This is a genomic window from Staphylococcus piscifermentans, assembly GCF_900186985.1.
GTDB lineage: Bacteria > Bacillota > Bacilli > Staphylococcales > Staphylococcaceae > Staphylococcus > Staphylococcus piscifermentans.
Genome location: NZ_LT906447.1, coordinates 57,672 through 115,342, shown reverse-complemented (window position 1 = coordinate 115,342; position 57,671 = coordinate 57,672). Strand labels below are relative to the sequence as shown.

The window sequence follows — 57,671 nt, the reverse complement described above, 5'->3', positions numbered from 1 at the left end:
TGGCATTTCTGTCAAGATGAAGTAAGGTACGACTGAAGATGTGTTGAAACCTTCAGGCAGTGAATCAGAATGTTTATAGAATGAATACATCATTGTTCCCATGCCGTAGAAAATCGGTGCTGAGATTAAGGCTAATATACCGTTGATCCACAGTGATTTCTTCGTTTCATCAATAGAGTCGGAAGCTTGGTAACGTTGAACAACGTCTTGACTGGCTGTATATTGATGTAAGTTATTAAAAATATTTCCCAGGAAAATAATCGGCAACGCTGCAGCAGCTGAATTTAATTTCCAGTTATCGGCGCTGAGTAATTTCTTGTTTGCGACGGCATCGTGAGCAATAGTACCAAAGCCGCCTTTGATTTCCATAGCACCAATGATGATAATCATCAAAGCGCCTCCTAGTAAAATGACGCCTTGGATAAAGTCGCTCCATACTACGCCTTCAAATCCACCTAAGAATGTGTACAGAATACATAAGATACCCACTAAACTCGCTACTAGATAAGGATTGATATCAGACACTGCTGTAATTGCTAATGTCGGTAAATAGATAACAATGGCGATACGTCCTAAGTGGAAAATCACGAAGAGCAATGAACCAATAACACGCACACTCGGTCCGAAACGTGCTTCTAAGTATTCATATGCTGATGTGACCTTTAATTTTTTAAAGAATGGTACGTAAAATGCAATTAATAACGGAATAATTGCAACAATTGCAATGTTTCCAGCAATATAGGACCAATCTGTCAGAAAGGCCTTTTCTGGTGTTGACATAAATGTAATTGCACTTAATGTCGTTGCATAAATTGAGAAACCTATTGCCCATGAAGGAAGGCGTCCGCTTGCTGTAAAGAAACTATCTGTGCTTTGACTTGCACGTTTGGTAAAGTAGGCTCCCACTATCAGCATCACTACGAGATACAAAATAACGGCAACCCAGTTCCATGCGCCAAAACCAACCTGTTGCATAAACAACACCCCTAATCATATTCTATTTTACAAATTGTATTGTTTTACTAAATCATCTAAAGCTGCTCTGTTCTCTTCGTTGAATGGCGCGAATGGGCGTTTTGGTAAACCGCTATCGATACCGCGATATTTCAAGATTTCTTTTAATGTCGGATACAGTCCTAATTCTAAAACTTTAGCAATAATATTGTTTGTTTCATGTTGAACTTGATAAGCTTCGTCGACTTTGCCTTGTTGCGCTAATTCGAAGATTTGACGTGTACGTTTACCGTTGACATTAAATGTAGAACCGATGGCACCGTCTACACCTGAAGCAACTGCTTGGATCAACATTTCATCAAAGCCTGAGAAAATGAGTTTATCTGGATAAGCTTTACGTAAACGTTCTAATAAGAAGAAATTAGGCGCTGTGTATTTCACGCCAATAATTTTCTCATGATTGAAAAGTTCGCCAAATTGCTCGACGTTGATATTAACTCCTGTCAGATCAGGAATGGAGTAAACAATCATCTTATTTTGAGTTGCTTCAATTAAGTCAAAGTAATATTGTTTAATTTCTTCAAAAGAGAGTGGATAATAAAACGGTGTGACTGCTGAAAGTGCATCATAGCCAAGTTCAGTCGCATATTTACCGAGTTCAATTGCTTCATTTAAATCAAGCGCGCCGATTTGCGCAATCAATTTCACGTCGTCTCCGACAGCTTCTTTTGCAATTTTAAAGATTTGTTTCTTCTGTGCTGTATTAATTAAGAAGTTCTCTCCTGAACTTCCATTTACATATAGTCCATCTAATCCTTCATTTTCAATCGCATTCTTGGCAATAGCCTTTAATCCTTCTTCTTTGACTTGGCCATTTTCATCAAATGGTACAAGTAATGCGGCATATAACCCTTTCAATTTTCTTCCATCTTGCTTTCCTCCAAACATAAATAATCTCTATATAAAGCTTTACTAATTGATAAATTTGACTGGTCCTACTTGAATTGCTGATTTACAAACCTAATTGTAAACGCTATCATTTTGCTGAACAATAAGATTTGAAAACTTTTAACACAATTGTCTGATTTTAATGAAAATTATTTTCAAAAATTGATATAGCCTTTCTGAAATCTACCTTTGTGAATATAATGGTTATAAATATAGGAGGAATGTCGCATGTATAGTATTGCAGTAGATATCGGCGGAACGAACATCAAAGCTGCCGTCTTAAATGATGAGTTAGATATCGTAAAATATGTGAAGATACCGACACCTGATAATAAAGAAGTACTCATTGTGGAGAAAGTGTATCGCTTAATTAGAGATTATATTGAACAATATGCACTGGCTTCACCCTTTATCGGTATCTCAAGTGCCGGAGTAATTGATTCAGAGCGCGGAGAGGTTGTTTATACCGGCCCTACTATTCAAAACTTTGATGGCACAAATTTTTACCAAGCTTTAAGTGACTTATCTAATCAAATAAAGATTTATAACGATGTAGACGCTGCACTATTAAGAGAACTGGCTTTTCATCAATATGAAGAAGAAAATATTTTCTGTTTAACTTTAGGTACAGGGATTGGCGGTGCATTTTATAATCACAAATTAGGTTTATATGCGGGAGAACGGCATCGTGCGAATGAGATTGGTTACCTGCTGTATCGTGCTGAAGACGATAAAACTTTTGAAAAACGTGCTTCGACTGCTGCTTTAAAAGAATTGATGCAGAAATGGGAATTTGAGTTTGCATCGAATGTTCCTCGCTTATTTGAATTAGCAGAAACTGGTGATACACTTGCGCAAGCTATTTTGAATGAATGGGCTACTCATGTTGCAGAGGGAATTGCGCAAATTCAGATTATGTATGATCCGGGATTGATTTTAATCGGCGGCGGAATTTCTGCTCAAGGTGCTGCCTTATTAAAATATATCGAACCTAAAGTGCATGATTTCTTACCTCCTGATTATGGGGTGGCACGTTTGCAAACAACTCAAACTGAGAATCATGCTGCCCTATTCGGTGTGGTCTCTCAAAGATAAAATAAACGCTCCACATCTATGTAAGGTGCAACCAAAACATTGATATGGAGCGTTTTTTTACACTTACTTCAGTCTTACCTCAGACAAACGGGAGACTTCCTTTACAAATCTTTCTTTCCCAGAATGGTGTGGCGTGTATGTTGATAAAGTTTATGCATATAATCGTTCTTCAGCAACAGGTAACATACGATGTCCATCAGAAAGGTGGTCGCGATTTGTGTGTTGATAAAGCGTGTATCGTGTACGCGTGATTGATCGCTGGTAATGAGGACGAGATTAGCATGTTGGGTAATGGTGCTGCCTTCATAGTTTGTGATGACGACGACGTAAGCGCCTTGTTTATGAGCGATTTGTGCAGCTTCTGCAAGCTCTGTAGTTTCTCCGCTATTGGAAATGGCTACGAACATATCTTTTGAGGAAAGCAAGGAGGCAGAAATTTTCATTTGGTGTGCATCGGTTGAAACCATGCCTTTTACTCCCATGCGTAAGGTGCGATAGTAAAATTCGCTTGCGGTCAGTCCTGAACTGCCTAGTCCTGCGTAGTTGACTTGGCGACTGGTTTTCAAATAGTGTGCGAAGCGTTTGATTTTTTCCTCGGAAATAAATTCTCCTGTTTGTTGAATAATATTTTGATGGTAACGATGGATTTGCTGGACTAATGGCGCATTTTCCACTACTCTTTCAGACTTCTCATGTTGCAGATTGAATTTCATATCTTGGAAGTTCGCATAATTTAATTTGTTGCTGAAACGTGTAATAGTGGCTGGTGATGTACCGATTGCGTGTGCCAGCGAATTAATAGTTGAGAAACTATCATCTAATTCATTTTCTTGTATAAACGCCACTATCTTTTTATCCATTTTCGTCAGTAAATGACGGCTTTGCTGAACGCGACTTTCAAACTTCACTGCCTCATCTCCCCTCTTCATCTTAGGTTAACTGTAATATAAATGAAAATCTTTTTCAATTTGTAATTATCGATTGATTAAAAATTTCTTGGTGCTATGATAAGAGTGATAAAGGAACTGCCTACTTAAGTTACAAAAACAAAAAGAGATGGAGTGTGTCGGAATGTTACCACAAGGATTAATTGTTTCATGCCAAGCATTGCCTGATGAACCGTTGCATTCATCATTTATTATGTCGAAATTAGCCCTCGCAGCTTATGAAGGCGGAGCGGTCGGAATTCGCGCCAATACGAAAGAAGATATTGAAGCGATTAAAGCAGAGGTGCCCTTGCCTGTCATTGGTATTGTAAAGCGAGATTACGAAGGTTCTGAGGTGTTTATCACCGCCACGTCTAAGGAAGTCGATGAATTAATCGAAAGCGGCTGTGACGTTATCGCCTTAGATGCCACAAAGCAAGAGCGCCCTCAAGAAACCTTAGCTGAATTAGTCGCTTATATTCGCGAACATGCGCCTCACACAGAAATCATGGCGGACATTTCTACTGTAGACGAAGCCATCAACGCCGATCAACTAGGCTTCGATTACATCGGTACGACCCTGCGCGGCTACACTCACTATACTAAAGGGCACATTTTGTACGAGAATGACTTTGCTTTTTTAAAAGAAATCTTGGAAAAGGTGGAGGCCAAAGTGATTGCGGAGGGCAATGTGATTACTCCGGAAATGTATCGAACTGTCAGCAATCTCGGCGTTCATTGCACAGTAGTAGGCGGCGCGATTACTCGTCCGAAACAAATTACCGAACGCTTTGTACAAGCAGCAGAAGAATAGTCATAAGCAAGTTGGGAGAGTCAAAGTAATGAACATTTATAACTTGAAAGATAAAAGTACAGCGAGTATATATACAGCAATTGCATTATTAAAGACGATTAAAAATAATCCGCAAGCGATTTTGGGATTAGCGACAGGTTCTACTATGGTTGAACTTTACCCGCAATTTACCGATTTGTTAAGAGCGAATCAAGTGGATGTCAGCGGGGTACATACGTTTAATCTAGATGAATATGTAGGGTTGGAGGCAACACATCCGCAAAGTTACTATACTTACATGCATGAGCGCTTATTCAATCAGTATGAAGGTTGGCAAGAATCTAATATTCATATTCCTAATGGGAAGTCTGATGAGGCGGTTGATGAAGGCGCACGTTATGAGCAATTGCTGCATGAAATGGGACGACCGGATATTCAAATTCTAGGTATTGGAGAAAATGGCCACATTGGTTTTAATGAGCCGGGCACTTCCTTTGAGAGTACTACGAGTATTGTTGATCTGACGCCTTCTACACTACATGCAAACAGTATCCATTTTGAACATGCCGATGATGTGCCGAAACAAGCGGTTTCCATGGGACTGTCTTCAATTATGCGGGCAGAACGTATTATCTTGCTGGCTTTTGGCGAGAAAAAAATTGATGCGATTCGCCGCTTGGCTACTGGAGAAATTTCTGAGGAGCTACCAGCCTCTATCTTGCATCGCCATTCTAATGTCGAAGTTATTGTAGACGATGTCATTTTCAAAGCACTTCACTAAACTGAGCCGGGTGCTCAGTTTTTTTATGTTTTATGTGTGGATTTTTGAATAAACGGTGTGAAAATGTGGGAATCTAGACACTAAATTCTGCAAAGTGTCCAGAAAACATAAGAATCTAGACACTAAATTCCGAGAAGTGTCTAGATTCACAATTCTTCAACTCAAAACCATCTTTTCTTTTTAAATAACACAATCAATGCAATAGATAACACGACCGTAATGCCGATGAATACGAAATAACTGTATTTCCAGTGCAGCTCCGGCATATTGGTGAAGTTCATTCCGAACCATCCTGTAAGAAGTGTGAGTGGGAAAAAGATAGAAGATAGTATAGTTAAGACATTAATCACACTATTGATACGGCTCGAATGATACGATTCATTATTATCTTTAATTTCGTCGGTTAATTCTTCACAGGCCTTCAAAGTTGCGGTTTGATGCTTCAATTGATTTAAGATGCGATGCACCAAGCGCTTCTTATGTTGGTTCTCATTGAAATGGTTAGATGTCTGAATCGTTTCTACTAGTTGCTCCATAGGTAAGATAACGCGCTTCAATTTAATAATTTCAGCTCGAATATCGTAAACTTCCCTCATCATTTTTTTATTACGATCGGAATCTACATTTTGATATTCCAAATTAAATACTTCTTCCTCAATTTCTCCTACATAAGCAAAATAAGATTCGATAATCTTATGCAATAACTTCAGAGTAATCATTTCGGCATCCGGCTTAATTGAGCCTTTTTCTAATGATTCTTGTAAATAATCGATGAGCGGTATTTTAGACTGATGAATCGTGACTAAACTATTTTCCGTAATCGTAATATTCAACGGTCGAGCCGAAAAATCTTTCGTGTCCAATGTGTGCACGATGATGTGCTTAATATCTTCTTCAGCATTATGGTAAATATCGGGATGGCCTAACGTGTAAATTGAAGAAGCCACTTCATTTTGATCTAAATTCAAGTCGTTTTGAAGATATTCCTTTTCCTCTTTGGTAGGTTGGATACAGTCATACCAAACAAAGCCGCTATTTTTGGGCACTTTATCTAAGTGGCTGGTGGTGATAATTTGTTGATTTTCGTTTTGATACATGCAAGTTAATGTCATTATGTTCACGCCTTTTCAAGTGTCTCTTTTATTTACTAGATACCACTGCAGATGCGGCTGAAAACGCACTAAAGCAAAAGAAAGTCCTGAAGTACTATAACTACTCCAGGATTCCAAAAAATTATTCAATTTCATCTTAAAACCATTTTTTCTTTTTAAATAACATCACTAAAGCTGCAGTGATGACAATAGCCAGGACGATAAAGACTGGATAGCTGTATTTCCAATCGTATTCTGGCATAAATTTGAAGCCCATACCGTACCATCCGCATAAGAAAGAGAGCGGGAAGAAGATAGATGAAATAATCGTCAATACATTCATCACCTTGCTGATACGTGTTGTGTGATAGGATTGGTCATTGTCTTTAATCTCATCTGTTAAATCTTCGCACGAGGCTAAAGTTTCGGTTTCATGTCTTAATTGATTATAAATATCATAGAACAACTGCGACTTTTGTGAATCTTTATCAAATGTGCCAAATGCTTTAATCGTATCGACCAATTGTTCCATCGGTAATAAGATACGTTTCAACTTAATAATTTCAGCTCTGATATCGAAAACTTGCTGCATGAGTTTCTTATTACGTGCAGATTCCATATTATACGTTTCAAAAGAAAATACACGCTCTTCGATTTTTTCAACATGCACAAAATAAGTATCTACAATATTTTCTAAGAGTGCTAAAGTCACTAATTCAGCATCAGGTTTAAGCTGATGATCTAACAACTGTTGTTTGACGTCAGAAACCGATGCCAACTCAGAATGATGCAATGTGACAATAGTATTACCTGCAATCGTAATCCCCAGTGCACGTGCCGTAAAATCTTTATCAACTAACGTATGTGCAATAATGTGACGTGCTTCTCGATGGGAATTTCGTGAAATATCCGGTTGAGATAAAGTATATACTGATGATTCAATTTCTTTCGTACTTAATTTAAAGGTCTGCTTTAAAAATTCTTTTTCTTCATTCGTCGGTGCAATCACATCGTACCAAATAAATTCACTATCTTTAGGTACTTCGTGAATCTGTTCAGTTGATTGAAGCTGGTGCTTTTTATCTTCATAAATACACCTAACCGTCATCCGCTTCACCCCTCTATTCGTTATACAACTTAGTTGGTCTTTACCACTAAACTCAGTTGCGAAACTCAGAACATCCTGTATCTGCCGCTAAAAATAAAAGACGCCGGGCATAAAAATGTCTCAGCGTCTCTGTATATACCTTATGAAAACAATACTTTCACTACTCTCCAAAATGATTCCCACAATTCTTGAGGTGTACCTGTCATGGTTCTTCCTCCTCTCCAAAGTTTTCTTTTTCAATAAATTTTTATCCTGTAACCGCTTCGCTCTTCACTGCATCATCTGCAATGCCTAACCAGAAGTTGCGAACATCTTGGGTTTTGATTTGGGCTTCTGTCGCATCGGTTCCTACGAAATCGCCATGATCCCAGTCGTGTTGAATGGGCGAGACTTGCCATATTCCTTTTTGTACTTCATCTGTCGCAGGTGTTGAGGCTTGGTTGAAGGGATGTTGGGCTGAAATAGTGGATACAAGGCCATCATTTTCTCGCCATTCTTTTTCTTCTGCTTTACCGATAACGTTGCCTGTAAGATGTTTGGAAGCTGCCATATGGATGTCAGCACGTTGTCTGCCGTTTAATCCTGGACGTGTCGATTCTCCTGTGTAAGATTTGTACACGATATTTGGATTTAAAGAAGTACGGTCGTTCAATTCCTTTGCGCCTTTACGTGACAAATCATAGAGTGCATTATCTGTGGTTGTCCAGAGCTTACTTTGTTTTTTTACACGTTCAACATAATCTGGATAAGACTCATTTTCATCTTGTTTGAAGCCCCATTGAGCCAACCCGTAGTCTACTTGGGAATATTTATTTCCTTGTAGTTTCATATTGTCATAGAGTACTTGGCGGATAAATGCCTCGTTGCCTACATCTGCAGCATGCGTGCCGTTGTGCGGGGAGGCTACTGTCGTTATGGAAGTTACCATATTATCATGACTGCCTTGGAATAACGGTGAAATAGTTCCGCCGTGTGCCTTTTGATAATCAATTTCTTCTTGATTACCGTTGCGTAGAAATTCTTCTAGTTGGCGTATCGTTTGTCCGCCCATACTATGTCCGACTAAATGGACCTTTTGTCCTGGCTGCCACTCTGGATAAACACCTTCATAAGTCTTCCCATATCTTTTATGACCGTATTTTTCAGCATGTGCAGAGCCGTAATCTACAGTGCCACCTTTAATATAATAATAAAGCTCAACTGCGCGGTCATAATTGCTGCCATAAGCGCCGATGCTTGCCTCGTAAACGTTGTAACCATTCTCTTCTAAATCTTTCTGCAAATCTGTGCGGTCCCCGCCCCAATAGTTGCCGCTCGCTGGTCCAGCTGTTTCTCCTACTAATCCGTTGAAACCATGGACAAGGATAATCGGATCTCGGTTTTTAAACTGTTGCTGTTTCGCTGATTTATTCGTTTGATCTGTTACCGGCCTGGATGTCTGCGCAGTATTCTTATTATTTGTTGTTGCATTCGCATTATTACCCAAAGTCTCTATGCCTTTATGCGAGTCGCCGTTTTTATCCTCTGCAGGTTGCGCGGCAGACGGATTCTGCGTGTTAATGTGCCCTACTACAGCTTTCTTGTCCTCTACTGTAGGTTGTGGTGGATTTACGGTCTCAGGAGGTTGAGTCTTCGAGGTGCTGCTTTGTCTAGGTTGCTGAGTAATTTTATTGGGTTGTTCAGGTGGTGCTGAAAAAGTATGTTCTTCTGCTTTCGGCAAGGTTTGTTCTATATTTTGTGTTACGTTATCTGAAACTTTCTTTAGGCTGGTCTGATTATTTGTTCCTTGTTCTTTCGGACTATCAGCCGTTGTTTCTTCTGCTGGTGCTGCCTTCTGTGCTTTATTCGGAAAAGAAGGCGCAGCGTTGTCATGTCTCTTGATAGTTGCATTTTGATTTTGAACTTTTTTCAATGTATCTTGTGTGTATTTTTCAATAGGATAAGAAGACTGCTTTGCAGAAGTAGCCTTATTTTCTGACGTCGGTTTTGGATTGTTTTCTGTAGCAGCTGCACTTTTTTCACTTATATCGTTTGTTGTCTGTTGTTCTGGAGTTTGTGGGTTTACGTTAGTTGTCTCATTATTTTCTTGTACATTGTGAGAGTTATCGCTATTAGCATGCGTTTGATTCAGTGTTTGTTCATTAGATTTTGGTAAGGACGTTGCTGTCTGTTTAAGCGGCGGAGTTTCTTCAGATACGTTTTGCTTGTCTGATTGCTGTTGATTAGTTTCGGGTGTCGGTGATGGATTTTTATCTGGTTCTGCAGGCTGATTGGCTTCTGTTGCTTCTTGTGTCACGGACGGTTCAGTCTTCTTAGCTGGTTTATCAGTTGCTTGCTCAGCGTTGTGAACAGGTGATGTTTCAGTGGTTACTTCATTTTGGGTAATATTCGATTCAGGTTGAGCCGTATGGTTATTTTCAGCTGCATCTGCTGCCCCGCTTCCTATGAAAAATAAAGAAGCCACTAAAATCGATGATGTTCCAAAAGTCATTTTACGGATACTGTACTTATTTAGTCTTTTTTCCAAATTAACGCACCTCAATTATGTAGTTTTTAAGTTATACCTCATTTTGCATAAGGTAATCTTATTCTAATTAATTATTATTAATATATAATTAAAAACATTTGAGTTATTTGTTAATAATATTAAAAGGGATATGAATAATATTAAGTAAGTTAATGTTAATTTAGGTATTAAAAAAGACTAAAGTCCGCAACTTTAGTCTTTCCTTCATTTATTATTAATGACCTAATGCTTTCAACGTATCTAATGCAACTTGTTGTGCGGATTGTGGATTTTGGCCTGTAATTAATCGACCATCTGTCACTACGAATGATGACCAATCGTCACCTTTTTCGTATTCGCCGCCTTTGTCTTTCAAGGCATCTTCTAAAAGATAAGGTAAGTTGTCTTCAACGCCCATTTGAGATTCTTCGCTATTAGAGAAGCCGGCCACTCTTTTACCTTTAATCAAGTTTTGACCGTCATTTTTGATATTCAACAATCCGGCTGGGCCATGACAAACGCCTGTCACGTAGCCATTATCTGAGTAAATTTTTTCAGCTAGCTCTATTAAGCCTTTATCTTTTGCAAAGTCCCACATTACGCCGTGTCCACCTGCATAGTAAATCACTTCGTAATCTTCTGCATGTACTTCGTCAGGTTTATAAGAGTGATTCAATTGCGTCATGAATTTATGATCTGTATAATATTTCCAATCTACATCTGACATAAAATCTTCTTGTAAGCTGGCAGGGTCAATAGGTACAAAGCCGCCTTCTGGGCTGACATAATCTATTTCGTAACCTGCTTTATAGAATTCATCCGCAAAGTGAACGACTTCTCCGAGCCATGCACCTGTTGGACGCGCTAAATCTGGATATTTCGATACATTTGTGACTGCTACTAATATTTTTTTCATCAAACATTCACCTCTCCAGTTATTTATACACCCTATCTTAACGCTTAAACCTAGGTCGAAGGGAAAGTATCTGCTCATTACACGCCATTCTCTATGTCTTTCAACATTTCATCTACTGTCACTTTAGCACTCGTTAAGACTATTGGGACGCCTGCGCCTGGATGCACGCTTGCCCCTGCAAAATATAAATCTTTATAGTCTCGACTGACATTATGCGGACGATAATAATTACTTTGCGCCAATGTCGGCATTAAACCGAATGCAGTGCCGAATTTCGCATTGTACTCATTTTCAAAATCTTTGGGCGTAAAAATGGTTTCAGTTAATACTTGAGACTCAATATCTTGTGTACCAACAGCTTTGTTCAATTTAGCGTAAATATGTTGTTTCGCGGTTTGAATGGTTTCTGGATTCTTCCAATCTACTTGGCCTACTTTCAATTCAGGAACTGGCATCAATGCATAAATCCCAGTTTTCCCTTTAGGAGCAAGCGCTGGGTCTTCCACACTCGGTGCATGTAAATAAATAGAAGGATCTTTCGGCAGACGCCCACTGAAGATGTCATCAATATTCTGTTCAAAATCTTCCGCAAAGATAACATTATGGATGCGCAATTGCTCGCTTAAATCTTCATCAATGCCGATATACATCAAGAACGCTGAACAAGCATAATCCATCTTATCGATTTTCTTTTTCGGATAAGCAGCTAATTGAGTTTCATCTTTAAATAAATGTTGAGCTGCATAAGGGAAATCCGCTGTGCACAGCACTTTATCGAAGTGTTCATACTGACCATCGACCTTAACGCCATCTGCTTGCTTGAAGCGCGAATCAATCACAATTTCTTCTATCTCTGCATTCGTCACAATGCGTGTGCCCAACTCTTCATTCAACCGCTTCAACGCCTCAGCAAAACCATACATACCGCCTTTAATGTAATGTACCCCGAACATCATTTCCACCATAGGAATGAGCGTATATAACGATGGCGTACGTTTAGGATCAATGCCGATATATAACGTTTGAAAGGCCAACATCTTTCTGATTTTGTCATTTTCAACATAATTATCAATGAGGTTCTGCGCATTACCGAATGTTTTCAAACGCATTCCTTGATAGAGGGTATAAGGATTGTAGAAGTCGGTCGGCTTTCTAAAAGCCCGTTCTAAAAAGTGTTCTCGCGCAATTTCATAACGCTGATAAATATCTGTCAGAAATTGCATGAAGCCGTGAGTGGTCCCCTCTTCAATATTTTCCAAGGTGTTGCGCAGTTCTACTAAATCTGTCGGAATCGAGATTTTGTCATCATCTGCAAAATGCACATCATATAGATAGGGCAATTGTTTCATCTCTAGATAATCATTTAGATTTTTGCCAGCAAAGTGAAAGACATCATAATACGTATCCGGCATCATCACAATTGTAGGACCCATATCAAATGTGAACCCTTGGTCAGTAAAGCGGGACATTCGTCCTCCCACTTGGCTGTTCTTTTCATATATGGTTACCTCATGATGTTGCGCTGATAATCTGGCAGCTGCAGCTAAACCTGCAATACCGCCGCCTATAATTGCGATTTTCATATTTATTCACCTTCACTCGGACGTTCACTGACTGTCCTATTTTTTAATAACAATATTGCGCCCTTTCCAGCGCACGGATTTGCGTATATTGACGTCAAACCACGATTTAGAAAAGATAAAGATAAAAAAGGCAAAGCACACTGGATGTGCAAGTGTGAGCCACGGTTTAAAGCTGCCAGTTCTACGCCCTAAGCGATAAAATTGCAGACCATAAAGTGTATATAATGATAATGCTCGCAACATTTGCGATTGACTGACAGCTTTCGGTTTAGAGAGTGCAGCGATAACTTGAGCTAATGAAGTGGCCGAGCCAAAGAGCCAAACCATAATCAATAACATCACACTGCTTTGGGTATTTTGAGCTCCGACCGCAAAGTGTTTGGACCAGCCTGCAATCAAACTACGCAGCCCTTGCGGATACATGCGGAAATTGACTGTGCCTTCTCCTTCAAATAACCTTACAGGTAAATGCGCATGATGATAAGCTTCACTCAAAGCGAAACCTTCGATAATCTGTGTGGCAGCATTGCGGTGTCCTTGAGTTCGGAAATAATCTGCGCGATTAGTCAGCAACACTGGGCCGAAAGCACTTTCCGGGGTATTCTTTTCACGAGTCACCGAAAAGACATTCATACCGATCATTGTCATTAAATTAAAGATAACCGATAAATTTTCATACGACTCTTCGATATGATGATAAGGTTGGATGGATAACAATCCTTGATTCCCTTGTTGCTGATATTGTGCAAGAATGCGCTCCAAGCTGTCTTCCGCTTCAAACCACACATCTGCATCCACAAACATCAATAACGCTTTCTGTGCTTTCAAACTTCCTTCATAACAAGCATGCGACTTCCCTTGCCATTCAGCGTCATCAGAAACAGCATACACCTTGGCGCCATAGTCTTCTGCAATGTCTCTGGTAGCGTCTGTCGAACCGTCATCCATTACAATTACTTCTGTATTCTCCGACCCTGTCAAAGACGCCAACAAACGCGGTAAATTCTCCGCTTCATTACGGGCAGGAATAATAATACTGACACCTTGATGCGCGCGGGCAGTGCGGGCAGTAATTCTCTTTCGATAGCGATACATCAAGGAACCACACACGATTGAAGCTACTGTAAAGCCGCTCAACCAGCGTTGCAAATGTTTCATATTACCCCTACTTTCTCTTTCGGCTCGTAATTAAATCGGCAACTTGCATCCCGCTTAATGTCACCATCGGCATCCCTGGTCCCGGATTGACAGAACCACCTACAAAGTACAAATTGTCATAGTACTGGCTATGTTTAGGAAATTTGAAGCCTTTATTTTTCTTTCTATCGGAAACCACACCGTAAATCGCACCTTTATTAGATTTATAATGACGTTCAATATCATGCGGCGTCCAAATATCCTCATAAACAATATGCTCACGTAAATTCGTCAATCCCATACGCTCCAATTTATTCAGCACCGTCTCGCGAAATTGACGATAATCCGCTTCTGAGAAAGGCTGTTGCTGAATATAAGGAATATGCGGCAAGACTTTGATATTCTCATACCCATCCGGCGCTTGTGAGGTATCCGTCTTATTCGTATTCACCATGTAAATCGTCGGATCTTGCGGCAACACGCACTCATGAAATACTTCGTGATAATTACGCTTTGAATCCTTTGAAAAGAAAAAATTGTGATGGCGGAGTTCCGGGTACGATTTGTCTACTCCCAGATGTATGACGTAACCTGAAGCGGCAGGTTCGAATTTACGTTCCAACTTATCTAAATCTTTGTCTTTGAAATCTAGCAAATGACGATAGAGCGGAATGACTTCCATATTAGAGACGAAATAATCTGCCTGGATAAGCGAGCCGTCTTTCAACTCAGCATATTTAAGATGTTTATGCTCAGGAATTAAGCGCGTGATTTCTTGTTCGAAGTGAAGTTGCACGCCTTCTTCATGTGCAAGTTGCGCTAAAGCCTGAGCCAGTTTATGGATACCGCCATCTACATACCACAATCCTTCTGCATGCTGCATTTGCGGCAATAACGATAAGACTGCCGGCGCATCATAAGCAGAAGACCCGACGTACTTAATAAAATAACCTAACATCTCACGCAAATAAGAGTTATCTACACGCTTGTCAATCGCTTCTTGCATCGTATGAAAGTAATCAAAGTGCTTCAACGCAGCAAACGGGCCATGATAACGAATCATCGATAAAAGTGTATCGATCCCTTTATCAAAATAACTTATCTCTGCATAATGATGAATGCGCTGCGCATAATGAAAGAAATCTTGCAGTTGGGCAATATCATGAGGTGTCAGTTCAGGATTTTGCAAGAGCATGTCTTGCAGATTCTCATATAAATCAATTTGTGTTCCGTCTGGATAAAAATTACGGATTTGGAGATTCATCTTGCGAATTTGGACATAATCTTCTAATTTTTTATGACTATATTCAAAGAGCCGTTTGAAGATTTTGGGCATCGTTAAGATAGAAGGTCCTAAATCAAATCCGAAATCCTGCGTTTCTAAACGATTGACCTTGCCGCCGATGTGTTTATTTTGTTCATAGAGGTCAACTTGATAGCCTTCTTGCGCTAAACGTATCGCTGCTGAAATGCCTCCGAGTCCGCCTCCAATGATGGCAACTTTCTGTGCCTGCATTTAATCACCTTTTTTCTCTTTGTAAGACTTTCTCTGCGTAACGTTCTAAATTCGGACGATTATAGCGTTGTGCAATCCAACAAGGTAAATTGGCCGCCAGTGCATAAGTTATATTGATATACTTAATGGGTTTAGCAGCAGGTAAAAAAATAAACGCTGGCAGTATTGAGAGTGCATGAATCAATTCTGCGCGGCGTGTTTCGATAATAAATTGATGTAGTTCGGCATAAGAAGCGGATTTAGCCACTGTAGTATGGCTTCTGACAGCTGGATTGAAACTTTGTCCATTAGGCAAATGTTGTTTCCACACTTTGACTTTAAAATATTTCTGCCAAAAGTGCCCTTTCTTTTCAAAAGGCCAACTTTTAAAAAGATTTGCATAGTGTATAAAGAAACTTGAAGGAATTCTGGTGCCGAGCGTAGAAATGACCATATGTACTGCAAACCAAAATAGTGAATTCCATAAGAATAATTTTTTCATATTTATTTGCTCATCCTAGATATTCAATATAATCTAGTTTACCCGTCTCTTATTTTCTGAAACTAGTAGAAAGAATTGTATCATCGTAATTTATTTTTTTATTTAAAACCGCGTCAAATCAACGTTTTTGACCTTTTTTGACTAAATCGATAAACCGCGTGAGCACAAGGTTTGCGTTAGTTTACTAAACGTTGTAGAATGCTTGTAGACAACTTGATTAAGCCGTTTAAAAGGTTGTCTAATCATTCAAGTTAGGAGGGATAGACGTGACAACAATCAATCAACACAATGGTTTCAAACGGACTTTTCAAAAGGACCATTTGACCTTAGGTTTAACGATTCCTTTTGATAACTCTGAAAATATCGCATTGTCGTTTGAACAACAAGCTCAATTGGCGCAGTACGCTGAAGAACTTGGATTTACGAGCCTATTTGTACGAGACAACCCGCTTTATAGTCCGCATTTAGGTAATGTAACGACAAACTACGATCCGTTTGTATTTTTAACTTACCTCAGTGCTCGAACTAGTAAAATTGCTCTCGGAACATCTAGTATTGTTGCGACATTACGTCATCCAATTCACATTGCTAAAGCAGCTGCGACTCTTGACTTGATATCGGGAGAGCGATTATTAATGGGGCTCGCAACTGGAGACCGCCAATTTGAGTTTCCAGCATTCAAAGTCGAACCTGAGACGTTATCTTTAAGATTCAGAGAAACTGTCGATTCACTGAAAGCACTATGGCAAGACCACTCGCCTCAAATCTCAAACTCTATCTTTGAGTTATATGAGGATTCCGGCTTGCAAGTATTACCGAAATATAATCATATCCCGCTCTTTGCGACAGGATATGCTAAACAAGATATTAACTGGATTAAAGAAAATATGGATGGCTGGATGTTTTATCCGCAAGGTTTCCAACAACAAAAAGCACTTCTCAAAGAGTGGCACGACAACGATGAATTTAAACCTTTTATGCATCCGCTAGTCATTGATTTATCAAAAGATCCGAATGAAAAAATCAAACCCGTTAAGGGTGGCTACAGATTAGGCCGAAACACGTTAATCAATGTATTAAAATCTTATGAACGTATTGGTACGAACCATATCATGCTGCACTTATTGACACATGAAAGAACGTATCAAGATTTAATGAAAGAATTGGGCGATTATGTGATTCCACATTTCCCACCAAACATGACTAAGGAGGAACAAATTGATTATGAAATTATTAGATAGAATTAATGAACTTGCAAATAAAGAAAAAGAAATGGTACTCAGCACATCAGAAAAACAAGAACAACATGAATTGAGACAAGAATACCTTAAAATGATTCGTGGACAAGTTGTAAGCACATTCTCAACATTGAAAGTTGTAGATCCACTTGGTGAAGACGTAACACCAGATAAAATTTATAACTTGCGCGAAGAAATGGGAACTTTAGATTTAAAACCTGAATAATAAATTAAAATATAGATGAATAGCACAACCCATATTGTAAAAGGCTAGGCAGTTCCGTTGAGGAGTTGCCTAGCCTTGTTTTATGTTCAATTTACAGTAGGATTTATGATTTCTATGAATCTAAACTTATTACCTTTATATTCAAATTTTAAAATGCAGCAATTACCAAAATGCATTTTTTGGACTTCTTCTAACGGCAACGATTTCCGTGCAAATAATAGCAAAACATCACCATGACTGACGGCAATCACATTCTGTTTTGCAGTTTGTTTCATAATGTCAGTAAGCGTAGTCACTGCCCTTTCTTGCACTTCATCTGCTGTTTCTCCACCATAACCTGCAAAAAAGTCTCCAAATAGAACTACACCTTTTTCACGAGGTGGATTGAGCAATTCTGATTCTCCTTCAAACAGACCGTAGTTCCATTCTTTAATCCCTTTCAATCTAGTATATGGTTCATTCGGAAACAAGATTTCTAAAGTATCAGAAGCACGTTCTTGTGTAGAAGAAAATAATTCATAATCACTTAAATTCAACTGGTCAAAATAACGTTTTGCCGCTTCCGCCTGTTCTTTTCCAAGTTCTGTTAAAGGCGAATCTGACGCACCTTGTATTTGTCCCTTCTGATTAAATAGTGTCTGGCCATGTCGGATCAAATATAATGTTTGTGTCATGTTGTGTACTCCTTCATTTCCTTAAATTTTCACTATTAGCTGTTATTTCTATTTACTAAATATTGAATAATATTGTCTTAATTTATCTTACCCTATTTTCTAATAATCATTATTGAATCTTGTATTTTCTAACTCTATGTTCGAAAAATTAAGGGAACTGTATAGGCGCACACTCATCGCCTATACAGTTTCGGGCCAAAGTGTCGAGGCTCACTTCTCTCGCCTATACAGTTTCGAGCCAAAGTGTCGAGGCTCACTTCTCCTGCCTATACAGTTTCGGGCCAAAGTGTCGAGGCTCACTTCTCCTGCCTATACAGTTTCGGGCCAAAGTGTCGAGGCTCGCACTCGTCGCCTATACACTTTGCATTCCCTTCGCCCCCTTGCCATTAAATACCATTCCCAAATAGCAAAAAGAGAGGTGGGGCATAATAATGTCTCAACTCTTCTCTTTGCACTGGCAGTAGCTATCTGAATAGGAACATTAAATATCCCTACTCAGCGTCTATAAATTATTGAATATAACGTTTTAAATGTTTAGAAGTCAGCGTCTCTTCTTGTTCAATGAAATCTTTAGGTGTACCGCTAAATAATACTTTTCCTCCATCAAGACCTGGACCTGGTCCGACGTCTACTATCCAATCCGCTTCACACATTATCGATAAATTATGTTCGATTAAGATTACAGTATTATTCTGAGCAATTAAATCATCGAAACACTTCATCAGCACAGGAATATCCGCTTCGTGCAACCCTGTCGTAGGCTCGTCAAAGATGAAGACACTGTCTTTCACTTGCTCATCTAAATGTTGGGCTAATTTCACACGTTGCATTTCGCCTCCTGATAAGGTAGACAACGGCTGACCAAGTGTCATATACGTCAATCCTGTTTTGCTCAAAGCTTCTAACTTAGCTTTCACATCACTTTGCTGATCGAAAAATTCGAGACCCTCGTCGACTGTTAAATCTAAAATATCGGCGATTGAGTACCCATCTACTGTGGCCTCTAACACTTCAGGACGATAACGTTTGCCATGACACACTTCACATGTTTGAGAAAAGTCTCCCATGAAAGCAATTTCTGTTTTAATAAAACCTTTACCTCCGCAATTCGGGCAAGCGCCTTTCGAATTATAACTGAACATTGCCTTGCTTAATCCTGTCTGTTTGCTGAAAAAGCTTCTGACACTGTCAAAGACACCAAGATAAGTCAGCAAATTAGAACGACTCGAACCTTGAATTGCTTTTTGATCCATAATAATCACATTGTCTTCGTCTTCAAAACCTGCTTTAACTAAGGTACTTTTACCTGAACCAGCTACACCTGTAATTACCGTTAGAACTTCTTTCGGAATAGAAGCGGAAACTTCTTTTAAGTTATTTTGAGTCACTGGACCGATATGGTAAAAGCCATCTGGTTGACGCACTTTATTTTTCAAATGATGTTTCTGACGTAAAGCTTTTCCGGTCGAAGTATCAGATTTCAATAATTCTTGATATGTTCCTTGGAAAGTAATTTCACCGCCATGCTTACCTGAACCTGGTCCCATATCAATAATATGGTCGCCATCTTTAACCACATCCGGATCATGTTCTACAATTAACACCGTATTTCCTTTGTCCTTCAAGGATTGCAGAATTTCATTAATCTTGGAAATATCTTCCGGATGCAGGCCGACACTTGGCTCATCGATAATATAAACCAAATCAGATAAGGGGCTATTTAAATGGCGTATCAACTTAAGCCGTTGAGCTTCTCCGCCTGAAAGTGTTGTCGTAACACGGTTCAACGTTAAATAACTTAGCCCGATATAATCCAATGCTTCTAACTGTGCACGTAACGGTTCAATAATATATTGAGCTGTTGGATTCTCTAATTGATCCAGAAATTCTATATTCTCTTTGATAGTCATTTGCGTAAATTCAGAAATATTTTTGCCATTAATTTTACAGCTTAATACTTTCTGATTTAAGCGTTGTCCATGACACGTTGGACATACCTTGTTGGTCACAACGTTTTTCAGATGCTTAGCATAACGTTTTTTATTAAACTCTTTATCTCCTAAGAATATTCTGCTGAACCTTGGAATTAAACCGACGTACTTAGCAGATTTACGCCACTCTTTCGGAGGATTTTTCAACTTCATTGGTTCTTGGTATAAAAATAAATCCAATTCCTCTTTAGTATAATCTTTCAACTTCTTATCATTATCAAACAAACCGCTATCTCGATACGCTTTACCACGTTCTTTATCAGGACCGAATGAAGGGAAGTCAATCGCACCTTCATTAAGCGATTTATCCCAATCCAGCAGTTCGTCTAAATTAATATCTTCAATGTAACCTAAGCCTTCACAAGTTTCACACATGCCATTCGGACTATTAAAAGAAAATACATCAGAGTAACCGACAAACGGTTCGCCTATTCTGGACCATAATAATCTGACGGCAGCATAGATATCAGAGGCTGTCCCTACTGTGGAACGTGAATTGCCGTTGAAACGTTTTTGACTAATAGTCATCGCAACCGGCAAATTCTTAATCTCTCCCACTTTCGGTTTAGGTTGTTGATTCAAATGAAACTGAATATAACTCGAATAACTTTCATTCAACAGCCTTTCAGACTCAGCTGCGATAGTGTTAAAAACGAGAGATGATTTCCCTGAACCAGAACGTCCTGTAAACACCGTAATTAAATGTTTGGGAATATTAACATCAATATGTTTCAAATTATTCTGCGAAGCGTCTTTTATATTAATATTGTTCATAACTTTACCTCCATCAATCACTGTGTAGCTTTAGTTACTCTATTCCCTATTTTTCCATAAATTTTTAAAATAAAAAAATGGCTGAATCACTTCCTTATCAAAGTAATCCAACCATTTGTTTATTCTGTTACTTTTTCTGTAATACACCATCATTAACTAATTCATTAATCACCCGTTGTGTATTTTGATTATCATGGAATTCATTGATATGGCGATAGTTTTCCAGTACTTTTGGCGGAAGTTTAAAGTCATTGTTGATAGCTGATTTTACCGCTTCTATCAACTCATTCTCATCATCTGCTACAACACCTGGCACATTTTCACGATTAGCAGGCGTTGTACCACCGTGTTTAGCAATAATATCTTCAAATTCTTTCCAATAGAAAATGGGGAAAGCACCATGATTGATTGCATCAAAGATAATTGAAGAAATATCTGTAATATAGATAACAGAGTTTTTCAAAGTATCTGTAGGATCTTCCACGAAAATATCATTATATTGGTTAAAGTGGTCCTTAGCGTATTGAGAGAATTTGTTATGTGCTGCAATTTGCAAACGACTTAATAAACCCGCTTTCTCAAAGGCTTCAATGACTTCCATAATAGATTGATAATAAGTGGTCTCTTCTATATGGCCATTGAAAACTTCCGCTTCTTCCCAAGGACGCCATGTCGGCATGTAAGTGATTTTATCTGCACCCTCTTCAAGATTTGCTCCGTCAAATTTAGGCATCCCGGTTTTCATTAATTCAAAGTCGTTATAACCCATGTCATGGAAGATTTCTGCTTCTACATCTGAACTTACAACCGACTTAGCAATATTGTTAGTCATATTACTTTTATGAAAGCCTACATTTTTAGAATCATCACGCGGTTTCAAGAAAGTGACACCGTGCTGTAAAAAATATAAAGGTGTTAATTTTATTTTGCGATTTAATTTATCATCAAAAATTCTAGTATTGATTACATGATTGCTGAGTTCACTAGAAATAAAATAATCTGCAGCAAAGACATATAAATAGTTGCGGAAACTGAAGCGTTCCGCTAATTTGTCTCCCCACTTTTTCTTCATACTTTTATATTGAGGAGAAGACTTGTCTAAGATAAATACATTTTTAGATTTGAACTTTTTATTGCCGGCAGCAGCTTCAAAGACATATTTACCAGATTCTACTGCTTTAGAGGCTTCTTTTTCAAAATAAACGTTCAAATTATATTTTCGGTTTAAAAATTTATAAATCGATGCCAACTTGTAGGCTGCATTAATTTTAAATTTATGCCAGGAATTATAAATTTTTAATTCAGGCAAATTGCCGAAACTTAAATTATTCGCTGCATTACGACGTAAAATAATAGCGTGTCCTCTGGTATTGAAAGTAAGTAATACTTTGCGATTATCGCCAGCTTTTTTACTTTGATATAAAGGATGAAATCTCTTACCGTTCACAGCAGTAAAAATCGTGTTATGAATCTCTTTCAAGTGACGCAAATTTTTAATTTTTACTTTAGCAGTAAAGTGATGTAGGTTTATCCATTTTATTTTAGCTAAAAATTGACCAGATTTTGTGATTAAAGTATCAGGTTGAATAGGTGCATTATACATAATTTCTCCCGATATTGTAATATAACGTCCTGCTCTTTCCACTGAAATATTACTACGTTGACACAGCAAGTCTTTTTCTTTATCAGTTTTAATACTGAGTTTTTGATTGTGATAACTGATAATAAAGAATTTATCGTTCATTTTTAAATAGATAGGTTTCTGAGCATATTTTAAGAAGTAGTTATCCAATTTAATATCTTTCATTTTTTTCAAATCATTAAGTCTGATAATTTGTCGATGTTTATCTTTCGCAACTACTAATTCATTGGCACTATTGAAATCAAAGTTCAACTGTGAGGGTGTGAGTACTTCTAAAACATTTGTCTTAAACGCGAAGTCTTTCTTAGAGTTGGTGTATTCTAAAAATGTAGTGTAGTCCGTATATTTAAATTTAGCGAAAATAGCTGGGTCACCGATACGATTGGTTTCATCCTCGATAAAAGGTTTGCGTCCTTTTTTAAATAATGATGCATCGAGCTCAGTCATTACGTCGCTGTAAGTATCTACTACCTTATAGCTGTAGCGTGTCGGCTCTACTTTGAAGCGGTTATGATAAACTTTGACTTGAATATTTAGACTCCCCTCCGTCTTATCATTCAAATAAGGCGTGCAATAAATCTTATGGTGCTTAATATGCACGTAGTATGGAAACTCATCATTTTCAATAATAGCAACTAGTCCATCTTCTGCTTTAGTTTTTCCTAAATAAACATCTTCTTTATTTAATTTTGATTCTTCAATATTAATTATCTGCTCGTTTCTGATTTCCAAACGAATTTGAGCAGGTAAATTCGTTTGAACTGAACCGAAGTTCACATTCATCTGACTTAATTTCAACACTATAATTTCACTCCGTCTTTCTCTAGTTCAAGATTCAAAGCGGGAGCGATATAGAAATCCGGATAACAGATTTCATCGTTTCGCTCCCACATGGTTCACAAACTCTAGTCATTTATTCTTTTTCTAACTTAGCGCAGATTTCATCATAAATACGTTGGCTATTTTGATGATCGATATAATCAAATATCAAACTGCGATCATAATGTACAGGTTTCTCACTATTAATTTTATCTGAGATTTTGGAAACCAGTTCATTTTCAGAATAGACGATATCTCCAATAAACGTTTGATCTATCGGTCTTAAGATGCCTTTACGGAAAAATTGGCTCACATCAAAATGGTAAAATATAACCGGTTTATTCATATAATTGAAATCAGTACTTACTGTACTATAGTCGGTAATCAACAAATCATGTTCAATTAATAAGTCTTGTACAGATTTTTTACCCAGTTCGATAAAGTTCACATGTGATAATTCAGCGTCTTCCAAGTATTCTTGGAAGAATTGCTGCGCACGATAATGCGGATAGAAATTAATTTCCAAATCATAGGTTTCGCTCAACGCTTTTAATTTTTCACTGTTGACCAAGCTGAGATAGCGCGATAAATATTCACTCTTTTCGAACGCTTCATTACTGTTTAACCAGTCACGCCAAGTCGGCATGATTAAGACTTTTTTCAGTTGCTTTTTAGGTTCAAGTGGTAACCGGTCAAAGCGTGCAAGTCCCGTTACGGCAATTTCTTCCGGTTTATAGCCCATCTCGTCGACAACAATATCGTATTTTTCATAACCACTAGAAACATTGAATAAATCGAATGGATCATCATAATACTTCTTGTGGTATTCTACATTTTTTCTGCCTAGCACACCATGTTGCAAGAAGATTTTAATCGTATCTTCATAGCCCCAGAAGTCCGGTGCTGCTTTATAAGGCATAATATTTTCAACATCGTGTGTACTCATCAACACTTTCGCCTGAGCTGCAATTTTCAAATGCTCATCTGAACCAAAGCGTAAGACATTGTTCTTATCTTTAATGTCTTGATAATCTTCAGAGTCTCCATCTATCACATAATAAACCTCAGCATCTGCGTGGTCTTGGAGCCATTCAAAGAACTGGATGCCGCTTTCTTGAGCAGTATCCGTACGTTCGCCAATCATCCAAATGTTATTCTTTTTAACATTGTTATCGTTCAATATTTGAATTTGTGCATCACTTAATTCAAAGGTTTCAAATTTAATATTTTTAAACGGTGTTAACGTCAACATAAAGTAAGTAGTTTGATTACCTTGTTTATATTTCTTCAACGTATACACACTATCTTTTTTATAAATACCTTCTTTGAATTTAATTTTATCTTTTCTTACTAATTGGTCACCATCATAAATAGTTACAAAAACATCAATAATAGATTTCTTTTTAGTCAGCAATTGATTTAAAGCCGCGTAATCCAACGCAATATCCTGTTCACCTTTTTGGATTGGAATTTGATATTGTTGACTTGATTCTCTTTCTTCAAAGGTTAAATAATAATCGCAGTGGCGATAAACTTCGTGCGGTTGGAAATAAATATTAAGTTGCTTTTCTCCTATAGCATTTACACCCATTTTGATTTTAGGTTTCTTATGCGCAATCGTGACACCGTAGTGCTCAAATAATGTCAGTTGATAAATTTCAGAGGCCAGCTTACGGTAGCCTGAGAATTTCTTCATATTTCCTCTCAATAAATAGGTTTTATCTTTAATGCGAATAAATAACTTTTTACGCTTAGGTGTCTGTAAGAGGGAAATAGGAATTTTCACAGAAACTTTATGCAATGACGTAAAGGTCGGCAGTAAAATAACATTAGAATAGTCCGAATCTGTTACGCCGACAGTGATTGCATCATCTTGTCCTGATGCCTCTGAAGTTTGAAATGTTAGATTAATAGTATCATCATCAATGAATTGACTGACATCGATTCTATCGACCTTGTAATAATCCCGGGTAATATTCACCGTGTTATCCCACCATCGATAGTTCATGAAATAATAAGAAACACTTACGGGTGTATTGATATTTATAGGATAGATGTACGTATCTCTAATTGCATAAATTATAAAGGATTCTTTCTTAATCTTATCTTGGATATAAGCGTAATTAATTTTGCCTTCTTTAATATCCAATGTTTTCATCCGTGTCTGGTTAATCAGTAATAATCCTTCGATAGGCTGCTCACTTTCAATCACCAAAGATTCATTTTCATCTGGCGCAAGTGAGATATTGATGAGTTCATCCATTACCATGTGTCCCGTATTATATGGCTTTATGGAAACCGACTTCGAAATATTAATTTGATATAAATGATGATCCACTTGATAGATGCGCTTGAGTTGAGGCGCAGCTGTGACCCATAACTGTTTACCATTTAAGGAAAAAGTAATCTTTTGTACATCTCTGTTATGAATAACTTCCTGAGTCTTAAACATAACCACAATCTCATTATTTTTTTGAGAAGTAACTTCGAATGGAATAGTTTTATTATTTACTGTAATTTCTAATTTTTTAGTATTAAAATTAATAAAGTTTTCAAAGCGACATGTAAAGATTATTGATTCTCCACCCATATAAACATCGTGCACTTCGAAACTTTTTGTAAGTTTATACTTTAATTCTTCTAACAACTTAGATTACCCCCTTTAACTACATAACCTGCCTTGCTGCTTCTTCGTCTTCATCACTGTATCTATCCTCATCAGATTCTATATCAATTTCCTCAAACTTTTGACGCTCTAATTTTAAAAAATAATCTCTGATTTTAAAGATAATGAACAGTGGTAAAAGCACTTTAATCAACTTTTTCACGTTCAACACCTCACCCATTTTTTCCAAATTATATCACAGTATATTACAAAATTTAATAATCTTTTAACTTACTGTAAAGTTTGTAAAAAATAAAAATAGTAAAAACGCATTAAGATAGTATCTTAGCACTATTAATATACAAATAATAAAATTGTATATTAATAGTGAACAGAAAACATGTTATTGTATTTTTTAATGCGCACATCTTAATTACCTATATTTTCAAACTTTCCGAAAGTAAGTTAAAACAATTTTCTGAATTGAATGTCTTTTTATTTTTACAATTTTTGTTCATGTGTTATATTTTTTGTAAGGGTTTACATTCTCGATAAAGGGGGTTCTTAAATAAAAAGAAAAGGGGTCTTTTTATGAAAGAAATACAATGGGAAGATTTAAAGCACATTATCAAAGATGGAGATGTCGTGGCTGTATCAGCTTTGACAGTCTCAAATTTACCAGCTGAAATTTTGCGGAATGTCTTGGAAACTTATGATGAAACCAGCTCTCCCAAAGGTCTGACTTTTATCAATGCCAATGACATCAGCAGTGGAGGGATGGAGCCGGAATTGGATGATTTCGTAGAACGGGAAATGCTTTCACGTATCATCATGAGTATTATGACAGCTTCGCCAAAAACAGCTCAAGCTATCACGAATAATGAGATTGAAGCTTACTTCTTACCACAGGGAGTTATCGCTACACATTACCGTCAAACTAATTCAATCTTACCTGGGGTGATTACTAAGATTGGATTAAATACCACTATTGATCCACGCTACAAAGGCGGACGCACAAATACCAAGACGACTGAGCAGCTCGTCTCCTTCTTGAATATCGAAGGTGAAGATTATTTGCATTACCAGCTGCCTCCCGTCAACGTTGCATTATTACGCGGCACTTATGCAGACCGACAAGGCAATATTTATATGACTCAAGAGGCCCATTTGGGTGAAGGTTACAGCATTGCGCTTAACGCAAAGTCCACCCGTGGTACTGTTGTCGTTCAGGTTAAAGCCATTATAGATTCACCAAATTTAAACCCTGATGATGTCTTTATACCTGGCGCACTCGTTGATTATGTTTATGTTGCCGGAGATTCCAAACACCACAGACAACTTATTCAGACACACTACCATCCTATTTTTTCTGGAGAAGAACGCACGACTGAACGTCTAGATGCGCCGCTTCCATTCAACACTAGAAAAATCATTTTACGCAGAGCAGCGCAATTTTTAAATCAAGGAGATACTATCAGCATCGGATTCGGCATTAACAATGAACTATCAAATTTATTATACGAAGAAAATGTCGAACATCAAGTGCAGCCTGTCCAAGATATCGGTATATTCGGTGGGTTTATCGGCAGCGGCAAGCGCTTTGGAATGAATGCTGATTTCGATGTCCGCATGCGACATGATCTAACATGGGATTTTATTTATAACGGCGGTATTTCCGTCGCCTATCTCAGCTTTGCGGAAATTGACCAGCACGGCAATGTCAATGTTTCTTATTTCGGCAACCGGATGAATGGCTGCGGAGGATTTATCGACATCAGCCAATCTGTTCAGCGTATTATTTTTTCTGGAAGTTTAGTTGCTAGAAGTCAACTAAGCATTGTAGATGGTCAGCTAGAAGTTGATAAAGAAGGTACCACTCAAAAGTTCATACCGGAAGTCAGCAACATCGATTTCAATGCTTCCTATGCTAAAACTTTGAATCAAGAAGTCTTTATCGTAACTGACCGAGCCGTCTTCGAATTGCGAGAAGCAGGCTTAACTATCATAGAAATAGCACCTGGTCTTAATTTAGAAAAAGATGTGTTGGACCAAATGGGGTTCAAGCCTTTGATAGCAGAGGATTTGAAAACGATGGACCACACGATGTATCAAGAACAATGGGGATTATTAGCACAATCAATTCATTGAAGTATGTAAATAGATAAGGGGGTATACTTATGAATTTCGATTGGATTAAAACAAGATCAGATTTTGACGAACAGAAACCCGCAGTGATTGACCCGTTCAAAGGCACAGAATGGACGTACCAAGATTTAAATATACGCGCTGAGAATTTAGCAAACTATCTTACAGACCAAGGTCTCAAACGTGGTGACGTCGTCGGTATCTTTGCACCGAATGATGTAGCAGTTATTGATTTAATGGCCGCTTCCTTCAAAACAGGCATCATCTTCTTACCGATAAACTGGCGACTCAACCCGAAAGAAATTGCCGGCATCGTAGAAGACTCTGGATTAAAATTGCTCTTCTACGCTGAGAAACATTTAAGCTCACTTGCGCTGGTGGACCCAGACTTGTTGCATATGGATATCGATTCGCAAGAATATGATGATATTACGAATCCGAAACAACATCGACCATTCCAATCAGTCTCTGTGGAGCCTGACGATATTGCAGCATTAATTTATACAAGCGGTACTACAGGCACACCAAAAGGCGTCATGTTCTCATATGAATCCTTTATGAATAACGGCGCTAACATTCAACTCACATATCGACTTAACTCAGATTACACCTCTATTATCGGAACTCCGATGTTTCATGTACTTGGGTTAAATGATACTGTGCTTCCATCTATGATGGCAGGTGCAACATTAATTTTACAACGTTACTTCGAAGGCGAAGCAATGAACCAATTAATTGCAAAATACCACCCAGACTTCCTCATCATGATTCCTACCATGTATTACAGCACGATTCGCCAAGACAACTTTAATCCTGAAGATTTCAAAGCTATCAAATATGTCATTCAAGGCGGTTCTCACCCACTTCCAAGTATCCAAGAAGCTTTCAAGAAATATGGCATCAATATCATTAATGGTTACGGGTTAACCGAAGCACCGCTCGTCGTCGTTAATACACCCGATAACGCACAAGCCAAACCGATGAGTATCGGTAAAGCTGTCATGTTTGTAGATGCACGTATCTTAGATGATGACCACAATGACTTAGGTACAGATGAAATCGGAGAACTTGCTATTAAAGCGCGTAATATCACACCAGGTTATTGGAACCGACCAGATGAAACAGCTGAAATTCTGCAAGATGGCTATCTCTTAACTGGCGACTTGGCGAAGAAGGATGAAGACGGCGATCTTTATATCATCGACCGTAAAAAAGAAATGATTATTACAGGCGGCGAGAATGTCCTTCCTTCTGAAGTAGAAACAGCTTTAGCTAAGCATCCGCTTGTCGACCGTTGTGTAGTAGTGGGCTACAATGATCCGAAATTTGGAGAATCTATCGGAGCTGCAGTCATCTTACGTGAAGACGATCCGGATTATGTAGAGAAACTCGATGCACATATGCGCGAATATTTAGCAGGTTATAAAGTACCGAAGATGTATGAACCAGTAGAAACTATGCCTTTAAATACGACGCAGAAACCAGATAAATTAAGAATTACTGAAATCATGAATGAAAAAGCGCAAAAGCATCTGGAAGCGAATCAGTAAAAATTTTTAGAAGGTTATGTAAGCGTTTACAACTACAATCAAACGCTTACTGCCTTTCACAATAAGGGGGATTTTACTATGAGCCACAAAGAAGAAATGTTAAAAGAATTGTATCCAGAAGACATTATGAATATCTCTAAAGGATTAACAGACGGAGAAGTAAAGGTGCTTAAGCAATTAGATGATGTGCTAGAAAGCAAATTCCGCAAAGATATTAATCGACATTGGGCTGATGCAACAATTCCAGAAGGATTTTTCGAAGAAATGGGCAAGCTGCAGTACTTCACTAACCCATTGCTTTTCGAAGGACGTGAAGGTGCCAAGACACCGAGCCAGCTCTTCCAATTCTTTTTATCTTATACCATCGGACGTTTCGATGTTTCGCTCATCACTTTACTCGGTGTGCATCAAGGCTTGGGACACAACGCTTTCTTATTCGGAGGCAGTAAAGTGCAAGTCGCTAAATACATCCCGAAATTACAATCGCATGAGTTGCGTACTTGTTTTGCATTAACAGAACCCGACCATGGTTCAGATGTTGCAGGCGGACTGGAAACAGTAGCTGAAAAGAAAGGCGATAAGTGGATTATCAATGGTTCTAAAAAGTGGATCGGCGGTGCCAATGTTGCCGATGTCATGCCCGTCTTTGCCGTAAATAAAGAAACCGGCAAGCCTCACTGCTTTGTCATACGTCCTGAACAAGAAGGCGTCGATATTGAAGTATTACAAGATAAAATCGCCTTACGTATTGTACCGAATGCACTTATCACGCTCAAAAATGTAGAGGTCAGTGAAGATGAGCGCTTGCAAAACATCAATAGCTTTAAAGACATCGCGAAAATTCTCTATTCTACACGTGCCGGAGTGGCCTACATGGCTACAGGAGGTATTGCCGGAACTTTACGCGCCACTTTAGATTATGTGAAACAACGTAAACAATTCGGTAAATCAATCAGCCACTATCAGTTAGTGCAAGAAAAACTGGCAATGATTCAAGGCAATTTAGCTCAAGCGATGTCTACCTGTGCCGCTTTAGCACGCATGCAAGAACATGGCGAATACGATGAAGTGGCAACCTCTGCAGCGAAAATGATGAATGCTTTAAGATATCGCGAATCCGCTGCAATGGGACGCGGCATCACGGGAGGTAACGGTATTTTAGCAGGCGAATATGATATTGCGCGTTTCTTCTCAGATGCAGAAGCTGTTTATACGTATGAAGGTACGCATGAAATCAACGCGCTTGTCATCGGCCGCGCACTCACTGGAGAATCTGCTTTTGTTTAATAAAGGAACAAATGATAAATAGCTCACTCAACGGGAGGAATGATTATGACAATCAGAAAAGTAACCGTCTTAGGTGCCGGTACAATGGGCGCTCAATTGGCGGCAATGTTGGTCAATGCAGGTTTAAAAGTAAAACTTTTAGACATCGTCATAGATGAAAACGATCCGAACAAAATTTCCAAAAAAGCATATGAAACCATTACTGATAAGAAACGTCCCCTACTCTTTGATTTAAGTTTAGCGGACAACCTATCTTATGGTAATTTCCATGATGATTTAGAAAATGATGATGCAGATTTATATATCGAAGCAGTGAAAGAAGATTTAGATATCAAACACCAAGTGTGGCAAGCTGTCACAAAGCATGCGAAAGCAGACGCTCTCTTTGCGACAAACACATCAGGTATCCCTATCAATGCCATTGCTAAATCCTTTGATCCAGCAGATAAAGCACGTTTCTTCGGGCTTCATTTCTTCAATCCACCACGTATCATGAAATTAGTTGAAGTGATACCTACTACAGAAACAGACCCAGAAGCGATTGAAGAAGTCAGCGATTTCGCAACCAACGTCTTAGGTAAAGGTGTGGTAATTGCACATGACGTTCCTGGTTTCGTAGCCAATCGTATCGGTACACATTCTATGAATGACGTCATGTATCGTGCAGAACAACAAGGCTTCTCGATTCCGGAAGTGGATGCTTTAACTGGTAAAGCCATCGGACGCCCTAAAACCGGTACTTATGCACTGACAGATTTAGTCGGTTTAGATATTGCTGTTTCGGTTATCAAAGGTTTGCAACAAGATCCAGATGAAGCACCGTTTTTCCAAGACGCGGAACTGCCGAATCAATTGTTTGAAGCAGGTGCTTTAGGCCGCAAGACGAAACAAGGTTTCTATAAAAAAGATAAAGAGAAGAAACAACGTCTGGTTTATGATCCAGAAACAGGCGATTATATTCCTGTCGAACCGCCTCAATTGCCGATTCTGGCAGAATTCACTAAAGACTTGAAACATAATTTAGATATTATCTTTAACTCTGATGATAAAGCCGGAAAATTCTTATGGGAAACATTGCGTAATAACTTCTATTATTCAGCTAAAAATATTCCAAAGGCAGCTGATGATTTCAGAGATATCGACCGTGCCATCGTTTGGGGATTCAACTGGAAGCTCGGGCCATTCCAACTCTGGGACTTAATGGGCTTCGACCGTGTCAAAGCGCGCATGGAAGACGAACTCGGAGACTTACCGGACTGGTTAGATGAAGTAAACGGCAGTTTCTATGAAGAAGGAGAAACCATTGAAAATGTTACACCTGTTTCTGATTTCGTAGATGAAGAGATCTGGAACAATCGTGATTCTAAATTATCTATCGCAAACGGCAATCAATTGTTATTGAAATTGCAAAGTAAGAACAATGTGATTACAGACGATTTCAATGACGACTTAGTAGAAGCAATTGATATGCTGGAAAATCAAGATTTCTCCAGTATGGTCATTTACGCAGACGGCAATAACTTCAGCGTCGGCGCCAACTTATATCAAATGAAGAAAGCTTACGAAGAGAATGCAGTAGATGAACAGATCGCCCACGCGATTGAGAAATTACATTACAGCTTCAACCGCTTGAAATACAGCTTGAAACCAGTTGTGACTGCAGTCCATGGACGTGCGCTCGGCGGAGGTTGCGAACTCGTTCTGTACTCTCCATTCGTCGTAGCTGCCAGCGAAACTTATATCGGTTTAGTTGAAGCCGGCGTGGGATTACTGCCTAGCGGAGGCGGCTTAGCTGAAATGGCCGACCGCATCTTGCGTACCTCTCATAAAGCAGACGATAAACAAGCCAGCATGTCTAAAGTATTGATGAATATCGGATTTGCGAAAGTCTCTACTAATGCCTACGAAGCTAAACGCTACGGCTATTTAAGAGACACTGACACGATTATTTTTAACAAAGAAAAACGTGTCGAAATCGCACTGAAACGTGCCCAATTCGAAGCAGACACTAATTACATTCCAACACCTAAGCAACAATACATTGCACTCGGCGAAGATTTCAGAGCCAACGCAGAAGGCCAGTTAGACGCACAAGTCAAAGGACACTTTATCAGCGAGCACGATTACAACATCGCATTGCGTATCGCCACTGTCCTAGCAGGCGGAAACTTGCCACGCAATACTTTCGTCAATCAGCGCTACATTCAAACTTTGGAAAAAGAAAACTTTATAGAGCTGCTGAAAACGAAAAAGACCTACGAACGTATCAGCCATATGCTGGAAACAGGCAAACCATTACGCAACTGATTGCGAAAAGATAAAGAGAGGATGATGAGCATGCGAGAAGCATATATTGTAGCTTATGGACGTTCAGCAGTAGCCAAAGCCAAAAATGGCGCATTCGTCCATGAAAGACCAGATGATGTTGCTGCGAAAGTATTAAAAGGTGTATTAGAACGTGTAGATGGCAATTTCAAGCCCGAAATGGTTGAAGATGTCATTGTCGGTACCGCTTTCCCAGAAGGGCTGCAAGGCATGAATACCGCACGTACCATTGCGTTACGTGCAGGCTTGCCTGACTCTGTACCTGGACAAATCGTCAATCGCTATTGTTCTTCCGGTTTACAAACTATTGCGACTGCGGCCAATGAAATTATAGCAGGTCAAGGCGATGTATTAGTTGCTGGCGGTATTGAGTTTATGGGCGCTGTACCGATGGGCGGTAATGAACCCACGAACAACCCGACCTTGCAAGAAGAAGACGCCGGGGTGTCTTACCCTATGGGACTGACAGCGGAAAATGTAGCCGATCAATACAACGTTTCACGTGAAGAACAAGATCAGTATGCAGTACAAAGCCATCAACGTGCAGCCCAAGCACAAGCTGACGGCAAGTTCGAAGATGAAATTATTCCAATTGAAGTCAATACTGTCACATATACTGATAAAGGTCCGAAAGTCGGTCACGAAACCTTCTCTCAAGATGAATTTATTCGTCCAGATACGAGCGAGGAAATTTTAGCTACCTTGCCTACAGTATTCAAGAGAGACGGCACAGTAACCGCCGGAACTTCTGCGCCTCTTTCAGACGGCACTGGATTTGTGGTACTGATGTCTGGAGATAAAGTCAAAGAGTTAGGTGTAACCCCTATCGCACGCTTTGTAGGATTTAAAGCAGTCGGAGTAGATCCTAAAGTTATGGGTATTGGTCCTGCCTATGCAATACCTGAAGTGCTATCACTGACTGACCTATCCATTGATGATATCGACTTGATTGAGTTGAACGAAGCCTTTGCCTCTCAAACTGTAGCTTCTATCAGAGAAGTCAAACTCAATACAGATATTACCAATGTGAATGGCGGCGCAATTTCTTTAGGTCATCCCTTAGGCGCAACGGGTGCGATATTAACTGCACGCTTACTCTCAGAAATGAAAAAACGCCCCGATACAAAATATGGCATGGTGTCCATGTGTATCGGAGCAGGTATGGGTGCAGCTGGAATATTTGAATATGTGAGATAGATTGAGTTGAAGAGCGGACTGCTGTTAAGCGGTTCGCTTTTTAAATTTCATCTACTTCATTTGCTGATGGTATAGAAGCTTGTGCACCAGGTTTTTGAACAGTAAGTGAAGCGGCTTTATTGGCGTAATCAATCGTTTCAACTAAGTTCATGGAATCGACATCGAAACGGCTGACAAAGGCACCGATAAAGGTATCCCCTGCCGCTGTCGTATCTACTGCTTGCACCGTATAAGCTTGGACAAGACCTGAGTCGCCTTCTACGGCATAATACGTTCCTTGTTCTCCTAAAGTAATGACCACTACTTTGATGCCTAATCCTAAGAAATAGTCTGCATTTTGTGCCATAGTTTTTTCATCTGTCACTGGAATGCCAGATAAGTTTTCAGCTTCAAATTCATTAGGAATAATGACATCAATCAATCCTAACAACTCTTCTGGCAACGTTTCAGCCGGAGCAGGATTTAATATCGTTGTTACGCCTGCTGCTCTCGCAATCTTAAAGGCTTGGATAATCGCAGGGACAGGTACTTCCAATTGGGCAACAACATAATCTGCTTCCTTAATTTTTGAAGTGGCTTTATTCACATCTTCAGGGGTAATGGCCATATTCGCACCGCCATATACATAAATCGTATTGCTGCCTTCTGCGTCAACTGTAATAAATGCTTGTCCTGTATCTTCTGTTTCAGATTCTATAATATAATCTATATTCATGCCCGCTTCTTTAAAATCATCAAACATAAATTCAGCCAAGCCATCTTTGCCGACTTTAGAAATAAACGTTGTATCAGCATTCATACGTGCTGTCGCAATTGCTTGATTGGCACCTTTACCGCCGCCATATGATTTTTGTCCTTTTTCCACATGCAACGTTTCCCCAGGTTTCGCATAACGTTCAACTGTTAAGAATTGATCAACATTTGTTGATCCCAAAATTACAACTTTGTTTGTCATAAAGCATCTCTCCTCCCTTTAAAATGTCACATTAGATTCCAGAATAATATTTGAAAACGGTGTGATTTCCCCTGTACGGATATTTCCTTTGTTTAATGGGTGTCTTAAATATTCCTTCATTTGAGAATGAGTAATGAATTCAATTTCGACATCCTCATCAATCAATCCTTTAATCGCTTTTAATTGTTCTGGATTATACATTTTAATCTCTTCCGCTAGAAATATCTTCTGAATTTCCATTTCAGTCAACACTGTTTCTAAAACATCGATAAAACGCGGCAATTCTTTAGTTACTGCCAAATCAATACGTCGTTCATCGTTCGGAATCGGCATACCCGCGTCATTAATAGATAATAAATCAAAGTGTCCGATTGTCGCTACTGCTTGAGAAACCCGACTATTAAGTAAAGGTGTTTTCTTCATTTTCTTTCTCTCCTTTAATTATTTAATAAAGACTGTTACTGTTGCGGCTGCGAGAATAAGGACTAAACCAATCACAGTAATGACCATTTCTTTAGACGTCTTGCGTTGGTTCAAGAAATAAATACCTGTCAAGGTTGCTAATACAACAGAAGTTTGTGACAGGATAAAGCCTGTTGCTAAACCATTCATGTTAGGTTGTGCAGAAATTAAGTAAGTCAATGCTGCAAAGGCAAAGAAGAAACCTGAGATAATTTGCAGCCAAGTAATTTTATTAGTAAATGGATTGCCTTTTTTCAAATTCATCAAACCATAAATCACAGCTACCAGCAACATACCGATAGCTTGCGGTAAGAAGGCGTTTTTACCGCCGATATCTGTCGCTTGCGGTGCGGCTGAATATAACCAATAACCGATTTCACCGATCAATAAGATAACCACCGCTTTACGTAAGTTGCCGCTGTCAGTTGCTTCGGATTTCTCACTCCAAACAGTCATACGTGCACCGATTAAAATGACAATTAACGCAATAAAACCAATAATTTTATTAGTCACACCCGGCCAGTTGCCAAGCGCGAATACACCCCAAAGTGACGCCCCTAATAATTGAAAGGCGGTTGTCACCGGCATCGCACGTGATGAACCGATGTACTCAAATGCTTTAAAGGTTAAGATTTGACCAAAACTCCAACCTGCGCCTGACAAAATTGCAAAGAATAAATCCATTCCAGTCGGAAAGTCTCTAGCCGTAAATGCGTAAAAGACACTTGCAAAAATTAAAGTACCCACTGTGGTTCCTATAATTTGGTTAACAGGTTTACCGCCGAATTTAGATGCGATTGTTGGAAATAAACCCCAACCTAGCAAAGGTCCTAAGCCAATTAATAGTGCTACCATATTCATAATTTACACCTCTATTTTTATATTCATTTCGTAAATTTCAGACTTAGTAAAACGTTTTACTAAATAATAGCACTTTTAGTTAAATCTGTATACGCTTTCATCTTAATGTAGATTTTTTGTCATATTCAAATAACCCGGGCTATAAAAAATAAAGACCTTAAAAATTGTAATTTCAACTTTAAGATCTTTATTTCATTCATTTTTAATTCACTTGTCTTGTCGTTTCTCGTATTACCAGCTTATTAGGCAGTTCAACTTTTTCAGGATTTGAATCAGGGCTTTGAATTTTTTTCATAATTAGTGTCAGTGCTAATGCTCCGATGTCCTCCATAGGTTGTGCTACCGTCGTAAGTGAAGGAATCATGTAGCTTGCAAAATCGATATCATCATACCCTACTACTGATAAATCAGCAGGAACAGACAATCCTCTATCCGCTAATCCCCTCATAATCCCGATAGCCATCTCGTCATTAATAGCAAAGACTGCTGTAGCATTACTTTCTAGAATTGCTGGAACAATAGACGCCCCGCCTGCTTTAGATAATTCAGTTTGCATGAAGAGTGGTTCAGAAAGATGATGTGCTCGGCAATATGTTATGAACCCTTGCACTCTGTCTTTCATATTAGCCATCATTTGATGAGGTGCGATAATTGCAAGGCTGCGATGCCCTAATCGAATCAGATGCTCCGCTGCCAGTTGTCCACCCGCTTCTTCATCCGTACGAATAATATCTGTAAACCCATGATCTTCACTTTGATCTAATACCACGTAGGGCACATTTCGCTTCTTCAAATACGTATCCAAAGCCTCTGGATTTTCAATTAAACGTCCAATGATGAGTCCATCCATCCCTCGCTCCACTAATTGTTTGATGTTGCTTTCCAATTCCTTTCCAGTAGTAGTTAAAAAGAATAGATCTACATCATCAGGTTTATTTTGGTCCATACTTTGCATAATCGTTGAGAAAAACGGATTGGTTAAACTCGGAAGCAGCACACCTATCAATTTGATTTTACTCCCTCTTAATTGCTGTGCATTTTTATTAGGAAAGTAGCCGAGTGTTTCTTTAGCATTCAGCACCTTAGTAATTGTTTCTTTAGAAAAACGCTTCTCATTATGATTTAAAATATGGGATACGGTAGTCACAGAAACGCCCGCTTCATGTGCTACGTCTTTAATTGATACTTTTTTCATTATTCTATCCCCTCGTAAAATAATCGCTTACTCATATCATATCATGCTCAAAATGATTTTGTGGTAGAACCCTTTTAACTTTTAAAGAAGCATAAAACTCTATTATTATGGTTAATATTATTAATATAACCTCTATTTAAAGAAAGAAGTGAAGAAAATATGGATGTTACAAGAGGCATTAACCATATTGGATTGACTGTGCCTGATATTGAAGCTGCCACTCACTTTTTTAAAAAAGGCTTGAATGGCAAAATCGCCTATGATAGTCAAACGGAAATGGAAGCACCCCGTGGCGGTGAAGATGTAGAACGATATTTAGGTATGGAAACAGGCGCTAAGATTATTAAAAAGCGCATGATGGTCTTCGGTCATGGTCCGAATATTGAAATGTTTGAGTTTGCAAATGCAGAGCAACGTTCTGCGGAAACGCTTCAAGATATCGGCTTTACCCATATTTCTTTTTATGTAGATAATTTCGACAGAGCCTTAGCACAAGTGATTGAAGCAGGCGGCCAACCGATTTCAGAACCGCATTTTAATACTAAATATGAAGATACAGACGGTAATCAGACGGTTTACGTTAAAACGCCTTGGGGCAGTTTGATTGAGTTGCAGACGGTACCGAATGGATATTATTATCCTGAAAGTAGTGAAGCGGAAGTCTTTATACCGCCGAAAAAGTAAAACAGGAGTGGTGATTTATATTCACCATTCCTGTTTTAATTTGGATATTTATCGAAGAATATTTTTAATTCATCTTCTAAGGATACATTCTTTTTTTGGGCATTCTGCCAAGCTTCAGAATCATGGTTATCCACGAATTGTTCAATGTCATCCAAGATTTCATCTCTTTTATTTTTAAACCCTTGTAATTGTTCTACAATCCTTTTTTCTTCATCAGTATCTGCTTGGTTTTCAATATCATTTAACAAACCATCCCAGCTAGCCGTCATAGACCGCGCTTCAGATAAACTTTCAGGTTGCTCTGTATAATCCGTTGCACTAAACGCAGTGTTCATTATTTTGCTAATTCCGTCGCTATAATTCAATACGTCTTGAGAAAAAGCTTCACTCACATTTTGAGAAGAATTATTACTCGAATTTATCTTTTTTAAACTTGAAGGATCCATCTGAAAGGTATTTTCTACAGACTGAATCTTGCCATCTTTATGATTGATTAAAATTGTAAATCCATTATCAGGATTATCATCATATATCATCTGATCCTCTGTCTGTTTAGTTGCTCGCCATGTACTTTTTTAAATTCATCGACTGTAACATTATCAGGCAATACATATACTGAGGAAACTGTATTACCAGAGCCATAATAAACGCCCATATTTCCGTATTTATGAACCTTTCCGATACCCAATTCAACTGTACCATCTTCATTACCGAATTTATGTTTTATCTCTTCGGGAGACATTCCTAATTCGAATCCTTTATATCCTCCCGTATTTTCTTGATTCATAAAATTTTCACTGAATGATGTAGATAATACATTAACTTTATTCGAATGACTATTATAGTGGTTGGTACTATCACTAGCTGAACTAAAAGGATTTTTTAAAAACATTAATAAAAAATAAATCGCTATGGCTACAGATATGAGTGCTACTAAAACTACTGTTATAATAATCCAAACTTTACCAGCATTTTGGTTTCTGTTTCTTCTGCTATGTTTCGGATGTGTTTCATTTAGCATTGTGCCGCAATTATTACAATAGAGTTGTCCTCTTTCTAATTTTTCTCCACAATTAGGGCAATATCTCATTCATTTTCACCTTGTTGAATCAATGCTTCTTCATTTCTAAAGAAATCTATTTGATTCAGTCCTGCTTTCATTAAGATAAAAATAAAAATCCAAGCAATAGCAATCAATACTATACATTTTAAAGTTCCACTACCTAAGAGTGTGATATCAGTATCCCAAATAGTATGAAGTAGCACTGAAACAAAAAAGAAAAATAAAAAGCTTTTATTCCCAATGTTATTAAAAGAGAATTTCGTATTATCTTTAGCAATAACAATAGCGGCCCCTATAATGGCGGACCAAACAATGTGTGTACCAATAGCTGTCCAAGATCTTGCAAATACCATGGTCGTTAAATTATCAATATTACTTAATGAATACGTAAGGATATATCCTGCTGATTCAAATACTGCAAATCCAGCTCCTATTGCTGCCCCTATCAATAAACCATTTAAAATTTTATTCGTTCTCATTTTATTAATGAAATAAATAATAATAAGTGCTTTCCCAGTTTCTTCTACCAATCCTACTAAAAATGCATCAATGATTGTAAGCGTTCCATATACATTATGTTCATCACTAAATGTAACAAAACTATACAAAAACATAGTACTTAGAAGAGAAAGTACTCCTCCAATAAAAAACATTTTCATCACTTCAAATAGACTAATATTCTTAAATGCATTAGATTCATAGAAAAAGAAAAGACAGGATAGAGGAACCATTAAAGCACCAATAAAGATTAATCCAGGTATTGCTAAATTATTTTCAAAGGAATTTACTAAAACCCACAACGTTGCGAATGTAATAGCAAATGCTAAAAACACTCTAGAAAACAACCATGGTCTACCCCATTCTTCTGAAATCTCGTCAAGCTGAGGTGTAGTGCTCTTTGTGCCTGCTATAAAAATTTCATCTGATTCTTCCTTTGTATGCTTTTTAAATACTTCAGAAAACATATCTTTTAGATTAATGTTTAAACTTTCCTCGTTACCTGCTAATCTACCGATTGATTTAGTCGTATTTCCAAATAAGCTTTTAGCTCCTTGCGTAAAACTGTTTGCTTCAGGCATAGTTGTTGTCGAATTATAATTGTGCTGATTTTCATTAGCCATTGAATGATTAAAATTATAACCGCAATGCCCGCAGAACTTATCGTCTAAATCAACCTTATTTCCACATGAAGGACATGTCTTAATAATCAACTCACTTGCCTTTTGTTCCTCTAAATTAGATCCACAACTCATACAAAATTTATCATTCGGATCTACACTCTCTCCGCAATTCATACATTTCATTATCTTTCCTGCTTTCACATTTATTTCAAATTTCAATAATTTAATATTACCTAAAGAATCCAAATAAATCTATGGCAATTTTTAAAATAATTTTCATTATTGTTCCATATATATAGGGTTGCAATACCACATATACATTTCTCTGATATTTAGAAGATAAAGTTATAGTTAGTGCATATCTTTATTGAAAAACAAAAATAGAACTACAGGTCAATTTTGACAAGATTATATTACTCTACTCATTGAGATGGATATTTTGTCTTTTTTATTAGAAAACAGAAAAATAAGGAAGGGAAAACCACCCTTCCTTGTTCCTCTATATTGCTTCATTCTATTTGTGATACCGACTTGTTATAAATAGAATACAATATTGTTCTCATATCATTAATTCTATAGCGAAGTTAACACACCGCCATTAATACCAACGCTAGTTAAATAACCATTTGTAAAGTTAAAATTAACTGTGCTGCCATCAAATTCATACTTCATTATTCCAGTGTTGTCCGGATCATTTGGATAGTGTTTTATAAAGTTATAATTTGAGCCATATGCATTAATAACATCTTGTTTACTAATTTGTCCTGACTTAGCTGGAAATGCTGCGGTAATAGCTCTATTTGTTTTAGGATTAATAATCATTTTTTGGTCATAAACCTTTACAGATTCATTATTATCATTATTGGTTGCTTGATGTTCTCCTTGAATCTTATACCCATTCAAAGTGACGTTACCATGCTGTAAAGCTCTCACAAAATTCGAGTCTAGAACAAAACTTGTATCATACGCTGTATAGCCTGTGTAATTATAATAAGGTTGTGTTGCTGCATGTGCTTCATTGCCTGCTTCGTTGTTTGCTGGAAGGACACTTGTACCAAGTGCCAACGTCAAGGTTACGCCGGTTGCTGCAATTACTTTTTTCATGACTCTTCAACTCCTATTATTCTTTAAAAATTAGCTCACTTTTTTATAAATGTTAAGTAATCGTAGCAGAATCTGCCATATTATGATAGATTTCGATATTCACTGTACTGCCATCAAACTCATAAACCATCATACCTGTGTCATTTGACATTTTCTCACTGTAAAACTTATAGTTTGTTCCGTATACATTTTCGATTGCTTGTCTGCTGACCTGACCTTGATTGATTGGGATTGAAACAGAAACGGCGTTATTCGTTTCTTTATTAATCGCTATTAGTTGATCATATACTTGTATATTCCTAGTAGAGTTCGGCACTGCTTGATGTTGTCCTTGTATTTTATAGCCATTAAATGTGACATTATGATATTTAATCGCTCTCACAAAATTCGGATCTACAAAGAAACTTGAATCATACGCTGCATAGCCTGTGTAATTATAATAAGGTTGTGTTGCTGCATGTGCTTCATTGCCTGCTTCGTTGTTTGCTGGAAGGACACTTGTACCAAGTGCTAACGTCAAAGTTACGCCGGTTGCTGCAATTACTTTTTTCATGGCTCTTCAACTCCTATTAATTTACTCAATCATCGCTTTTCACACTAATAGATATCAACTGCTTTAACCGTATCATTTGATATTTCAAATATTATTTCTGCTTCATTTAAATTATATACCATGCTTTTACCATCGTTTTCTGTGTAATTAAGACCGTATGCATTAATGATATCTTGCTTGCTGATTTGTCCTGGCTTAGCATCAAAATGAACATGATATGGAGTTTCTGAAGATGATAGTAAGCTATAATACTGATCATACTGTGTTTCACGATACATAATATCTTGTGTTGCAAAAGAGGGTGGAGAAAAGTCCATATGATATCCGTTGATGGTAAAGTTATTATACTTTAATGCATTAATAAAATTTGGATCTAAAAGAAAGCTTGAATCATAACTCGTATAGCCTGTGTAATTATAATAAGGTTGCGTTGCTGCATGTGCTTCATTGCCTGCTTCGTTGTTTGCTGGAAGGACACTTGTACCAAGTGCTAACGTCAAAGTTACGCCGGTTGCTGCAATTACTTTTTTCATGGCTTCCTCAACTCCTATTATTTTTTATAATGCTTAGTGTTAGATTACACTAGAATGACAATCATTACAATAATATTTCAGAAAATTAAGTAAATTTAGCTATACAAATTATTAATAAAAATGATTAATTTCAATAACTATTGAGTATGTTTAAATAGTGTATTTTTGTACGTCTCAAAAAAACCGATAGAAATCCGCTTCGGGACTTCTACCGGTTAAAGGAATTAGTCTACTGAGTTCAGAGCACCCAGCATATCTATTTTGCTGATTTTGCGTGCCATAATTAACATTACAATGAATGAGAATAATAGCGTTAAACCTGTTGATATTGCGAAGTTTGTCCAATACAGTGTCATATCTGCCATCGCGTTATTCGGAGGTAGTGTACTCATGATAAATTGATGTAAATAATAACCGCCAATGAATCCGACGAGTATACCTATAATTGTAAGAATAATCGTTTCACGATAGATATACATTACTGTTTCTCGTTTATAGAATCCTAAGACTCGTAGTGTCGCTAATTCGCGTGTACGTTCTGAAACGTTGATGTTTGTCAGTGTGAACAACACAACGAATGATAACGCTGAAGAAGCTAACACAATAATAAATACGATATTATCAAGTCCGTCTAAGATAGTGTTGATAGCTGTCTTAGCTTGGTTCGATTGGACTGCAGTCATCGCAGCATCTTGACTATTCAAGTCGCGAGAGACTTTATCAATATTTTTATTAGAACGATCTTTCAGGTTAATAATTTTACCATTGTATTTTACTTTCTTATGGAATGCTTTTTGGTAATAACTACTATCCATAATCACGTTATGTCCTGCATACATTTGTGTAATTTGAGCGATTCTTACTTTATGCTTGCGTCCTGCCTTGTCTCTAATGTCCATATGGTCGCCTACTTTGTAGTGGCCTAATTTTGCAAGTTTTTGTGTAATCGCTACACCATCATCTTTCAATTTCATTTTATGACCGTTATCAGGATTGCGTAACGTCACAAAGTCATTGAAAGTATTCTTGTGTTCTGGGACCATCATCGTAATTTGCTGATTATTGATAACACCTTTAGGTTTTGCAGTTACAGATTCAAAGTAAACATTGTCTTTTTGTTTTACACCTTTGATATCATTGACTGCTTTTTCATAATCATTCTTTTCTTTTTGACTCGCATCAGGGTTATAAACGCCGATAATGTCATAATGAATGATTTTCTTATATTGGTTATCGATAATACCATTCAAGGAATCTTTCATACCAAAACCTGTAATCAATAATGCCGTACAACCTAAGATACCGAAGATAGTCATAAACATACGCATTTTATATCTGAATAAGTTTCTCACTGTAACTTTGTAATTAAATGATAGTTTATTCCAGATAAATGGAATACGTTCTAATAATACTTTAGAGCCTGCTTTAGGCGGTTTAGCAACTAGTAAATATTTAGGATTTTCTTTGAGTGATTGCCAAGCAATATAAACTGCCGGTACAACCGTACATAATAAAGCAAAGATTAAACTAATAATAATCCATAACCATGAAGGCGGTGTTTGAATTGGCGGTACAGCTAAGTTTGCAGCATAAGCTTGATAAATTCTTCTAGGTAACAATCCTGTACCGAAGAAGCTTCCAAGTGCGGTACCTAATAATGCTGCACTTGTACCATAGATAAGGAATAATCTCATTGCATCAAACTTCGTATAACCTAATGCACGTAACACACCCATTGTTGTACGTTTTTCTTCAGCCATACGTGACATTGTCGTAAATGTTACTAAAATGGCTACGGCGAAGAAAATAATTGGGAATGTATTAGAAAGTACATCGATACGTTTCGCTGATTCGCCAAATTGGTTATATCCTTGGTTATAATCGCTGCGTGATTGTAATTGATATTCTAAATCACCCATTGATTGAATTTTTTGTTCTTGTGAATCAAGTTCACTTTCTTTTGAAGCGATTTTTTCTTTAGCGTCTTTCAAGTCATCAGCATTTTTTTGCCATTCGTCTTGCTTAGACTTAAATTCTTTTGCTTGTTCATCCACTTGTTTTTGTTGCGCTTGCTGCTGTTGAGCCATTTGATCTTTTTGTGCACCAGCAGGCAATTGATCGACTTGCTTTTTAGCATCGGCAACTTGTTGTTTTGCTTGGTCCAATTGTGCTTTATTGCCATCTAATTGTTCTTTAGATTGATTTAAAGATTGCTCTTTGCTGTCCACAGATGATTTTTGTTTTTCTAATTTTTCTCTGCCATCTTTAATTTGAGCTTTTTTATCATCTTTAATTTCTGAATCACGTTTGTCTGCCCATTTTGTTAACCCAGGAATATTTTGATCTACATCTTTTTGTAATTGCTTTTCAAATTTGTCAGAGTAGCTGGCACCTTTCAAATTATCGTAAGCAATTTTAGCTACATTCGGTGTGGTATCACTGAAACCACTTTTATCCAAGACTGCAAAGGTATCAATTTGACCTTTACCTACATTTGTCATGCCTAAATCATGTTTTTGCATGAAATCACTAGATGTCACAAAACCAACGATTTTGTATTTATGATTTTTTAATCCGTCAATTTCTTTCTTACCTTTACTGTTCTCTAGGTTGATATATTGACCAATTTTATATTTGCCTTTGTCTTGTGAACTCAATGCAATTTCGTTATCTTTCTTCGGTAAGCGTCCTTCTTCTGCTTTAAAAATAGATAACTTAGATGTTTTCTCATTCAAACGCATTGTTTTTTTCGAATTGGAAACTACAGCGTCTTTATAAACACTATATTCGGTTTTCTTCACATGCTTCATATGATTGATATAATCTTTATCATCTTTATTAAAGCCGACTGGACTTGTGACTTGAGCGTCTGCCATCTTATGTTCTTTAAAATAATCATTGCCTGTTTGACGCATGTCACTGCCTGTTACTTTCAATCCAATCAGTACGAAAGCACCTAGAGCAAGCAAGATTGCAATAGAAATAAAACGCGGTAAAGAAGACTTGAATTCATGTAATATAGTTTTTCTTAACATTTTCATCGCACTTACCCCCTAGTACTCAATCTCTGAAATAGGTTGTGGGTGCTCATTCATATAGTCTTCTTTAATTTTACCGTCAAATATTTCAATGACATGATCGGCCATGTCTTTAAGCGCTGCATTATGCGTTACAATAATTACTGTTTTACCATCTTTGTGACTTAAATCTTGTAATACCTGCAAAATTGTTTTCCCTGTATTATAGTCGAGTGCGCCCGTAGGTTCATCACATAATAACAAATCTGGATTCTTCGCAACTGCACGTGCAATAGACGCACGTTGTTGTTCTCCACCAGAAAGTTGTGATGGGAAATTATTTTTACGTTTCTCCAAGCCTACGCGTTTCAATGTTTCCTCTGAATCTAATGCTTTAGGAGAAAGTTCAGAAGCTAATTCAATATTTTCTAATGTTGTAAGGTTTGGAATCAAATTGTAGAACTGGAATACAAATCCGATTTGATTACGTCGATACGTTGTAAGTTGTTTCTCTGAAAACTTCGCAATATCGGTACCGTTAATAATCACGTGCCCTTCACTCGCTGTGTCCATACCGCCTAAAGTGTTCAATAACGTTGATTTACCTGCCCCAGATGCACCAACAATTACCATTAACTGCCCTTTTTCTAAAGTAAATGAAATATCATCATTCGCTCTGACTTCCTGGTCACCACTGCCGAATATTTTTGAGTAATGCTTTACTTCAATATATGCCAAGTATTTTTCCTCTTCTCATTTAAAATTTAGATACCCATTTCTATTAGTTGACTTGGTCAACCATTTTGTTAAATCATATCAACTAATCACAAAAAGTACAAGCCTATTTACGCAATCTTTTCAAAAAATTTAAAATGACACTTTTGAAGATGAGCATATCCCTATTAACAATCGTGCGCGATTGATTATACTAAGAGTAACTTCAAATCATGAAAAGAGGTGCATAGATGGATAAAGAAGCTATGAAGTTAGCGAACCAGCTTTGTTTTTCAGCTTATAATGTGAGCCGGTTGTTCGCACGTTTCTATGAACAACAGCTCAAATCTTTCGGTTTAACTTATTCACAGTACTTAGTCTTGCTAGCTTTATGGGAAAGCAATCCGCAGACCCTGCATGAAATCGGGAAACAGTTGAAACTTTCCAGCAATACACTGACCCCTCTTTTAAAAAGATTAGAATCAGCTGGATGGGTTAAGAGAGAAAAATCTTCAGCGGACAAAAGACAATTAATTGTGACATTGACAGATAAAGGTGTCCGAAATCAAGCATCTGTTTATGAAGCACTCGCAAATTGTGTTCCAGAAGAAATGAAATACGAAGATTATCAGGAAGCCAAGTCAATAATGGACCAACTAGAAAGCGCACTTGAAAAACAAATCAATATAAATAAAGGATGATTTTCATGAAACGTTATGATGTTGTATTTATAGGAAGCGGACATGCGGCATGGCATGCAGCGGTAACTTTAGCCAATTCAGGCAAATCCGTTGCGATCATTGAAAAAGATAAAGTAGCAGGTACTTGCACGAATTTCGGCTGTAACGCCAAAATTTTATTAGAAGGGCCTTATGAAGTGTTAGAAGAAGCCAGTCATTATGACGGCATTATTGAAGCGGATCAGTTACAAGTAAATTGGGAACATTTAATGAAATATAAAAAAGAAATCATTAATCCTATGTCAGACTTCGTTGCTTCAATGATTGAACAACAAGGTATTGACCTTTATATGGGTAAAGGTGTCATTAAAGATGCGCACACTGTAACTGTAGATGACACAGAATTAGAAGCTGAAAATATTGTCATCGGTACTGGTCAACACAGCCATCAACTAGAAATTGATGGAAAAGAATACACTCATGACAGTCGCGATTTCTTATCAATGGATCAACTTCCTGAGCGCATGGTTATGATTGGCGCCGGTATTATCAGCATGGAATTTGCTTCTATTATGATTAAATCAGGTGTGAAAGTGGATATTATTCATCATTCAGATGAAGCATTAAAAGGATTTAATCGCAGCCATGTGCAAAAACTGGTTGAAAAATTGAAAGCTGAAGGTGTGCAATTCCATTTCAATGAAAATACAACTGCTGTGATACCATCTAAAGAAGGTTATCTTGTTGAAACTGAATCTGGTCTCTCTATTGAAACAGATTATGTCTTGGATGCAACAGGCCGTAAACCTAATGTACAAAATATCGGCTTAGAAAATGCAGGCATCCAATTCAGCAATCGCGGTATTCAAGTAGATGATTATATGCGTACTAACGTATCCAACATCTTTGCCAGCGGGGATGTCGTGGATAAAATGATTCCGAAATTGACACCGACTGCAACATTTGAATCCAACTATATTGCCAGTCAGATATTAGGCGTAAATCCTGAACCTATCCACTACCCAGCAATCCCAGAAGTAGTATACGCTTTACCTAGACTGTCGCAAATCGGTGTCTCTGTAGAAGAAGCAGAAAACGATGATGCTTATACAGTGAAATATGTTCCATTTGGTAAACAAATGGTATTTGAGTATAAGAATGAAGTTGAAGCGGAAATGTATATTGTCTTAGATCAAGACAAACATTTAGTGGGCGCTGCTGTTTACGGAGACGACGCACCTGATTTAATTAATATCCTGACATTTATTGTAGACGGTCGTATGACTGCGCAAGAATTAAACCAACACATCTTTGCTTTCCCTGGTGCTTCCAGCGGTGTGATTGATATGTTGAAAATGAATATGCTTTAGAAAGATAGGTTAGTTTAATAAAATTTAAAAATCTCTTCTATTATAGAAGTATTAGAGCAAGGTTTCTATTTTTATAGAAACCTTGCATTTTTAATTTGTTTTAATAAAATATATTATACCGTTTTATTATTTATATATATTCATCTCAAAAAACGCTTGAAAAGCCAGTATATAAGGGATTAGGTCTATTCTATGCTACTCATATCATTACAAACTAAATAATGTTTTATTACAAAATCAATATTCCTTGTAATAAATGTAAACATAAAAATATTTGTAAAATATTTATCACTGAAAATGTACTCATAAATTAAAAGACAGAATTATGTGGATAATGTTAAGCTTAAATATCCTAAAAATTAAGAAAACTCTATATTTCAACTATACTTACAGATGTTTTTTATAGATTAAGCAGTCACAAAGCTCAATTTCAAGCTTTTTTATTAAATGAAGCTCAATTTAATTGTTTGTTGTTTTATATCTTATTAATAACAGTAGAATTGCTGCTAGATTTATACAAAATTATTTTTTTAATTTTATTCTTCACAAAAACAAAGTAATATTTAAAATTGTGTTCTATATAGTTAAATGTAATGATTTTCTCTGTAATTTTATTTATTTTTGATTACAGTTTAAGTTTGAACTTTATAAATAAATTTATCGATGATATGATTTCTTCGCCGGCATAATTCGAGTATATCTATCGGTTTTTATGTTTTTTAATAAAAAGGAAGCTTATATTTATTGGCCATATATATTAGCTTTTTCTCTTATATATAAAAATCTGAAATATATTACGAATGCTCATAACGATCAGTCATAAGCATTAAAAAATACAACAAAGCATAACAAACTAGAAGCCAAAAGATTTTGATTCTAAAAATCAACTAACTATCTCGTATTGTTATGCTTTGTAGGAGTTGATTCAGGTTTGAAAATATTTAGCTTATTGCTAACATATCCACTGTTTATGTCCCTTTATTGGATTGTTGGGACCATTTATTATGCTGTGTTTAAAGAAATTAAATTAAAAAAGTTACCAAACTATGATAATCAGACAGAAGGAATCACTTTTTTAATTCCTTGTTATAACGAAGAAGAGACGATTGAAGATACAATAAAAAGCATTTTGGAGTTAAGATTTCCCCTAAAAGAAGTCATTGTTATAAACGATGGCAGTTCAGACAACTCTGAAAAGGTAGTAATGGATTTGCAAGAAAAACTCGACTTTACTTTTGTAAATTTAAAAGAAAACAACGGTAAAGCAAACGCTCTGAACGAAGGTATAAAACATGCAACTTATAAATATATTATGGGAATCGACGCAGATACAATAGTTGACGAGGATGCACCATATTTTATGATTGAATCCTTTAAACATGATCCTAAGTTAGCTGCCGTTACTGGAAACCCGAGAATCAGAAATAAGAGTTCTATTTTGGGTAAAATTCAAGCTATTGAATATGCAAGCATGGTTGGAAGTATCAAAAGAGCTCAATCGATTGCAGGTAAAATCAATACTATATCCGGAGTATTTACCTTATTTAGAAAAGAAGCCATTATCCAAGTCGGAGGATGGGATATCGATATGATTACAGAAGATATTGCTATCTCCTGGAAATTTCACTTAAATGGTTGGCGCATAAAATATGAACCGCGCGCACTTTGTTGGATGCTAGTCCCTGAAACTATCGGTGGTTTGTGGAAACAACGAATAAGATGGGCTCAAGGTGGACAAGAAGTATTAATCAGAGATTTTAAACAATCGCTAAAAACTTTTAACTTAGCGCAATATTTATTGCTTTTCGAACAAACAGTCTCTTTACTATGGGTTTATTCTGTCGTTATATTACTCGCTTTATCTGTAATTAACACTGATTTTTTAGATATTTCGTTTTTACAGTATCAATTTACAATCATTATTCTTTCAGCATTGTTACTGACATTTATTAATACTATACAATTTGCCATTTCACTGTTCATTGATAGTGCTTATGAAAAAATCAACTTATTCACGATTATATTTTTAAGTTGGTATCCAACTTTATATTGGGTGCTCAATGCTTTAGTAGCGATTTTTGCTTTTCCTAAAGCTTTAAAAAGAAAGAAAGGGGCTTATGCGACATGGTCAAGTCCAGACAGAGGAAACATAAAACGGTAAAATCTAGCCTAAATATTATACGCGAAGGTTTTATACTCTTATTCACGTTATTATTTTGGATTTACTGTTGGTCAGCTTTGATTGTTATAGGAGGATCATTACTTGGAATTAAGAGTGAGAACGTACTTTTATTGCGCGCAGTACTAAATATAGAGAACTCTGACTTAGATAGCATCTTTAAATTAATGGGAATTTTTCTAATCATAATTTTCTTTTTATTAACTTATTGCTTAATTTCTCAAACTATTAAAAAAAGAAAAGAAGGTGCTTCTGATGATTAAAAGAGGAATTATAATCGTCGTTATTTTAACTTTGTCTTTAAGCACTGTGTTATTTGAGTATGATAAATCTGTAAATGCTAAAACAGATATTTCGAAATACAGTAAAAATAGTGCCCTTGCTTTAAATTATCACAGAGTAAGAAAAGGTGGATTTTTCGATAATTTTTTAAGTATCTTTTCAAACAGTAAAGAATTATCAACTTATAGTCTTACACAAAAACAATTTGAAGACCAAATTAGATGGTTGAAATCTAAAAAAGCTCATTTTCTAACAGAAGCAGAGTTTATTAAATACAAAAACCAAGGAAAATTTCCAAAAAGAAGTGTATGGATTAGTTTTGATGATATGGATCAATCGATATATAAAAATGCTTATCCAATATTAAAAAAATATCACGTTCCTGCCACTGGTTTTATTATCACAGGTAGAGTTGGTCAGCAAGAATTCCATAATTTAAATATGGCTACTCTGACTCAACTCAAAACAATGAATGATTCGGGACTTTGGACATTCCAATCTCATACTAAGGATTTACATTCTATTAAGCATAATGTTTCTCAAGTGATTTCTACTCAAGATGACCGTACGTTAACTGCGGATATTCAAGAGAGCAGACAATATCTAAAGAAAAACTTTAATTCTAACGCCGATTCAATTGCTTATCCGTACGGTCAAATCAATGACGAAAAAATTGCAGCAATTAAAAAAGCAGGGATTAAATACGGTTATACACTAGAAGAAAAACCTGTACAACCAGATGACGATGATTATTACATTCCACGTATTCTTATAAGTGAAAGTGCATTCCATCAAGTTGTACAAAAATGGAAAGGATTTAATAATAGTGAGAAATAAAAAAGTTGAACTCATATACTTTCGTGCCTTTATTTGCATGTTGATTATCCTGACACACGTGTTTACTGAATTGATGAGAAGCATTGATGGAACAGATATTAACCAATTAAAATTAATTTACTATGTTCAAAATATATTTATATTTGGCACACCTTCATTTATAATTTTGGCTCAACTATTAGTAACACTTAACTATAAAAAGCTATCTATCAATTATTTATGGTCACGGTTCAAATATATATTTATTCCTTATTTAATGGTGGGTATGTTTTATTGTTATACTGAATCTTTAAAATTAGACAGCCCTTTTACACACCAATTTTATGAAAATATCATTTTAGGTAAATGGTACGGTTATTTCATCATTGTCATTATGCAGTATTTTATACTAAGCTATTTGATTTATAAAATTTCTTATAAAATATTCAATAGTAAAATCATCTTATTCACTTCACTGATTGTACAAGTTGTTTTTTTGCATCTTCTTGAAAATAACAAAGATTTTGCCAGAGTGTTCCATTCAATATATCCATTAAGTGATAATACTTTTATTCTAGGATGGATCTTCTTCCTAGGCGGCTATATTGGTTTGAATTACAATAAGATTATCAACTTCTTAAACAAATATATTTTTATTATCATAGGACTCTCTGTGATTTCTTATATTATATTTGTACTTTTCAAGAAACACGATTATTGGTATGTGACAAGTTACACAGATTATTTGGTACTTTATCACACCTTTATGTTTCTTTTACTACTAGGTATCTGCTTACAATTCAAGTCATTTATGTTCTATTCAATTAATTTGACGAGTACATTTTCATTTTTCATTTTCTTATTCCACCCTATGATTTTAAGCTATGTGTATGAATACACACTCGTATATAAGGCGCAAACGATTTTGTTTATTGTTCTAACAATGCTATTTGTTTTAGGGCTGTGTGTAGGCGTGGGCGTCTTCTTACGTGAGTTTTATATCTTCAGATTTGTTATCGGCAAGCAACCTTACCGTACAAAATTTGATTTAAAAGAAGTTGTCTCTGAATAGCTGTAAAAGTTTTGTATTTAAATCAAAAATAGAGGTCACTCTTTAGTGAGTGCCTCTATTTTTATTTTTATACTATTATATAAATTAAAAACCACTACTATACAAGCGCAATAACTTTTTTAACTATTAACTAGCAAGTCTTTGAATAAACTATGACTCTTAATAGAAAAGAGTTATTTGTATATAACTAAGGGAAGATAATACTAAATAGATATAATATGAGGTGAATATTTATGTTTAATTTAGAAAATCAAATAGCCTTAGTAACTGGCGGCGCAAATGGTATTGGAAAGGGAATTTCACAAGCTTTATCAGAAGCAGGGGCAAAGGTCATTATTGGAGATATTGATAAAGAAAATGGTGAAAAAACAGCAAAAGAATTAAATGGCACTTTTGTAAAATTAGATATTACCAATAAATCACAGATTGACGAAGCAGTAGATCAAATAGTAACTCAATTTGGAAAAATTGATATATTAGCTTCTAACACAGGTGTTTATCCTCAAATCAGTATTGAAGAATTAACAGAAGATGATTGGGACTTTGTACAAAACATTAACTTAAAAGGCATGTTCTTTGTTACACAAGCTGTCTTGAAAATAATGAAAAAGCAAAAATACGGCCGTATAATTGTGACTTCTTCTGTTACAGGACCAAACACAGGTTACCCTGGATGGGCTCATTATGGTGCTTCAAAAGCTGGACAACTTGGTTTTGTGCGCAGTGCAGCTTTAGAATATGCTAAATATGGGATTACTATAAATGCTGTGCAACCTGGTAATGTGTTAACTGAAGGACTTAAAGCTCAAGGGGAGGACTACTTAGAAGGTACACGCAAAATCATTCCTACTCACGAGTTAGGAGAACCTGAAGATATCGGCTATGCCGTGGCATTCTTCGCCTCTAAAGAAGCTAAATTTATTACAGGACAAGCATTGATTATTGATGGTGGACAAGTCTTGCCAGAAGAACCAGGGGCTGTATTGTAAATTCTAAATATATTCAAAGCGACCTTTAGCGAGGTCGCTTTTATTTAAATCTTTTCATAATTGATAATTTATAAATAACCTATGTACATATATTTATATTAAGTCTATTCTAATAATTGAAACCCTACTTTAAAGAGAAAGAAGGAAGTAGTTATGAAGAATACTGTAAAATACCGTAAATTCATTCTACCTATTGTAATTGGAATTATTATTTGGGCACTCACTCCATTTAAACCTGAAGCTTTAGATACACAAGCTTGGTATATGTTTGCAATATTTGTTACAACTATTATTGCTTGTATCACTCAACCTATGCCGATTGGCGCAGTTTCAATTATCGGCTTTACTATCATGGTTCTTGTAGGAATTAGTGATATGAAAACAGCTGTGCAAGGATTTGGCAATAACAGTATCTGGTTGATTGCTATGGCTTTCTTCATTTCACGAGGATTTGTTAAAACAGGTCTAGGCCGGCGTATTGCGCTTCAATTTGTTAAGCTTTTCGGTAAAAAGACTTTGGGGCTAGCTTACTCTCTCGTAGGCGTCGATTTAATTTTAGCACCTGCTACACCAAGTAATACAGCACGTGCAGGAGGTATCATGTTTCCGATAATTAAATCCCTCTCTGAATCATTCGGATCCAAACCAGACGACGGATCGGAACGTAAAATGGGTGCGTTCCTTATTTTTACAGAATTCCAAGGAAATCTTATTACCTCAGCCATGTTCTTGACTGCAATGGCGGGTAACCCTTTAGCACAAAATCTTGCTGCAAACACTGCTCATGTACATATTACTTGGATGAACTGGTTCTTAGCTGCACTGGTGCCAGGACTTATTTCATTAATTTTAATTCCTTTCATTATCTATAAGATATATCCTCCGACTGTTAAAGAAACACCTAACGCTAAAGCTTGGGCAGACCACGAATTAGAGAAAATGGGTAAAACCTCGTTATCCGAAAAATTCATGATTGGTATATTTGTTATTGCGTTAGCACTTTGGGTGGTAGGTAGTTTTATTAATGTTGATGCAACTTTAACAGCATTTATCGCGCTATCTTTATTACTCTTAACTGGCGTTCTAACTTGGAAAGATATCTTAAACGAAACAGGAGCTTGGAATACTTTAATTTGGTTCTCTGTTCTTGTATTAATGGCAGATCAATTAAATAAACTAGGATTCATTCCATGGTTAAGTAAAATCATTGCAAATAGCCTAGGTGGTTTCAGTTGGCCGATTGTACTGATTATCTTATTGATTTTCTACTTTTATTCTCATTATCTTTTTGCCAGCGCCACAGCCCACGTCAGCGCAATGTACGCTGCGTTATTAGGAGTTGCTGTAGCTGCCGGAGCACCGCCTTTATTAAGTGCACTCATGTTAGGTTTCTTTGGGAACTTACTCGCTTCTACTACACATTACAGCAGCGGACCCGCTCCTATTCTATACGCGTCGGAGTATGTCACTCAAAAACGCTGGTGGACAATGAACTTCGCGCTTGGAATTATCTACTTTATAATTTGGATTGGATTAGGATCTATTTGGATGAAACTCTTAGGGATGATGTAACCACAATTTAGATAGATATCTATTAAACTTCTAAATTTAGCAACCCTAAAAGTTTAAAAATCATTTGCGAACGTTACAAGACATTTTAGCAAGTTTAGTATATTAATTCTTTCTAATTTTTAAAAATCTAAAAGAATGTTTTTTAATTTGCCTTTTTCCATTTAATAATAAGGTTGTTTTTTAAATTTAATTTGCTAAAGTACAGTTATAGCGATAGAAATTGAAATGGAGTGTTTATTTTGAGCAAAGTTCGGGTGAGAAACTTAACCAAAGTCTTCGGCAAGAATAATCAAAAGGCACTAGATATGGTTAAAAAGGGCAAATCAAAACAAGAGATTCTAGAGCAAACAGGGGCAACTGTAGGTGTTTACGATGCAAATTTTGATGTTGAAGATGGAGAAATCTTTGTAATTATGGGACTTTCGGGTAGCGGGAAATCTACATTAGTACGTCTTATTAATCGTTTGATTGAACCTACTTCAGGAAGTATTTTTATCAATGATGAGGATGTTTCAAAGATGTCTAAGAGTGAACTACGGGAAATCAGACGTACCAAAGTAAATATGGTGTTCCAAAATTTTGGTCTTTTTCCTAAAAGAACAGTTTTAGAAAACGCGGAGTACGGTTTAGAAATACGCGGCGTTAATAAAGAAGAACGTAAACAACAAGCTGAAAGAGCATTAGAAGATACAGGTCTGCTTTCGTTTAAAGATCAATATCCAGATCAACTTTCAGGTGGTATGCAACAACGTGTGGGGCTAGCACGCGCATTAGCAAATGATTCCGAAATCTTATTAATGGATGAAGCTTTCTCAGCACTTGATCCATTGATTCGACGCGACATGCAAGATGATTTATTAAACTTACAACGTAAAGTAAAGAAAATTATTATTTTTATTACGCATGACTTAAACGAAGCTTTACGTATTGGTGATCGCATTGCTTTGATGCGTGATGGAAAGATTATGCAAATTGGTACTGGAGAAGAAATTTTAACTCATCCTGCTAATAACTTTGTAAAAGAATTTACCGAAGATGTCGATCGTTCTAAAGTTTTAACAGCAGAAAATATAATGGAACCTCCTTTGACTATTAATATTGAATCAGAAGGACCAAATGTGGCGTTACAACGTATGCGACAAGAAGAAGTCAGTATGTTGCTTGCCATTGACCGAGAACGTAAATTAAAAGGAAGCATCTCTGCAGAAAAAGCCTTAGAAGCTAGAGATAAGGGACTCACTTTAAAAGAGATACTAGATGAAAATGTGCATAAAATTAATAAAGATATGTTTGTGAGTGATATTTTCAACCTTATTTACAACTCACCCGCACCTCTTGCAGTAGTAAATGAAGAAGAACGTGTTATTGGCGTGGTAGTTCGAGGCAGTGTCATTGGTGCAATGAGTACGGACAATATTACTGTTAAGTCTGATGACAAATCCACAGAAGAGGGAGGGAATGCAAATGTTTAATTTCGGGGCAGGAAAACTTCCTTTTTCTGATTGGATTGATAACATCGTAGACTGGCTGACCACACATTTATCCGGCCTCTTCTCAGTCCTGCAAGTTACTGGTGAAGCTATCATGAATTTTATGACTATGATTCTCACTGCGATTCCACCATTTGTGATGATGGCACTTCTAGTGATTGCGGCATTCTTTGTATTTAAACGTAAATGGGGATTCGCACTATTTACCCTTCTTGGATTGCTTTTCATATACAACCAAGGTATGTGGGATGATTTAATGAATACCATCACATTGGTAATTATCTCAAGTTTAGTCGCTATTATTATTGGTGTTCCTCTTGGGATATGGATGTCTAAAAGTAATACTGTAGAAAAAGTAGTCAAACCTATTTTGGATTTAATGCAAACGATGCCTGGTTTTGTCTATTTAATTCCAGCAGTAGCTTTCTTCGGTATCGGTATGGTGCCAGGGGTCTTCGCTTCTGTTATTTTCGCTTTGCCTCCGACCGTCAGAATGACCAACTTAGGTATTCGTTCTATTTCTAAAGAACTCGTAGAAACCTCCAATTCTTTCGGTTCAACTGCATGGCAACGATTATTCAAACTGGATATACCTATGGCAAAAGAAAATATTTTTGCAGGGATTAACCAAACGATTATGCTGACACTTTC

General features: G+C 37.0%; 49 protein-coding genes (2 of these 49 cut by a window edge). 21 read left to right on the top strand and 28 right to left on the bottom strand.

All coding sequences use genetic code 11. The annotated features are described in order from the left end of the window. Together CKV71_RS00465 and CKV71_RS00460 are read right to left on the bottom strand one after the other, a co-directional pair. Positions 1-975 carry the 5' portion of a sodium:solute symporter family protein gene (locus CKV71_RS00465; protein ID WP_095102642.1) on the bottom strand. Its footprint begins 561 nt before the window's first position, so 975 of the gene's 1,536 nt are visible here — the first part of the coding sequence; its start codon is at positions 973-975; its stop codon lies off the left edge, out of view. 27 nt (positions 976-1,002) lie between these two features. Then, positions 1,003-1,902, bottom strand: a complete 900-nt coding sequence (locus tag CKV71_RS00460) for an N-acetylneuraminate lyase (RefSeq protein ID WP_095102621.1) — start codon at positions 1,900-1,902, stop codon at positions 1,003-1,005. A 228-nt stretch (positions 1,903-2,130) separates the two neighbouring features. Here CKV71_RS00460 and CKV71_RS00455 point away from each other — a divergent pair, with 228 nt between their 5' ends. Beyond that, positions 2,131-2,997: an ROK family protein gene (locus CKV71_RS00455; protein WP_095102618.1), complete on the top strand. Its 867-nt coding sequence runs from the start codon at positions 2,131-2,133 to the stop codon at positions 2,995-2,997. A 101-nt stretch (positions 2,998-3,098) separates the two neighbouring features. On the opposite strand, the gene CKV71_RS00450 is transcribed toward CKV71_RS00455, so the two are convergent. Continuing rightward, positions 3,099-3,905, bottom strand: coding sequence for a MurR/RpiR family transcriptional regulator (locus tag CKV71_RS00450; RefSeq protein ID WP_095102604.1), 807 nt, complete (start codon positions 3,903-3,905; stop codon positions 3,099-3,101). A gap of 148 nt (positions 3,906-4,053) precedes the next feature. Between CKV71_RS00450 and CKV71_RS00445 the strand changes: the two genes are divergently transcribed. Further along, positions 4,054-4,737: an N-acetylmannosamine-6-phosphate 2-epimerase gene (locus CKV71_RS00445; RefSeq protein WP_095102593.1), complete on the top strand. Its 684-nt coding sequence runs from the start codon at positions 4,054-4,056 to the stop codon at positions 4,735-4,737. Between the two features lie 28 nt (positions 4,738-4,765). Then, complete coding sequence (gene nagB / locus CKV71_RS00440) at positions 4,766-5,497, top strand: glucosamine-6-phosphate deaminase (protein WP_095102587.1); 732 nt, start codon at positions 4,766-4,768, stop codon at positions 5,495-5,497. A gap of 161 nt (positions 5,498-5,658) precedes the next feature. Here nagB and CKV71_RS00435 read toward each other — a convergent pair whose 3' ends face one another. From CKV71_RS00435 to CKV71_RS00400, 8 genes are all read right to left on the bottom strand, one after another. Next, positions 5,659-6,594, bottom strand: a complete 936-nt coding sequence (locus CKV71_RS00435; RefSeq protein ID WP_231917528.1) for a CorA family divalent cation transporter — start codon at positions 6,592-6,594, stop codon at positions 5,659-5,661. A 151-nt stretch (positions 6,595-6,745) separates the two neighbouring features. After that, positions 6,746-7,696 carry a CorA family divalent cation transporter gene (locus CKV71_RS00430; protein WP_095102581.1) on the bottom strand — a complete coding sequence of 317 codons (951 nt, stop codon included), beginning with the start codon at positions 7,694-7,696 and terminating at the stop codon, positions 6,746-6,748. A gap of 247 nt (positions 7,697-7,943) precedes the next feature. Continuing rightward, complete coding sequence (gene lip, locus CKV71_RS12725) at positions 7,944-10,223, bottom strand: YSIRK-targeted triacylglycerol lipase (RefSeq protein WP_095102579.1); 2,280 nt, start codon at positions 10,221-10,223, stop codon at positions 7,944-7,946. 214 nt (positions 10,224-10,437) lie between these two features. Beyond that, positions 10,438-11,118, bottom strand: coding sequence for a type 1 glutamine amidotransferase domain-containing protein (locus CKV71_RS00420; protein ID WP_095102576.1), 681 nt, complete (start codon positions 11,116-11,118; stop codon positions 10,438-10,440). Positions 11,119-11,195: 77 nt separating this feature from the next. Next, positions 11,196-12,701: a phytoene desaturase family protein gene (locus CKV71_RS00415; protein WP_095102573.1), complete on the bottom strand. Its 1,506-nt coding sequence runs from the start codon at positions 12,699-12,701 to the stop codon at positions 11,196-11,198. Positions 12,702-12,737: 36 nt separating this feature from the next. After that, positions 12,738-13,859 (bottom strand): glycosyltransferase family 2 protein, encoded by a 1,122-nt coding sequence (locus CKV71_RS00410; protein ID WP_095102564.1) that lies wholly within the window; start codon positions 13,857-13,859, stop codon positions 12,738-12,740. 7 nt (positions 13,860-13,866) lie between these two features. After that, positions 13,867-15,354: a phytoene desaturase family protein gene (locus tag CKV71_RS00405; protein WP_095102559.1), complete on the bottom strand. Its 1,488-nt coding sequence runs from the start codon at positions 15,352-15,354 to the stop codon at positions 13,867-13,869. 4 nt (positions 15,355-15,358) lie between these two features. Then, the gene (locus tag CKV71_RS00400; RefSeq protein ID WP_095102556.1) at positions 15,359-15,835 is read right to left on the bottom strand and encodes a glycosyl-4,4'-diaponeurosporenoate acyltransferase CrtO family protein; all 477 of its coding nucleotides are present in this window, start codon (positions 15,833-15,835) and stop codon (positions 15,359-15,361) included. Positions 15,836-16,101: 266 nt separating this feature from the next. Between CKV71_RS00400 and CKV71_RS00395 the strand changes: the two genes are divergently transcribed. After that, positions 16,102-17,076: an LLM class oxidoreductase gene (locus CKV71_RS00395; protein ID WP_095102553.1), complete on the top strand. Its 975-nt coding sequence runs from the start codon at positions 16,102-16,104 to the stop codon at positions 17,074-17,076. Then, the gene (locus CKV71_RS00390; protein ID WP_015901637.1) at positions 17,060-17,299 is read left to right on the top strand and encodes a DUF896 domain-containing protein; all 240 of its coding nucleotides are present in this window, start codon (positions 17,060-17,062) and stop codon (positions 17,297-17,299) included. The genes CKV71_RS00395 and CKV71_RS00390 overlap by 17 nt, the downstream gene beginning before the upstream one ends. 86 nt (positions 17,300-17,385) lie before the next feature. On the opposite strand, the gene CKV71_RS00385 is transcribed toward CKV71_RS00390, so the two are convergent. The 5 genes from CKV71_RS00385 to CKV71_RS12295 form a co-directional block, all read right to left on the bottom strand. After that, positions 17,386-17,973: a histidine phosphatase family protein gene (locus tag CKV71_RS00385; protein ID WP_095102551.1), complete on the bottom strand. Its 588-nt coding sequence runs from the start codon at positions 17,971-17,973 to the stop codon at positions 17,386-17,388. Positions 17,974-18,482: 509 nt separating this feature from the next. Then, on the bottom strand, positions 18,483-20,738 hold the full coding sequence (locus tag CKV71_RS00380) for an ATP-binding cassette domain-containing protein (RefSeq protein WP_167376355.1): 2,256 nt from the start codon (positions 20,736-20,738) through the stop codon (positions 18,483-18,485). A gap of 127 nt (positions 20,739-20,865) precedes the next feature. After that, entirely contained in the window at positions 20,866-23,181 is a 2,316-nt protein-coding gene (locus tag CKV71_RS00375; protein ID WP_095102548.1) for a CDP-glycerol glycerophosphotransferase family protein, read from the bottom strand. 112 nt (positions 23,182-23,293) lie between these two features. After that, a complete protein-coding gene (locus CKV71_RS00370) occupies positions 23,294-25,846 on the bottom strand; it encodes a CDP-glycerol glycerophosphotransferase family protein (RefSeq protein WP_231917527.1) in 2,553 nt (850 codons plus the stop codon). Positions 25,847-25,865: 19 nt separating this feature from the next. After that, on the bottom strand, positions 25,866-26,054 hold the full coding sequence (locus tag CKV71_RS12295) for a hypothetical protein (protein ID WP_157738558.1): 189 nt from the start codon (positions 26,052-26,054) through the stop codon (positions 25,866-25,868). 341 nt (positions 26,055-26,395) lie between these two features. On the opposite strand from CKV71_RS12295, the gene fadX reads away from it, so the two are divergent. The 5 genes from fadX to CKV71_RS00345 all read left to right on the top strand — a co-directional run bounded on the left by fadX (position 26,396) and on the right by CKV71_RS00345 (position 34,308). Beyond that, positions 26,396-27,952, top strand: coding sequence for a fatty acid degradation protein FadX (gene fadX / locus CKV71_RS00365; RefSeq protein WP_095102545.1), 1,557 nt, complete (start codon positions 26,396-26,398; stop codon positions 27,950-27,952). A gap of 29 nt (positions 27,953-27,981) precedes the next feature. Then, positions 27,982-29,499, top strand: a complete 1,518-nt coding sequence (fadD, locus tag CKV71_RS00360; RefSeq protein ID WP_095102542.1) for a long-chain-fatty-acid--CoA ligase FadD — start codon at positions 27,982-27,984, stop codon at positions 29,497-29,499. A gap of 78 nt (positions 29,500-29,577) precedes the next feature. Continuing rightward, positions 29,578-30,786, top strand: a complete 1,209-nt coding sequence (gene fadE, locus CKV71_RS00355; protein WP_095102540.1) for an acyl-CoA dehydrogenase FadE — start codon at positions 29,578-29,580, stop codon at positions 30,784-30,786. Positions 30,787-30,831: 45 nt separating this feature from the next. Further along, complete coding sequence (fadB, locus tag CKV71_RS00350; protein WP_095102537.1) at positions 30,832-33,093, top strand: 3-hydroxyacyl-CoA dehydrogenase/crotonase FadB; 2,262 nt, start codon at positions 30,832-30,834, stop codon at positions 33,091-33,093. 30 nt (positions 33,094-33,123) lie between these two features. Beyond that, positions 33,124-34,308 (top strand): thiolase family protein, encoded by a 1,185-nt coding sequence (locus CKV71_RS00345; RefSeq protein WP_095102532.1) that lies wholly within the window; start codon positions 33,124-33,126, stop codon positions 34,306-34,308. 40 nt (positions 34,309-34,348) lie between these two features. On the opposite strand, the gene rbsK is transcribed toward CKV71_RS00345, so the two are convergent. From rbsK to rbsR, 4 genes are all read right to left on the bottom strand, one after another. Continuing rightward, positions 34,349-35,263: a ribokinase gene (rbsK, locus tag CKV71_RS00340; protein ID WP_095102525.1), complete on the bottom strand. Its 915-nt coding sequence runs from the start codon at positions 35,261-35,263 to the stop codon at positions 34,349-34,351. A gap of 18 nt (positions 35,264-35,281) precedes the next feature. Further along, positions 35,282-35,686 carry a D-ribose pyranase gene (gene rbsD, locus CKV71_RS00335; RefSeq protein WP_095102524.1) on the bottom strand — a complete coding sequence of 135 codons (405 nt, stop codon included), beginning with the start codon at positions 35,684-35,686 and terminating at the stop codon, positions 35,282-35,284. 18 nt (positions 35,687-35,704) lie between these two features. Further along, a complete protein-coding gene (gene rbsU / locus CKV71_RS00330; protein ID WP_095102520.1) occupies positions 35,705-36,586 on the bottom strand; it encodes a ribose/proton symporter RbsU in 882 nt (293 codons plus the stop codon). Between the two features lie 202 nt (positions 36,587-36,788). Next, complete coding sequence (gene rbsR / locus CKV71_RS00325; protein WP_095102517.1) at positions 36,789-37,781, bottom strand: ribose utilization transcriptional repressor RbsR; 993 nt, start codon at positions 37,779-37,781, stop codon at positions 36,789-36,791. 159 nt (positions 37,782-37,940) lie between these two features. Between rbsR and CKV71_RS00320 the strand changes: the two genes are divergently transcribed. Next, entirely contained in the window at positions 37,941-38,465 is a 525-nt protein-coding gene (locus tag CKV71_RS00320) for a VOC family protein (RefSeq protein ID WP_095102514.1), read from the top strand. A gap of 35 nt (positions 38,466-38,500) precedes the next feature. Here the strand turns inward: CKV71_RS00320 and CKV71_RS00315 are convergent, their stop codons facing one another. The 8 genes from CKV71_RS00315 to CKV71_RS00280 form a co-directional block, all read right to left on the bottom strand. Then, on the bottom strand, positions 38,501-39,001 hold the full coding sequence (locus CKV71_RS00315; RefSeq protein ID WP_095102511.1) for a hypothetical protein: 501 nt from the start codon (positions 38,999-39,001) through the stop codon (positions 38,501-38,503). Further along, positions 38,998-39,555 (bottom strand): zinc-ribbon domain-containing protein, encoded by a 558-nt coding sequence (locus tag CKV71_RS00310; RefSeq protein WP_095102508.1) that lies wholly within the window; start codon positions 39,553-39,555, stop codon positions 38,998-39,000. The genes CKV71_RS00315 and CKV71_RS00310 overlap by 4 nt, the downstream gene beginning before the upstream one ends. Then, a complete protein-coding gene (locus tag CKV71_RS00305) occupies positions 39,552-40,832 on the bottom strand; it encodes a PrsW family glutamic-type intramembrane protease (protein ID WP_095102505.1) in 1,281 nt (426 codons plus the stop codon). The genes CKV71_RS00310 and CKV71_RS00305 overlap by 4 nt, the downstream gene beginning before the upstream one ends. A gap of 390 nt (positions 40,833-41,222) precedes the next feature. After that, a complete protein-coding gene (gene isaB / locus CKV71_RS00300) occupies positions 41,223-41,753 on the bottom strand; it encodes an immunodominant staphylococcal antigen IsaB family protein (protein WP_095102501.1) in 531 nt (176 codons plus the stop codon). Positions 41,754-41,805: 52 nt separating this feature from the next. Next, on the bottom strand, positions 41,806-42,306 hold the full coding sequence (gene isaB, locus CKV71_RS00295; RefSeq protein ID WP_095102497.1) for an immunodominant staphylococcal antigen IsaB family protein: 501 nt from the start codon (positions 42,304-42,306) through the stop codon (positions 41,806-41,808). 44 nt (positions 42,307-42,350) lie between these two features. Continuing rightward, entirely contained in the window at positions 42,351-42,839 is a 489-nt protein-coding gene (isaB, locus tag CKV71_RS00290; protein WP_095102494.1) for an immunodominant staphylococcal antigen IsaB family protein, read from the bottom strand. Between the two features lie 224 nt (positions 42,840-43,063). Next, on the bottom strand, positions 43,064-45,880 hold the full coding sequence (locus CKV71_RS00285; RefSeq protein WP_095102491.1) for an FtsX-like permease family protein: 2,817 nt from the start codon (positions 45,878-45,880) through the stop codon (positions 43,064-43,066). Between the two features lie 12 nt (positions 45,881-45,892). Then, positions 45,893-46,594 carry an ABC transporter ATP-binding protein gene (locus tag CKV71_RS00280; RefSeq protein WP_095102488.1) on the bottom strand — a complete coding sequence of 234 codons (702 nt, stop codon included), beginning with the start codon at positions 46,592-46,594 and terminating at the stop codon, positions 45,893-45,895. Positions 46,595-46,821: 227 nt separating this feature from the next. Between CKV71_RS00280 and CKV71_RS00275 the strand changes: the two genes are divergently transcribed. The 10 genes from CKV71_RS00275 to CKV71_RS00230 all read left to right on the top strand — a co-directional run. Continuing rightward, positions 46,822-47,271 (top strand): MarR family winged helix-turn-helix transcriptional regulator, encoded by a 450-nt coding sequence (locus tag CKV71_RS00275; protein WP_095102485.1) that lies wholly within the window; start codon positions 46,822-46,824, stop codon positions 47,269-47,271. Positions 47,272-47,276: 5 nt separating this feature from the next. After that, positions 47,277-48,620 carry a dihydrolipoyl dehydrogenase family protein gene (locus CKV71_RS00270; protein ID WP_095102482.1) on the top strand — a complete coding sequence of 448 codons (1,344 nt, stop codon included), beginning with the start codon at positions 47,277-47,279 and terminating at the stop codon, positions 48,618-48,620. Positions 48,621-49,551: 931 nt separating this feature from the next. Further along, positions 49,552-50,781, top strand: coding sequence for a poly-beta-1,6 N-acetyl-D-glucosamine synthase IcaA (gene icaA, locus CKV71_RS00265; protein WP_095102479.1), 1,230 nt, complete (start codon positions 49,552-49,554; stop codon positions 50,779-50,781). Beyond that, positions 50,745-51,062, top strand: coding sequence for an intracellular adhesion protein IcaD (gene icaD / locus CKV71_RS00260; protein ID WP_095102476.1), 318 nt, complete (start codon positions 50,745-50,747; stop codon positions 51,060-51,062). The genes icaA and icaD overlap by 37 nt, the downstream gene beginning before the upstream one ends. After that, complete coding sequence (gene icaB, locus CKV71_RS00255) at positions 51,052-51,918, top strand: intercellular adhesin biosynthesis polysaccharide N-deacetylase (RefSeq protein WP_371685415.1); 867 nt, start codon at positions 51,052-51,054, stop codon at positions 51,916-51,918. Before icaD ends, icaB begins: the two co-directional genes overlap by 11 nt. Then, positions 51,908-52,969, top strand: a complete 1,062-nt coding sequence (gene icaC / locus CKV71_RS00250; protein WP_167376354.1) for a polysaccharide intercellular adhesin biosynthesis/export protein IcaC — start codon at positions 51,908-51,910, stop codon at positions 52,967-52,969. The genes icaB and icaC overlap by 11 nt, the downstream gene beginning before the upstream one ends. Before the next feature lie 233 nt (positions 52,970-53,202). Further along, positions 53,203-53,958: a 3-oxoacyl-ACP reductase FabG gene (gene fabG, locus CKV71_RS00245; RefSeq protein WP_095102470.1), complete on the top strand. Its 756-nt coding sequence runs from the start codon at positions 53,203-53,205 to the stop codon at positions 53,956-53,958. Between the two features lie 153 nt (positions 53,959-54,111). Continuing rightward, entirely contained in the window at positions 54,112-55,530 is a 1,419-nt protein-coding gene (locus CKV71_RS00240; protein WP_095102466.1) for an anion permease, read from the top strand. A 239-nt stretch (positions 55,531-55,769) separates the two neighbouring features. Next, on the top strand, positions 55,770-57,002 hold the full coding sequence (locus tag CKV71_RS00235) for a quaternary amine ABC transporter ATP-binding protein (protein ID WP_095102462.1): 1,233 nt from the start codon (positions 55,770-55,772) through the stop codon (positions 57,000-57,002). Next, positions 56,989-57,671, top strand: partial view of an ABC transporter permease/substrate binding protein gene (locus CKV71_RS00230; protein ID WP_231917526.1) — the beginning only. 1,045 nt of this gene lie beyond the right edge of the window; the window shows 683 of its 1,728 coding nt (coding positions 1-683); its start codon is at positions 56,989-56,991; its stop codon lies beyond the right edge, outside the window. The genes CKV71_RS00235 and CKV71_RS00230 overlap by 14 nt, the downstream gene beginning before the upstream one ends.

What these genes read in the sequence shown, in the direction of transcription:
- CKV71_RS00460 (WP_095102621.1), bottom strand. Translation starts at nt 1,902, where the DNA reads ATGTTTGGAGGAAAGCAAGATGGAAGAAAATTGAAAGGGTTATATGCC.
- CKV71_RS00455 (WP_095102618.1), top strand. Translation starts at nt 2,131, where the DNA reads ATGTATAGTATTGCAGTAGATATCGGCGGAACGAACATCAAAGCTGCC.
- CKV71_RS00445 (WP_095102593.1), top strand. Translation starts at nt 4,054, where the DNA reads ATGGAGTGTGTCGGAATGTTACCACAAGGATTAATTGTTTCATGCCAA.
- nagB (WP_095102587.1), top strand. Translation starts at nt 4,766, where the DNA reads ATGAACATTTATAACTTGAAAGATAAAAGTACAGCGAGTATATATACA.
- CKV71_RS00435 (WP_231917528.1), bottom strand. Translation starts at nt 6,594, where the DNA reads ATGTATCAAAACGAAAATCAACAAATTATCACCACCAGCCACTTAGAT.
- CKV71_RS00430 (WP_095102581.1), bottom strand. Translation starts at nt 7,696, where the DNA reads ATGACGGTTAGGTGTATTTATGAAGATAAAAAGCACCAGCTTCAATCA.
- CKV71_RS00420 (WP_095102576.1), bottom strand. Translation starts at nt 11,118, where the DNA reads ATGAAAAAAATATTAGTAGCAGTCACAAATGTATCGAAATATCCAGAT.
- CKV71_RS00415 (WP_095102573.1), bottom strand. Translation starts at nt 12,701, where the DNA reads ATGAAAATCGCAATTATAGGCGGCGGTATTGCAGGTTTAGCTGCAGCT.
- CKV71_RS00410 (WP_095102564.1), bottom strand. Translation starts at nt 13,859, where the DNA reads ATGAAACATTTGCAACGCTGGTTGAGCGGCTTTACAGTAGCTTCAATC.
- CKV71_RS00405 (WP_095102559.1), bottom strand. Translation starts at nt 15,354, where the DNA reads ATGCAGGCACAGAAAGTTGCCATCATTGGAGGCGGACTCGGAGGCATT.
- CKV71_RS00400 (WP_095102556.1), bottom strand. Translation starts at nt 15,835, where the DNA reads ATGAAAAAATTATTCTTATGGAATTCACTATTTTGGTTTGCAGTACAT.
- CKV71_RS00390 (WP_015901637.1), top strand. Translation starts at nt 17,060, where the DNA reads ATGAAATTATTAGATAGAATTAATGAACTTGCAAATAAAGAAAAAGAA.
- CKV71_RS00385 (WP_095102551.1), bottom strand. Translation starts at nt 17,973, where the DNA reads ATGACACAAACATTATATTTGATCCGACATGGCCAGACACTATTTAAT.
- CKV71_RS00380 (WP_167376355.1), bottom strand. Translation starts at nt 20,738, where the DNA reads ATGAACAATATTAATATAAAAGACGCTTCGCAGAATAATTTGAAACAT.
- fadX (WP_095102545.1), top strand. Translation starts at nt 26,396, where the DNA reads ATGAAAGAAATACAATGGGAAGATTTAAAGCACATTATCAAAGATGGA.
- fadD (WP_095102542.1), top strand. Translation starts at nt 27,982, where the DNA reads ATGAATTTCGATTGGATTAAAACAAGATCAGATTTTGACGAACAGAAA.
- fadE (WP_095102540.1), top strand. Translation starts at nt 29,578, where the DNA reads ATGAGCCACAAAGAAGAAATGTTAAAAGAATTGTATCCAGAAGACATT.
- fadB (WP_095102537.1), top strand. Translation starts at nt 30,832, where the DNA reads ATGACAATCAGAAAAGTAACCGTCTTAGGTGCCGGTACAATGGGCGCT.
- CKV71_RS00345 (WP_095102532.1), top strand. Translation starts at nt 33,124, where the DNA reads ATGCGAGAAGCATATATTGTAGCTTATGGACGTTCAGCAGTAGCCAAA.
- rbsK (WP_095102525.1), bottom strand. Translation starts at nt 35,263, where the DNA reads ATGACAAACAAAGTTGTAATTTTGGGATCAACAAATGTTGATCAATTC.
- rbsD (WP_095102524.1), bottom strand. Translation starts at nt 35,686, where the DNA reads ATGAAGAAAACACCTTTACTTAATAGTCGGGTTTCTCAAGCAGTAGCG.
- rbsU (WP_095102520.1), bottom strand. Translation starts at nt 36,586, where the DNA reads ATGAATATGGTAGCACTATTAATTGGCTTAGGACCTTTGCTAGGTTGG.
- rbsR (WP_095102517.1), bottom strand. Translation starts at nt 37,781, where the DNA reads ATGAAAAAAGTATCAATTAAAGACGTAGCACATGAAGCGGGCGTTTCT.
- CKV71_RS00320 (WP_095102514.1), top strand. Translation starts at nt 37,941, where the DNA reads ATGGATGTTACAAGAGGCATTAACCATATTGGATTGACTGTGCCTGAT.
- CKV71_RS00315 (WP_095102511.1), bottom strand. Translation starts at nt 39,001, where the DNA reads ATGATATATGATGATAATCCTGATAATGGATTTACAATTTTAATCAAT.
- CKV71_RS00310 (WP_095102508.1), bottom strand. Translation starts at nt 39,555, where the DNA reads ATGAGATATTGCCCTAATTGTGGAGAAAAATTAGAAAGAGGACAACTC.
- CKV71_RS00305 (WP_095102505.1), bottom strand. Translation starts at nt 40,832, where the DNA reads ATGAAATGTATGAATTGCGGAGAGAGTGTAGATCCGAATGATAAATTT.
- isaB (WP_095102501.1), bottom strand. Translation starts at nt 41,753, where the DNA reads ATGAAAAAAGTAATTGCAGCAACCGGCGTAACCTTGACGTTGGCACTT.
- isaB (WP_095102497.1), bottom strand. Translation starts at nt 42,306, where the DNA reads ATGAAAAAAGTAATTGCAGCAACCGGCGTAACTTTGACGTTAGCACTT.
- isaB (WP_095102494.1), bottom strand. Translation starts at nt 42,839, where the DNA reads ATGAAAAAAGTAATTGCAGCAACCGGCGTAACTTTGACGTTAGCACTT.
- CKV71_RS00285 (WP_095102491.1), bottom strand. Translation starts at nt 45,880, where the DNA reads ATGAAAATGTTAAGAAAAACTATATTACATGAATTCAAGTCTTCTTTA.
- CKV71_RS00275 (WP_095102485.1), top strand. Translation starts at nt 46,822, where the DNA reads ATGGATAAAGAAGCTATGAAGTTAGCGAACCAGCTTTGTTTTTCAGCT.
- CKV71_RS00270 (WP_095102482.1), top strand. Translation starts at nt 47,277, where the DNA reads ATGAAACGTTATGATGTTGTATTTATAGGAAGCGGACATGCGGCATGG.
- icaD (WP_095102476.1), top strand. Translation starts at nt 50,745, where the DNA reads ATGGTCAAGTCCAGACAGAGGAAACATAAAACGGTAAAATCTAGCCTA.
- fabG (WP_095102470.1), top strand. Translation starts at nt 53,203, where the DNA reads ATGTTTAATTTAGAAAATCAAATAGCCTTAGTAACTGGCGGCGCAAAT.
- CKV71_RS00240 (WP_095102466.1), top strand. Translation starts at nt 54,112, where the DNA reads ATGAAGAATACTGTAAAATACCGTAAATTCATTCTACCTATTGTAATT.